General features: G+C 62.2%; 47 protein-coding genes, 2 tRNA genes and 1 pseudogene (1 of these 50 running past the window's edge). 33 read left to right on the top strand and 17 right to left on the bottom strand.

From position 1 onward, the window contains the following. Positions 1-76 carry the 3' portion of a serine hydroxymethyltransferase gene (locus IAE33_RS11755; protein ID WP_201163627.1) on the top strand. The gene continues 1223 nt to the left of window position 1, outside the view, so the window shows 76 of its 1299 coding nt (coding positions 1224-1299); its start codon lies beyond the left edge, outside the window; it ends in the stop codon at positions 74-76. A gap of 9 nt (positions 77-85) precedes the next feature. Here IAE33_RS11755 and pdxR read toward each other — a convergent pair whose 3' ends face one another. Further along, a complete protein-coding gene (gene pdxR, locus IAE33_RS11750; protein ID WP_201163626.1) occupies positions 86-1582 on the bottom strand; it encodes a MocR-like pyridoxine biosynthesis transcription factor PdxR in 1497 nt (498 codons plus the stop codon). A gap of 117 nt (positions 1583-1699) precedes the next feature. Here pdxR and serC point away from each other — a divergent pair. The 5 genes and pseudogenes from serC (at position 1700) to glyA (ending at position 7493) form a co-directional block, all read left to right on the top strand. Further along, a pseudogene (gene serC, locus IAE33_RS11745) lies at positions 1700-2782 on the top strand (3-phosphoserine/phosphohydroxythreonine transaminase). Positions 2783-2902: 120 nt separating this feature from the next. After that, positions 2903-4156: a benzoate/H(+) symporter BenE family transporter gene (locus IAE33_RS11740; protein ID WP_201163624.1), complete on the top strand. Its 1254-nt coding sequence runs from the start codon at positions 2903-2905 to the stop codon at positions 4154-4156. Further along, the gene (locus tag IAE33_RS11735) at positions 4156-4998 is read left to right on the top strand and encodes a YggS family pyridoxal phosphate-dependent enzyme (RefSeq protein ID WP_201163623.1); all 843 of its coding nucleotides are present in this window, start codon (positions 4156-4158) and stop codon (positions 4996-4998) included. The genes IAE33_RS11740 and IAE33_RS11735 overlap by 1 nt, the downstream gene beginning before the upstream one ends. A gap of 24 nt (positions 4999-5022) precedes the next feature. After that, positions 5023-6204 carry an aspartate aminotransferase family protein gene (locus IAE33_RS11730; protein ID WP_201163622.1) on the top strand — a complete coding sequence of 394 codons (1182 nt, stop codon included), beginning with the start codon at positions 5023-5025 and terminating at the stop codon, positions 6202-6204. A gap of 23 nt (positions 6205-6227) precedes the next feature. Continuing rightward, the gene (gene glyA / locus IAE33_RS11725; protein ID WP_201163621.1) at positions 6228-7493 is read left to right on the top strand and encodes a serine hydroxymethyltransferase; all 1266 of its coding nucleotides are present in this window, start codon (positions 6228-6230) and stop codon (positions 7491-7493) included. Between the two features lie 57 nt (positions 7494-7550). Here the strand turns inward: glyA and IAE33_RS11720 are convergent, their stop codons facing one another. The 3 genes from IAE33_RS11720 to IAE33_RS11710 all read right to left on the bottom strand — a co-directional run bounded on the left by IAE33_RS11720 (position 7551) and on the right by IAE33_RS11710 (position 13307). Then, entirely contained in the window at positions 7551-10355 is a 2805-nt protein-coding gene (locus tag IAE33_RS11720) for an FAD-binding and (Fe-S)-binding domain-containing protein (RefSeq protein ID WP_201163620.1), read from the bottom strand. Positions 10356-10428: 73 nt separating this feature from the next. Beyond that, on the bottom strand, positions 10429-11574 hold the full coding sequence (gene lldD / locus IAE33_RS11715; RefSeq protein ID WP_028632645.1) for an FMN-dependent L-lactate dehydrogenase LldD: 1146 nt from the start codon (positions 11572-11574) through the stop codon (positions 10429-10431). A gap of 62 nt (positions 11575-11636) precedes the next feature. After that, a complete protein-coding gene (locus IAE33_RS11710; protein ID WP_060481630.1) occupies positions 11637-13307 on the bottom strand; it encodes a lactate permease LctP family transporter in 1671 nt (556 codons plus the stop codon). Between the two features lie 254 nt (positions 13308-13561). Here IAE33_RS11710 and IAE33_RS11705 point away from each other — a divergent pair, with 254 nt between their 5' ends. Further along, positions 13562-14329 carry an FCD domain-containing protein gene (locus IAE33_RS11705; RefSeq protein WP_028632643.1) on the top strand — a complete coding sequence of 256 codons (768 nt, stop codon included), beginning with the start codon at positions 13562-13564 and terminating at the stop codon, positions 14327-14329. Positions 14330-14382: 53 nt separating this feature from the next. On the opposite strand, the gene smpB is transcribed toward IAE33_RS11705, so the two are convergent. Further along, the gene (smpB, locus tag IAE33_RS11700) at positions 14383-14865 is read right to left on the bottom strand and encodes an SsrA-binding protein SmpB (RefSeq protein ID WP_028632642.1); all 483 of its coding nucleotides are present in this window, start codon (positions 14863-14865) and stop codon (positions 14383-14385) included. 164 nt (positions 14866-15029) lie between these two features. Between smpB and IAE33_RS11695 the strand changes: the two genes are divergently transcribed. Beyond that, the gene (locus IAE33_RS11695; protein WP_060481629.1) at positions 15030-15464 is read left to right on the top strand and encodes a type II toxin-antitoxin system RatA family toxin; all 435 of its coding nucleotides are present in this window, start codon (positions 15030-15032) and stop codon (positions 15462-15464) included. 63 nt (positions 15465-15527) lie between these two features. Here IAE33_RS11695 and IAE33_RS11690 read toward each other — a convergent pair whose 3' ends face one another. Next, on the bottom strand, positions 15528-16055 hold the full coding sequence (locus IAE33_RS11690) for an outer membrane protein assembly factor BamE (RefSeq protein WP_028632640.1): 528 nt from the start codon (positions 16053-16055) through the stop codon (positions 15528-15530). Between the two features lie 97 nt (positions 16056-16152). On the opposite strand from IAE33_RS11690, the gene fur reads away from it, so the two are divergent. Next, complete coding sequence (gene fur, locus IAE33_RS11685) at positions 16153-16557, top strand: ferric iron uptake transcriptional regulator (RefSeq protein ID WP_028632639.1); 405 nt, start codon at positions 16153-16155, stop codon at positions 16555-16557. Between the two features lie 83 nt (positions 16558-16640). Here the strand turns inward: fur and recN are convergent, their stop codons facing one another. Further along, positions 16641-18314 carry a DNA repair protein RecN gene (gene recN, locus IAE33_RS11680; RefSeq protein ID WP_201163619.1) on the bottom strand — a complete coding sequence of 558 codons (1674 nt, stop codon included), beginning with the start codon at positions 18312-18314 and terminating at the stop codon, positions 16641-16643. A gap of 193 nt (positions 18315-18507) precedes the next feature. Between recN and grpE the strand changes: the two genes are divergently transcribed. The 8 genes from grpE to IAE33_RS11640 all read left to right on the top strand — a co-directional run bounded on the left by grpE (position 18508) and on the right by IAE33_RS11640 (position 28845). Next, complete coding sequence (grpE, locus tag IAE33_RS11675) at positions 18508-19065, top strand: nucleotide exchange factor GrpE (RefSeq protein ID WP_201163618.1); 558 nt, start codon at positions 18508-18510, stop codon at positions 19063-19065. 101 nt (positions 19066-19166) lie between these two features. Further along, a complete protein-coding gene (gene dnaK / locus IAE33_RS11670) occupies positions 19167-21092 on the top strand; it encodes a molecular chaperone DnaK (protein ID WP_201163617.1) in 1926 nt (641 codons plus the stop codon). A gap of 190 nt (positions 21093-21282) precedes the next feature. Next, a complete protein-coding gene (gene dnaJ / locus IAE33_RS11665; RefSeq protein ID WP_201163616.1) occupies positions 21283-22407 on the top strand; it encodes a molecular chaperone DnaJ in 1125 nt (374 codons plus the stop codon). 13 nt (positions 22408-22420) lie between these two features. Then, on the top strand, positions 22421-23224 hold the full coding sequence (gene dapB / locus IAE33_RS11660; protein WP_201163615.1) for a 4-hydroxy-tetrahydrodipicolinate reductase: 804 nt from the start codon (positions 22421-22423) through the stop codon (positions 23222-23224). Positions 23225-23485: 261 nt separating this feature from the next. Continuing rightward, positions 23486-24622: a glutamine-hydrolyzing carbamoyl-phosphate synthase small subunit gene (carA, locus tag IAE33_RS11655; RefSeq protein ID WP_028632633.1), complete on the top strand. Its 1137-nt coding sequence runs from the start codon at positions 23486-23488 to the stop codon at positions 24620-24622. Positions 24623-24726: 104 nt separating this feature from the next. After that, entirely contained in the window at positions 24727-27948 is a 3222-nt protein-coding gene (gene carB, locus IAE33_RS11650; protein ID WP_201163614.1) for a carbamoyl-phosphate synthase large subunit, read from the top strand. Continuing rightward, positions 27945-28427 (top strand): transcription elongation factor GreA, encoded by a 483-nt coding sequence (gene greA, locus IAE33_RS11645; protein ID WP_174435883.1) that lies wholly within the window; start codon positions 27945-27947, stop codon positions 28425-28427. The genes carB and greA overlap by 4 nt, the downstream gene beginning before the upstream one ends. Next, on the top strand, positions 28405-28845 hold the full coding sequence (locus IAE33_RS11640; RefSeq protein WP_201163613.1) for an MFS transporter: 441 nt from the start codon (positions 28405-28407) through the stop codon (positions 28843-28845). Before greA ends, IAE33_RS11640 begins: the two co-directional genes overlap by 23 nt. 100 nt (positions 28846-28945) lie before the next feature. Here IAE33_RS11640 and yhbY read toward each other — a convergent pair whose 3' ends face one another. Continuing rightward, positions 28946-29254, bottom strand: a complete 309-nt coding sequence (yhbY, locus tag IAE33_RS11635) for a ribosome assembly RNA-binding protein YhbY (protein WP_028632629.1) — start codon at positions 29252-29254, stop codon at positions 28946-28948. Positions 29255-29356: 102 nt separating this feature from the next. Between yhbY and rlmE the strand changes: the two genes are divergently transcribed. The 16 genes from rlmE to IAE33_RS11555 all read left to right on the top strand — a co-directional run bounded on the left by rlmE (position 29357) and on the right by IAE33_RS11555 (position 45326). Further along, positions 29357-29983, top strand: a complete 627-nt coding sequence (gene rlmE, locus IAE33_RS11630) for a 23S rRNA (uridine(2552)-2'-O)-methyltransferase RlmE (RefSeq protein ID WP_028632628.1) — start codon at positions 29357-29359, stop codon at positions 29981-29983. Positions 29984-30187: 204 nt separating this feature from the next. Next, positions 30188-32095 (top strand): ATP-dependent zinc metalloprotease FtsH, encoded by a 1908-nt coding sequence (gene ftsH, locus IAE33_RS11625; protein WP_201163612.1) that lies wholly within the window; start codon positions 30188-30190, stop codon positions 32093-32095. Between the two features lie 8 nt (positions 32096-32103). Then, complete coding sequence (folP, locus tag IAE33_RS11620; RefSeq protein WP_201163611.1) at positions 32104-32955, top strand: dihydropteroate synthase; 852 nt, start codon at positions 32104-32106, stop codon at positions 32953-32955. A 16-nt stretch (positions 32956-32971) separates the two neighbouring features. After that, complete coding sequence (gene glmM / locus IAE33_RS11615; RefSeq protein ID WP_201163610.1) at positions 32972-34312, top strand: phosphoglucosamine mutase; 1341 nt, start codon at positions 32972-32974, stop codon at positions 34310-34312. A gap of 65 nt (positions 34313-34377) precedes the next feature. Continuing rightward, positions 34378-35133, top strand: coding sequence for a triose-phosphate isomerase (gene tpiA / locus IAE33_RS11610; RefSeq protein ID WP_201163609.1), 756 nt, complete (start codon positions 34378-34380; stop codon positions 35131-35133). A 4-nt stretch (positions 35134-35137) separates the two neighbouring features. Then, entirely contained in the window at positions 35138-35536 is a 399-nt protein-coding gene (gene secG / locus IAE33_RS11605) for a preprotein translocase subunit SecG (RefSeq protein ID WP_028632623.1), read from the top strand. Between the two features lie 18 nt (positions 35537-35554). Beyond that, positions 35555-35640: transfer RNA gene (locus tag IAE33_RS11600), tRNA-Leu, on the top strand. Between the two features lie 100 nt (positions 35641-35740). Further along, a tRNA-Met gene (locus IAE33_RS11595) sits at positions 35741-35817 on the top strand. 129 nt (positions 35818-35946) lie between these two features. Then, entirely contained in the window at positions 35947-36405 is a 459-nt protein-coding gene (gene rimP, locus IAE33_RS11590) for a ribosome maturation factor RimP (RefSeq protein ID WP_033694237.1), read from the top strand. 59 nt (positions 36406-36464) lie between these two features. Then, positions 36465-37946 (top strand): transcription termination factor NusA, encoded by a 1482-nt coding sequence (gene nusA, locus IAE33_RS11585; protein WP_060481626.1) that lies wholly within the window; start codon positions 36465-36467, stop codon positions 37944-37946. Positions 37947-37973: 27 nt separating this feature from the next. After that, positions 37974-40499 carry a translation initiation factor IF-2 gene (gene infB / locus IAE33_RS11580; RefSeq protein ID WP_028632621.1) on the top strand — a complete coding sequence of 842 codons (2526 nt, stop codon included), beginning with the start codon at positions 37974-37976 and terminating at the stop codon, positions 40497-40499. Positions 40500-40617: 118 nt separating this feature from the next. Beyond that, positions 40618-41016 carry a 30S ribosome-binding factor RbfA gene (rbfA, locus tag IAE33_RS11575; RefSeq protein ID WP_201163608.1) on the top strand — a complete coding sequence of 133 codons (399 nt, stop codon included), beginning with the start codon at positions 40618-40620 and terminating at the stop codon, positions 41014-41016. A 3-nt stretch (positions 41017-41019) separates the two neighbouring features. Beyond that, positions 41020-41937, top strand: coding sequence for a tRNA pseudouridine(55) synthase TruB (truB, locus tag IAE33_RS11570; protein ID WP_028632619.1), 918 nt, complete (start codon positions 41020-41022; stop codon positions 41935-41937). 149 nt (positions 41938-42086) lie between these two features. After that, positions 42087-42356, top strand: coding sequence for a 30S ribosomal protein S15 (gene rpsO, locus IAE33_RS11565; RefSeq protein WP_023533188.1), 270 nt, complete (start codon positions 42087-42089; stop codon positions 42354-42356). 249 nt (positions 42357-42605) lie between these two features. Then, a complete protein-coding gene (gene pnp, locus IAE33_RS11560) occupies positions 42606-44711 on the top strand; it encodes a polyribonucleotide nucleotidyltransferase (RefSeq protein ID WP_028632618.1) in 2106 nt (701 codons plus the stop codon). Between the two features lie 264 nt (positions 44712-44975). Continuing rightward, positions 44976-45326, top strand: coding sequence for a BON domain-containing protein (locus IAE33_RS11555; RefSeq protein WP_201163607.1), 351 nt, complete (start codon positions 44976-44978; stop codon positions 45324-45326). A 108-nt stretch (positions 45327-45434) separates the two neighbouring features. On the opposite strand, the gene IAE33_RS11550 is transcribed toward IAE33_RS11555, so the two are convergent. The 9 genes from IAE33_RS11550 to IAE33_RS24570 all read right to left on the bottom strand — a co-directional run. Beyond that, a complete protein-coding gene (locus tag IAE33_RS11550; protein ID WP_201163606.1) occupies positions 45435-48374 on the bottom strand; it encodes a DUF748 domain-containing protein in 2940 nt (979 codons plus the stop codon). 78 nt (positions 48375-48452) lie between these two features. Beyond that, positions 48453-49322 carry an oxygenase MpaB family protein gene (locus IAE33_RS11545; protein ID WP_201163605.1) on the bottom strand — a complete coding sequence of 290 codons (870 nt, stop codon included), beginning with the start codon at positions 49320-49322 and terminating at the stop codon, positions 48453-48455. Positions 49323-49359: 37 nt separating this feature from the next. Then, complete coding sequence (gene acs / locus IAE33_RS11540; RefSeq protein WP_201163604.1) at positions 49360-51294, bottom strand: acetate--CoA ligase; 1935 nt, start codon at positions 51292-51294, stop codon at positions 49360-49362. 157 nt (positions 51295-51451) lie between these two features. Beyond that, complete coding sequence (pgi, locus tag IAE33_RS11535; protein WP_201163603.1) at positions 51452-53116, bottom strand: glucose-6-phosphate isomerase; 1665 nt, start codon at positions 53114-53116, stop codon at positions 51452-51454. A 202-nt stretch (positions 53117-53318) separates the two neighbouring features. Continuing rightward, on the bottom strand, positions 53319-54182 hold the full coding sequence (panC, locus tag IAE33_RS11530; RefSeq protein ID WP_028632612.1) for a pantoate--beta-alanine ligase: 864 nt from the start codon (positions 54180-54182) through the stop codon (positions 53319-53321). Then, positions 54179-54979, bottom strand: a complete 801-nt coding sequence (gene panB, locus IAE33_RS11525; protein ID WP_201163602.1) for a 3-methyl-2-oxobutanoate hydroxymethyltransferase — start codon at positions 54977-54979, stop codon at positions 54179-54181. The genes panC and panB overlap by 4 nt, the downstream gene beginning before the upstream one ends. A gap of 272 nt (positions 54980-55251) precedes the next feature. Further along, positions 55252-55731: a 2-amino-4-hydroxy-6-hydroxymethyldihydropteridine diphosphokinase gene (gene folK, locus IAE33_RS11520; RefSeq protein WP_201163601.1), complete on the bottom strand. Its 480-nt coding sequence runs from the start codon at positions 55729-55731 to the stop codon at positions 55252-55254. Then, positions 55728-57110 (bottom strand): polynucleotide adenylyltransferase PcnB, encoded by a 1383-nt coding sequence (locus tag IAE33_RS11515; RefSeq protein ID WP_201163600.1) that lies wholly within the window; start codon positions 57108-57110, stop codon positions 55728-55730. Before IAE33_RS11515 ends, folK begins: the two co-directional genes overlap by 4 nt. A gap of 327 nt (positions 57111-57437) precedes the next feature. Next, a partial coding sequence (locus tag IAE33_RS24570) for a hypothetical protein (protein ID WP_236406424.1) occupies positions 57438-57671 on the bottom strand: 234 nt, incomplete at its 5' end.

The following is a 57671-nucleotide window of genomic DNA, read 5'->3' as shown; positions in this document are numbered from 1 at the left end:
GCTGGACATCCGCACCGAACACGCCATTCGTGAAGGCATCAGCGACCTGACCCGGCGCTTCAGGTTGCCCTACTGAGCCCGCCAGTCAGATTTTCAGGGCGTTGGCCAGGCGCAACATGGCGGCTTCGATCTCGTAGGCGGTCAGTGAGGAATAGCCCAGCAGCCAGCCTTGCTGTTTCGGCTCGCCCACGTACAGGCCGCTGAGGCCGGACAGCTGAACACCGGCAGTGGCGGCCTGGCGGATGGTCTTTTCCTCGGACCAACCGGCCTTGAGCAGGCAGGGGATCTGCAGCCCGCCTGGCGGCAGCTCGGCCGTGACCACTGCACTGAGGTACTTGCCGATGGCGTCGAACATGATCGACCGACGCCCGGCATACAGCTTGCGCATGGCCCGCACATGGGCGTTGTAATGGCCGTCCTCCATGAAGCGCGCCAAGGTCAGCTGCAGTGTCTGCGGGGTGTGGCCGTCCATCATGCTGCGTGCGTAGGCAAAGGGTTTGACCAGCTCGTTGGGCAGCACCATGTAGCCCATGCGCAGGCCGGGGTAGAGGGTCTTGCTGAAGGTGCCGATGTAAAGCGTGCGCTGGTACTTGTCCAGGCCCTGCACGCAAGCTGTGGGTTGCCCGTCGTAATGGAACTCGCTGTCGTAGTCATCTTCGATGATCCACTTGCCTTTCTGCGCCGCCCAGTTGATCAGCTCAAGGCGCCGCTCCAGCGGCAACGTCGCGCCGGTGGGGTACTGGTGCGAAGGTGTGACGTACACGCAACTGGCACCGCTGCGGTCGTCGTGCAGCAGGTCGGTGCGGATACCCCGTTCGTCCACGTCGATGGGCAGCACCCTGGTTTCGGCAATCTGGAACGCCTTGCGTGCGCCATAGTAGCCGGGGTTTTCCAGCAGGATCGGCTTGCCAGCGTCCACCAGCAACTGCGCGCACAGGTACAACGCCTGGCGGGTGCTGCTGAGCACCAGCACCTGGTCGGGCGAGCACTTGGCGCCGCGCTCAAGGTTCAGGTAGGTGGCAATGGCCTTGCGCAGGGGCTCGGCCCCTTGAGGGTCGCCGTGCAGCAGCACGCTGGCGCGGTAGTCCTTGACCACCTGGCGTTGCAAGCGCTCCCACACGTCGGTGGGGAAGCTGCGGGTTTCTGGCAGGCCGGTGGCAAAGGCCTTGATCACTTGCTGGTCACGCACGCCACCGGTGTCGAGGATCATCCGCCCGCGCTGGCTGAGGCCTGCGCCAGGGTCCGTGACGCTGCGCCGAACCTCCTGCGCCTTCAGGCGGCGAGGGTTGGCACCGCGCAGTTCCATGCCCAAGGTGTCGCAGACGTAGCTGCCAGCGCCTTCACGGCGCACCACGAAGCCGTCCCGGTGCAGCTGTACGTAGGCGTTTTCGACGGTGTCGCGGGCACAGCCCAGGGATTTGGACAGCACCCGGGTAGACGGCAGCTTCAAGCCTGGGCTGAGGGCCCCGTCCAGAATCAGCGCACGCAAGGCCCGCTGGATGCGTTGATGCAGGTCCAGCAGCTGAAACTCGGGGTCGTTCAGCCGCATCTTGAGCGTTTCCAGCTCGAAGGTCTTTGCCATGTGGTCTGCTCTATATCCTTGAACTGGCCGGTAGTGGCAGGCCAGTCTACCCGTAGACTCTGGCCCTCGCCACTCCAGGCCCGGCCTGGTCACCGCTTGCACAGGAGCCCCTTCGACATGGCACGATCTCACAACTTCAGTGCAGGGCCCACCGCCGTGCCGCTGGAAGTGCTCACCCAGGCGCACGACGAGTTTTTCGACTTTGCCGGCACCGGCATGTCGGTGATGGAAATCAGCCACCGCTCGCCGCTGTTCACTGCCGTGGCAGAAGAGGCAGAGCAGGACCTGCGCGAACTGCTTGAGGTGCCTGCCGCCTACCGCGTGCTGTTCCTGCAGGGCGGCGCCTCGCTGCAATTTGCGCAGGTGCCGATGAACCTGGCAGGTGAAAGGGGCACAGCAGACTACGTGCACACCGGCCTGTGGTCGGGCAAGGCCATCGAGGCGGCGCGGCGCTACTGCGACGTACGCGTGGTTGCCAGTGCCAAGGCCAGCGGCTTCGACCACATTCCGCAACCCGCACACTGGCAGCTCAATGCCAACGCCGCCTACCTGCACTACACCGAAAACGAGACCGTGCATGGCGTGCAGTTCAGCGACCCGCCGGCGAGCGCCGCGCCGCTGGTGTGCGATGCCTGTTCCAGCCTGCTGTCCAAGCCCATCGACATTGCCAGGCACGGGCTGGTGTACGCCGCAGCCCAGAAGAACATGGGTGTGGCCGGGCTGACAGTGGTGATCGTTGACCCGGCGCTGCTGCAGCGTGCCCATGCGTTTACCCCGGACATTCTCAACTATGCGCGTATCAGCGATGCGCGCTCGATGCTCAATACCCCGGCCACCTACCCGTGGTACCTCACCGGCCTGACCCTCAAGTGGATCAAGCGCAGCGGCGGCTTGCACGCCCTGCATCAGCGCAACCAGACCAAGGCGAGCCTGCTGTACAGCGTGATCGATGCCAGTGAAGGGTTCTACCGCAACCCGGTGCAGGCGCCGTATCGCTCCATCAACAACGTGCCGTTCCACCTGGCCGACCCGGTGCTGGAGGCGGCCTTTCTGCGCCAGGCCGAGGAGGCCGGCCTGCACGGCCTCAAAGGCCACGCCAGCGTGGGCGGCCTGCGCGCCAGCCTGTAAAACGCCGTGTCGGTGGACGCGGTGGCTGCCTTGTGCGCGTTCATGCAGGCGTTTGCACGCCGTCAGGGTTGATGCACCTGAAAAGTGGTCTGGTCTGCCGCTTTGAAGTGTAGGGGTAAAGCCTGCCAATCAATGGCTATAAATAACCGCCCAGCGTGGCCGGATACATCGTCTAGCAAGGAGCCAAGACCCATGTCATCTACTCAACCTCTCTCGTCCCTGCGCCTGCGGGACCTGCTGCACCCGGTCGTCGCCGGGCTCATCTCGGTGATCGTGAATTATGGGGGCACCTTCATCCTGGTCTTCCAGGCCGCCAAGGTGGCCGGTCTAAGCCCCGAGCTGACGGCATCGTGGGTGTGGTCGGTGTCGATCGGGGTGGGGGTGACCGGCCTGTTCCTCAGCTGGGTGAGCCGTGAGCCGATCATCACCGCCTGGTCGACCCCCGCAGCAGCCTTTCTGATCGTTGCCCTGGCGACCACGCCTTATGCGCAGGCGGTGGGGGCGTACATGATTTCGGCAGCCGCGTTCGTGGTGCTGGGCGTATCGGGTTACTTCGAAAAGGCCGTGCGGTTGATCCCCCCGGGGGTAGCGGCTGGCTTGCTGGGTGGCATCCTGCTGCAGTTCGGTATCGGTGCGTTTGCCAGCATGAGCGTCGACCCGGTACTGGTGGGTGTGCTGATCGGCGCCTACATCGTGTTCAAACGCTTCAGTGCGCGCTATGCGGTGGTCGGCATCCTGGTGTTGGGGCTTGTGTTCCTGGTGATGCAGGCGCGGGTGGATTTTTCTGGCCTGGCACTGGAGTTTGCGACGCCGGTGTTCACCCGGCCCGAGTTTTCGCTCAATGCGCTGTTGAGCGTGGCGTTGCCGCTGTTCCTGATCACCCTCACCGGGCAGTACATGCCGGGCATGCTGGTGTTGCGCAATGACGGGTTCAACACCAGCGCCAACCCGATCCTTGGCGTGACGGGGCTGGGCTCGCTGCTGATGGCGCCGTTCGGCTCGCACGCGTTCAATATCGCAGCCATCACGGCGGCCATCTGCACGGGCAAGGAAGCCTCCGAGGACCCGTCCAAGCGTTGGATCGCAGGGGTAGCCGCCGGCATCTTCTACATTCTGGTGGGTATTTTCGGTGTCACGCTGGCAGCGGTGTTCATGGCGTTCCCGGCCACTTTCATCACCACCCTGGCGGGGCTGGCACTGCTGGGCACCATCGGCGGGAGCCTGGCCAATGCCATGGCCGATGTGAAAGCCCGCGAAGCGTCCCTGATCACCTTTCTGGCCTGCGCGGCCAACATCACCCTGCTCGGGATTGGCGGCGCCTTCTGGGGCCTGGTGATCGGCCTGGTGGCCTACGCCGTGCTCAACGGCAAGCTGCCACGGCGACGCAAAGCCCCTATCCCCCAGCCAGAGCACGTTGCAGTCCCCAGCAAAGGAGCAACCCATTGATGACCCCGCACGCCGAAGACCTCACGACCCTGCATGAGCGCCACGGCCGTTACCCGCAGGCCAACAGCGTGGAAGACTTCCGCCGCAACCTGGCAGCGGTGCAGCAACGCATTGCCCAAGCGTGCCAGCGGGTTGGCCGCGACCCGGCCAGCGTGCGCCTGTTGCCGGTCAGCAAGACCTTCGATGAAGCCCACCTGCGCCTGGCATACGCCGCTGGCTGCCGGCTGCTGGGCGAGAACAAGGTGCAGGAGGCGCAGCGCAAGTGGGAAGCCATGGCCGACCTGCAAGACCTGCAATGGTCTGTGATTGGCCATCTGCAGACCAACAAGGCCAAGCAGGTGGCGCGTTTTGCCAGCGAGTTCCAGGCTCTGGACAGCCTGCGCGTGGCCGAGGCGCTGGACCGTCGCCTGCGTATCGAAGGCCGGGAAATGGACGTGTTCGTGCAGGTGAACACCTCGGGTGAGGCCAGCAAGTACGGCCTGGTGCCGGATGACGTGGCAGCGTTTTTACAGGCGCTGCCCGCCTTCCCTACCTTGCGGGTGCGCGGGCTGATGACCCTGGCGCTGTTTTCTGCCGACGTTGCCCGCGTGCGGCCCTGCTTCGTGCGCCTGCGGGAGTTGCGCGACCGGCTGCTGCCAGGCGCCCCGGCAGGTGTGTCGCTGCAGGAGCTGTCGATGGGCATGTCAGGGGACTTCGAAGTCGCCATCGAGGAGGGCGCGACGGTGGTTCGGGTTGGCCAGGCGATCTTCGGCGCGCGCGCCATGCCCGATGCGTATTACTGGCCGACCGCCGATGCACGCCCGCTTGAAGATGACACGGTAGCGGCCACCGCCAGCCATTGATCCCCCTGTTAAGGAAAACCCGCAATGTCCGCTGCACTTGCTTACCTCATGAATACCTCTGCCCGGCAGCCGGTTGCCTTCAGCCGTGGCCAGGGCGCCTTGTTATGGGACTCGGAGGGCGTGGAATACCTGGATGCCATCGCCGGTGTGGCGGTGACCAGCCTGGGCCATGCCAACCCGGAAATCGCGGCGGCCATCACCGAGCAGGCCGGCGTGCTGCTGCACACCACCAACATGTTCCGCATTCCGTGGCAGGAACAGCTGGGCGAGCGGTTGTGCCGGCTCTCGGGCATGCAGCGGGCCTTCTTCTGCAACTCTGGCGCGGAAGCCAACGAAGCGGCGCTGAAGCTGGCGCGCCTGCATGGCAACGCCCGCCAGGTGGCGCAACCCCAGGTGCTGGTGATGGAAAACAGTTTTCACGGGCGTACCCTGGCCACGCTGGCCGCCACCGGTAACCCGGCTGTGCAGCGTGGCTTCGAGCCCTTGATGCCGGGCTTCATCCGTGTGCCTTACGACGACATCGACGCCGTGCGCCAGGTAGCGGCGCAATCGCCCAATGTGGTGGCGGTACTGGTCGAGCCGGTGCAGGGTGAAGGGGGTGTGCACGCAGCCTCCGTGGGCTACCTGCAGGCCCTGCGCCAGGTGTGTGACGAGCACGACTGGCTGATGATGATCGATGAAGTGCAGACCGGCCTGGGCCGCACCGGCACCTGGTTCGGCTTCCAGCACGCGGGTATCGAGCCAGACGTCATCACCCTGGCCAAGGCCTTGGGCAACGGCTTCCCCATTGGCGCCTGCCTGGCACATGGCAAGGCGGCCGAGTTGTTCTCGCCGGGCCACCACGCCTCCACCTTCGGGGGCAACCCGCTGGCATGCCGGGTGGGTTGCACGGTGCTCGACATCATGCAGCGCGACCACCTGCCGCAACGTGCCGCCGCTTCGGGCCGCCGCCTGCTGGCCGCGTTGAAGCTGGCCCTGGGCAGCCACCCCCAGGTGGTGTCCATTCGTGGGTTGGGCCTGATGGTCGGGATCGAACTCGATCACCCCTGTACCGACCTGGTCAACAAAGCCCGTGACGAGCAACGCATGCTGATCACCGTGACCCGGGGCAACACCGTGCGCCTGTTGCCGCCCCTGATCTGCGACGACGCACAGATCGACGATATCGCCGCGCGCATGGCGCGCTTGTTGTCCCCTCAAGCCTGAATACCCGTAAAGGACCTACGCACATGTACGACGCTTCGCTTACCCTCAACGCTTTCGATCCCGAACTGAACAAAGCCATTCACAATGAAGTGCATCGCCAGGAAGACCATATCGAGCTGATCGCTTCGGAAAACTACGCCAGCCCCCTGGTGATGCAGATCCAGAGCACGGTGCTGACCAACAAGTACGCCGAAGGCTACCCCGGCAAGCGCTACTACAGCGGTTGCGAATACGTCGATGTGGCCGAGCAACTGGCCATCGACCGGGTCAAGGCCCTGTTCAAGTGTGATTACGCCAACGTGCAACCCCACGCTGGCGCCCAGGCCAATGCGGCGGTGTTCCTGGCGTTGATCAGCCCGGGTGACACGGTGATGGGCATGAACCTGGCCCAGGGCGGCCACCTTACCCACGGCAACCCCGCCAACTTTTCCGGCCGCCATTACAACATCGTGCCCTACGGCCTGGACCCTGAAACCGGGCTGCTGGACTACGACGAGATGGAGCGCATCGCACTGCGCACCCGCCCCAAGATGCTGATCGGCGGTTTCTCGGCCTATTCGCGTTACAAGGACTGGGCGCGCATGCGCACCATCGCTGACAAGGTCGGGGCGATTTTCTGGGTGGACATGGCCCACGTTGCCGGCCTGGTGGCTGCCGGTGAATACCCGGACCCGCTGCCCTATGCCCACGTGGTCACCAGCACCACCCACAAGACCTTGCGCGGGCCACGGGGTGGCTTGATCCTGTCCAAAGGCCAGGGTGAAGCCTTCTACAAAAAGCTCGACTCTGCGGTGTTCCCGGGCGTCCAGGGCGGCCCCCTGATGCACCAGATCGCCGCCAAGGCGGTGGCATTCAAAGAGGCACTGTCGCCTGAGTTCAGCACCTACCAGGCCAAGGTGGTGACCAATGCGCGGGCCATGGCCAAGGTGCTGCAGGCGCGGGGGTACAAGATTGTGTCGGGCGGCACCGACAACCACATGATGCTGATCGACCTGTCTGCCAAGCCCTACACCGGCAAGGAAGCCGATGCGGCCCTGAGCAGTGCCTATATCACTGCCAACAAGAACTCGGTACCCAACGACCCGCGCTCGCCGTTCGTGACCTCCGGTTTGCGTATTGGCACCCCGGCGGTGACTACCCGTGGTTTCGACGTCGAGGCTTGCGAGCAGGTGGCTGGCTGGTTGTGCGATGTGCTGGATGCCTTGGAGAGCGGCCGCAGTGAAGAGGTGGGGCACCATGTGCGTGAGCAGGTGGTTGCCTTGTGCCGTCGTCACCCGGTGTATGGCTGAACCGGCTCTCGGCGAGGGGCCGCCAGGCGGCCCCACAATCCCTGCTCTGCACAGGCCCTACCGCGCCTGAGTCACCCGGTCCACCAGATAAACCAGGCTGTGGTAATCGATGCCGCTGTGGGTCGATAGCCCGATCTCGCAGGTGCGGCTGGTGGAAATGCCTTCACCGCAATACTGCACGGCGTCCTTCAGGCTGCGCAGGGAGTGGGCATTGAGCTCAGGTGTGGTGAAGCCCTTGTCGCCGGCAAAACCACAGCAGTGAATACCTTCTGGTATCACCACCTGCTTGCTGCAGAGCCGTGCCAGGTCGATCAGTGCCTGGCTCTCGCCCAGGTGCTGGGTACTGCAGGTGACATGCACGGCCACGGGGGTGTCCTGGGGGGTGAACGCCAGGCGGTCTACCAGGTGCGTGCGAATGAAGCGCACCGGGTCGTACAGGTCCAGGCGCGATTCGCCCAGGTCCTGCACCAGGCGCAAGGTGCAGGGGCTGGTGTCGCAGTAGATCGGGTCCAGGCCGCCACGGCTGGCGTGCAGCAGGGCGTTGATCAATTCCTGGCGCTTGTGTTCGGCCTGTTCCGGGTAGCCTTTGGACGCGAACGGCTGGCCGCAGCACAGGCTGTCGGCATTGTCGGGGAACACCACCTGGTAGCCGGCCTTTTCCAGCAGGGCGCGGGTCTTGTCCAGCAGCGGGGTTTGCTCCTGGTCGGCGAAGGCCGGGCCCATCACCCGTGAAACACACGCGGCCAGGTATACCACCCGCGGGCGGGCGTCGTTGCTGGCCGGGCCCAGGCTGAACGCGCGCAAGGGCTGCGGCATGGCCGGGGTCCATTGCGGCAAACGGCCCTGGCTGGCTTTGCTCAGCGAGGCGCTCAGGCGGCGCAGGCGGGGGGCGCCCAGCAGCTTGCGCGCGGTGTTGGCAGCCAGCAGGGTAAGGCGGGCGCCGGTCAGGGCGGTGTGAAAATGCTCGGCCAGCCAGTCGGCGGCCTTGCGATGGTCTGCGGCCTGGCTGCGCAGTTTCTTCACCAGCTCACCGGTGTTGATGCCCACCGGGCAGCGCTGGGCGCACAGGCCGGTGGCGGCGCAGGTGTCGATGCCCTGGTACTGGAAGGTTTCGCGCAGTTGGCGGGTATCCAGCCCTGCGCGTTGCCTAGCCTGGATGTCCCGCCACATCACGATGCGCTGGCGCGGGCTGAGGGTCAGGCCTTTGGAGGGGCACACCGGCTCGCAGAAACCACACTCGATGCACTTGTCGACGATCGCGTCGGCGGCAGGTAGCGGCTTGAGGTTTTTCAGGTGGATGCTTGGGTCTTCACTCAGCACCACGTCGGGGTTGAGGATGCCGTTTGGGTCCAGCAGGCGCTTGAGCTGCCACATCAGCTGGTAGGCGTCCTGGCCCCATTCCAGCTCGACGAAGGGCGCCATGTTGCGGCCAGTGCCGTGCTCGGCCTTGAGCGAGCCGCCAAACTCCACCGCCACCAGTTGCGCCACGTCGTCCATGAACGCCTGGTAGCGGGCCACTTCTTCGGCACTGTTGAAGCCCTGGGTGAAGACGAAGTGCAGGTTGCCTTCCAGGGCATGGCCAAAAATGATCGCTTCGTCGTAACAGTGCTTGTCGAACAGCTGGATCAGCCGGTTAACGCCTTCTGCGAGCTGCTCGACGGGGAACGTCACGTCTTCGATGATCACGGTGGTGCCGGTCTGGCGCACGGCGCCGACGGCGGGGAAGGTGTCCTTGCGGATTTTCCACAGCTGGTTGTACACCGCCGGGTCTTCACTGAAGTTCACCTGCTGCTCCAGGGGGAACTCGGCGATCGAAGCCATCACCTGCTGCAGTTGTTCATGCAGCAGGCTCTGGCTGGCGGCACGGGACTCGATCAGCAGGGCGCAGGCGTTGGCTGACAGGCCCTTCACCCACAGCGGCATGCCAGGCATGCCCTGCACCGAGCGCAGGCTGCGGCGGTCGAGCAACTCCACGGCCGATACTGGCTGGCGCTTTAGAATAGGCACAGCGCGGCAGCAGCTCTCGACACTGGGGAACACCAGCAGGGCGCTGGCTTTGTGCGGGTGGTCGGGCACGGTGTTGTAGGTGACCGCACTGATGAACCCCAAGGTGCCTTCAGACCCCACCAGCAGGTGCTGCAGGATGTCCAGCGGCTGGTCGTAATCCACCAGCGCATTGAGTGACAGACCGGTGGTGTTCTTCAGCCGGTATTTGTGGCGGATGCGCTCGGCCAGCGCTGTGTTGGCGCGGGTTTCCCGGCCCAGGCGGGCGAGTGCCTCCAGCAGCGGTGCGTGGCTTTGCTCGAAGGCGGCGATGCTGGTGGGGTCTTCGCTGTCCAGGCGCGTGCCGTCGGCCAGCACCAGGCGCAGGCCGGCCAGGGTGTGGTAGGTGTTCTGAGCCGTGCCGCAGCACATGCCACTGGCGTTGTTGGCGACGATGCCGCCGATCTTGCAGGCATTGATCGACGCCGGGTCGGGGCCGATCTTGCGGCCGAACGGCGCCAGCCAGGCATTGGCCTGGGCCCCGATTACACCGGGCTGCAGGCGGATCTGCTCGCCGTGGCCACGGATTTCGCGGCCGTTCCAGTTGTCACCCAGCACGATCAGCACCGAGTCGCTGATGGCCTGGCCCGACAGGCTGGTGCCGGCGGCGCGGAAGGTGACCGGCACGCGGTCGCGTTGGGCCAACCGCATAAGGCCCACCACTTCGTCCTCGGACTCCACCCGTACCACCAGCTTGGGGATCAGGCGGTAGAAGCTGGCATCGGTGCCGAAGGCCAGGGTGGCGGTGGGGTCGTCGAAACGGCGCTCGGCCGGTATCAGGCGCTCGGCATCTCGCAGAAACGCAGCGGGCAGGCTCATGCAGTCTCCTCGCGGGGCCGCGGCATCTGGTGCGCCGCGTGCCCCGGTATTCAGGCGGTGTGTCGGCAGGCGCTCAGGCGCCCAGTTCGCGCACCAGCGAGTCGCGGGTGATCTCGCTGATGGACTTGGTACCGGTCAGCACCATGGCGACGCGCATTTCCTTCTCGAACAGCTCCAGCAGGTTCTTCACCCCGGCCTGGCCGTGCACGGCCAGTGCATACAGGAAGGCGCGGCCGATCAGCACGGTGTCGGCGCCCAGGGCGATCATGCGCACCACGTCCAGGCCACTGCGGATGCCCGAATCGGCCAGGATCTTCAGGTCACCTTTCACGGCGTCGGCGATGGCCGGCAGCGCACGGGCGCTGGACAACACGCCATCAAGCTGGCGGCCGCCGTGGTTGGAGACCACGATGCCGTCGGCACCGAACTTGACTGCGTCGCGCGCGTCGTCGGCGTCCAGGATGCCCTTGATGATCATCGGGCCGTCCCAGAATTCGCGGATCCATTCCAGGTCACGCCAGGAAATGGATGGGTCGAAGTTGTTGGCCAGCCAGCCGATGTAGTCGGCCAGACCTGTTGGGTTGCCACGGTAGGCAGAGATGTTGCCCAGGTCGTGCGGGCGGCCCATCACGCCGACGTCCCATGCCCATTCGGGGTGGGTCATGGCTTGCAGCACGCGGCGCAGCGGGCCGTTTCTGCCGCTCATGCCCGAGTGGGCATCGCGGTAGCGGGCGCCGGGGGTGGGCATGTCGACGGTGAACACCAAGGTGCGCACGCCAGCGGCCTTGGCACGCTCCAGGGCGTTGCGCATGAAGCCACGGTCCTTGAGTACATACAGCTGGAACCACATGGGCCGGTCGATGGCCGGGGCCACTTCTTCGATCGGGCACACAGACACCGTGGACATCGTGAACGGAATGCCGTGGGCCGCTGCGGCGCGGGCAGCCTGCACTTCGCCACGGCGAGCGTACATGCCGGTGAGCCCGACCGGGGCCAAGGCCACGGGCATGCTCAGGGTTTCACCGAACAGCTCGGTTTGCAGGCTGAGTTCGGACATGTTCTTCAGCACGCGTTGACGCAAGGCGATGCTGGCCAGGTCCGAAACGTTGTGGCGCAGGGTGTGCTCGGCGTAGGCGCCGCCGTCGGCATAGTGGAACAGGAACGGCGGCAGCTTGCGTTGCGCGGCGGCGCGGTAGTCGGTAGAGGCAGAAATGATCATGGGCTCTCGCAGCGTGGCTTGTGAGGTTTGCCGGGCGCACCAGGCGCCCGGTCCCTTTCACTTTAGTGATGAACCAGCATGCCGGTCAGCCAGTAGGCCTGCACCAGGGTGATCAGGCCGACGATAGTGGCGAAGAACAGGCTGTGCTTGACGGTGAAGCGGAACAGGTCGGATTCCTTGCCTACCAGGCCGGTGGCGGCGCAGGCCACGGCGATGGACTGTGGCGAGATCATCTTGCCGGTCACGCCGCCGCTGGTGTTGGCGGCCACCAGCAGGGTGTCGTTGACCCCGATCTGGTGCGCGGTGGTGGCCTGCAGCGAGCTGAACAGGGCATTGGACGAGGTGTCCGAGCCGGTCAGGAATACGCCCAGCCAGCCCAGGAACGGCGAGAAGAACGGGAACGCTGCGCCAGTGCCGGCCAGTACCAGGGCCATGGTCGACGACATGCCTGAATAGTTGGTGACAAAGGCGAAGGCCAGCACCATGCCGATGGACAGGATCGGCCAGCGCAGCTCCCACAAGGTTTCCTTGAAAGTGGTAAGACCAGTTTTCGGGTTGATCTTCAGCACGGCCATGGAGATCAGCGCTGACAGGAAGATCGCCGTCCCGGTGGCCGAGATCGGGTCGAGCTTGAACACCGCCGGCATGGGCGTGGCGGCTGCGACGATGGGCGCGGTCTTGATCACCAACTGGTCAAGGTGCGGGATGGCGAAGTTGAACACGAAGTTGTACATCGCGCCCCCCGGTGCGAATGCCGCCTTGAACGGCTTCAGGGTCCAGATCGTGACCAGCACGGTAAGGATCAGGAACGGCGACCAGGCCTTGAAGATTTCGCCCAGGCTGTAAGGGCTTGGCTGGCTGCCGGCGGACTGCACCACGGCAGCGCCAACGCTGCCGTCTGCCTGGACCATCGCGCGTTTGGGCTGCCATACCTTCAGGAACAGGGTCAGGGCGATCAGGCTGGCCAGGGCCGAGGTGATGTCCGGCAGTTCGGGGCCAATGAAGTTGGAGGTGAAGTACTGGGTAACGGCGAAGCTCAGGCCGGCCACCAGGGCGGCAGGCCAGGTTTCCTTCACGCCGCGCAGGCCATCCATCATGAACACCAGCCAGAACGGTACGAACAGCGACAGCAGGGGCAGTTGGCGGCCGGTCATGGCGCCGATATGGAAGGCGTCGATACCGGTGACCTGCCCGGCCACGATGATCGGGATACCCAGGGCGCCGAACGCTACGGGTGCGGTGTTGGCGATCAGGCACAGGCCGGCGGCGTACAGCGGGTTGAAACCCAGGCCCACCAGCAGGGCGGCCGTGATGGCCACCGGTGCGCCGAAGCCCGCCGCGCCCTCGAGAAAGGCCCCGAAGCAGAAGCCGATCAGCAGCACCTGCAGGCGCTGGTCGTCGGTGATCGACAGCACCGAGCTGCGGATCACTTCGAACTGGCCGCTCTTGACCGTGAGTTTGTACAGGAACACCGCGGCAACGATGATCCAGGCAATCGGCCAGAGGCCGTAGAGGAAGCCATAGCCCGCAGCAGCCAGGGCCATGTCGACGGGCATGTGGAAGGCGAAGATCGCCACCAGAATCGACAGTGCAAGCGTGATGCTGCCGGCTACGTGGCCCTTGAGGCGGAACACGGCCAGGGCAAGGAAGAAGAATACGATCGGGATGACCGCCGCCAGTGCGGACAAGCCAAGACTGCCCAGCGGGCTGTAGATTTGTTGCCAGGTTTGCATATGGGGTGGCCCCTAATTGTTGTTGGTTTTGCACTGGCCTTGGTTAATTGGTAATACCAATTTACAACGGCTGGTCGCTAGGTTAAAAGCGTGCTCAGGGGTGTGTCAATTTGTCCGATGCAAAACTTTGGTCGAGTGCCGATGAGCGGGCTGTTGATCCGGCGCAGAAAACCGCTGTTGGTGGGTGTTTGCCAGGTGTGGATCGGCGAGAATAGGGGCCCCGGATTTCTGCCGGGGTTTGTGGAGAGCATGTGATGGTTTTTGATCAGGTCCGCCAGCGGCGCCTGTCCGACGACATCGTCGATCGGTTGGAAGGGATGATTCTGGAAGGCACGCTGACCTCGGGGCAGCGGTTGCCAGCCGAGCGCGCCCTGGCCGAGCAGTTCGGTGTATCGCGCCCGTCACTGCGCGAAGCGATCCAGAAGCTGGTAGCCAAAGGGCTGCTGATCAGCCGGCAGGGCGGTGGTAACTACGTGGCGGAAACCTTGGGGTCCACTTTCAGCGACCCGCTGCTGCAGTTGCTTGAACACAGCCCTGAAGCCCAGCGCGACCTGCTGGAATTCCGGCATACGCTGGAAGCGTCATGCGCCTACTATGCGGCCCAGCGCGCCACCGAGCCTGACCGTGAGCGGCTGAAGGCGGCGTTCGATGTGCTGCAGGATTGCTACACCCGGGTGGGTGAAGTCACCCGCGCCGAGGAGGGCGCAGCCGATGCGCGCTTTCACCTGGCCATTGCCGAGGCCAGCCATAACGCGGTGCTGCTGCACACCATCCGTGGCCTATTCGATTTGCTCAAGCGCAATGTGGTCACCAATATCGGCGGCATGTACCAGCAGCGCAGCGAAACCCGCGACATGCTGATCAGTCAGCACCGCGAGTTGTACCGGGCGATTGTCGAAGGCAGGGCGGACGATGCGCGGGAGGTGTCCAGCCGGCACATTCTGTATGTGCAGGAAGTGCTGGAAGAGGCGCATCAGGAAGCCCAGCGGGTGGCCAGGGCCGAGCGGCGCAGCGGGCGCTAGGCCACGCTGCGGCTCGGGCATTCGCGGCTACCCGCGGAATGGGCGGGTAGGGGCTAGTCTTCCTTGCCCTTGTTCCGCACGGCGCGTTGCAGCTCGCGGTTGGAATCACGTTCGCGCACCGTATCGCGCTTGTCGTATTCCTTCTTGCCCTTGCCCAGTGCGATTTCGCACTTGATCAGGTGCTTGCTCCAGTACAGCGCCAGCGCCACGCAGGTGTAACCCTTTTGCGCCACGGCAGCTTCGACGCGCTCGAGTTCTCGCTTGTTGAGCAGTAGCTTGCGCGAGCGAATAGGGTCGGCAATGACGTGGGTGCTGGCGGTGGTCAGCGGGGTGATGTGGCTGCCGAACAGCCAGGCTTCACCGTCCTTGAGCAGCACGTAGCTGTCGGTCAGGTGTGCCTTGCCGGCCCGCAGGCTTTTTACTTCCCAGCCGGACAGGACCAGCCCGGCCTCGAACTTGTGTTCGATGAAGTAATCGTGTCGCGCTTTCTTGTTTTGCGCGATGGTCCCGGTCGGATGTTTTTTTTGCTTAGCCATAGGGGCCGCATTATAGGCAAGTCCGTGGGTGATCCGCCATGGGATTTCAGTGTGCTTGAGCCACTGGAATGAATACCGGACAATGCAAACACTGTCATAGGTACAGAACCTGTTTTCGGCATGCTGCTCAAGCACCGCCACCCAGCCTTGGAAGTGACGCCTGGATGACTACCCATATTCAACGCTCCGCCCTGCTGCCATACCCCGCCCAGGCGCTGTACGACCTGGTAAACGATGTGGCCAGCTACCCGGAATTCCTGCCTTGGTGTTCCGATTCGACGGTGCTCGAAGCCAGCGAAACCCACATGCGTGCCAAGCTCGAAGTGGCCAAGGGTGGTATCAGCCAGCACTTTGTCACGCGCAATGTGCTGGTGCCTGGGCAGTCCATCGAGATGAACCTGGAGGAGGGGCCGTTCACCCAGCTGCATGGTGTGTGGGTGTTCAAGGCCTTGGGCGAAAAAGCCTGCAAGATCAGCCTGGACCTGTCGTTCGACTACGCAGGGCCGATCGTGCGCGCTACGCTGGGCCCGTTGTTCAACCAGGCCGCCAACACCTTGGTGGACGCGTTTTGCCAGCGGGCCAAGCAGTTGTACAGCTGACGGTTCGTCAGGCATTAAAAAGCCCGGACAGTGTCCGGGCTTTTTTTTTGCGGCTGCGAGCCCTTAGCGGGTTTCGAGCGGGGCCGGGGTCGGCACTGGCGTGGTTTCGATGGTATCGATTTCGCGCTGGATGGACTCTTCGACCGAACCTGGCTTGGCCGGGGTTTCTGCAGGCTGAGTGGCCGGCTGCTGACCTTGTTCGCCAGGGCTGACAGTGGTGTTGCTGCTGCCCCCGAGAATTTCCTGGTCGCGGCTGACACCTGGCATGAAGTCGCCGGACAGGTTGACCAATTGGTCGTTCTCGTTGAAGAACACGCTCATGCGTTCCTGCTGGCGTTGACCGCCACCGGGCTGCAGGCTGTAGAGGTAATCCCACCGGTTGGTGTGGAAGGTATCCTGGATCAGGGGGTTGCCCATGATAAACCGCACTTGCCGTCGGGTCATTCCCGGACGCAATTGGTCTATCATGTCCTGCGTGACGACATTGCCCTGCTGGATGTCGATTTTGTAAACCCCGGGAAACGAGCAACCGGCGAGTGCGAGCAGTCCCACGAAGGTGAGGCTGGTTAGCAAGAGCTTGGTGTTTTGCATCGGTGGGCGACTTCCACTATCTTGGCTGGACAACGTAAACCCCGATCATACCCGTATTAAGAGAAGCTGCGAAGCAGCATCGGCGAGAAAGCTGACCATGGTTGAAAATAGCGAATTGCGCAAAGCCGGTCTCAAGGTGACCCTGCCTCGAGTCAAGATCCTCCAGATGCTCGACTCTGCCGAGCAGCGCCACATGAGTGCCGAGGACGTATACAAGGCCCTGATGGAAGCGGGCGAAGACGTGGGCCTTGCCACTGTCTACCGTGTTCTGACCCAGTTCGAAGCAGCAGGTCTGGTGGTTCGCCACAACTTCGACGGCGGTCATGCGGTGTTTGAGCTGGCAGATGGCGGTCACCACGACCATATGGTCAACGTGGAGACCAGCGAGGTCATCGAGTTCATGGATGCCGAAATCGAGAAGCGCCAGCGTGAAATCGTGGCCGAGCATGGTTACGAGTTGGTGGACCACAATCTGGTCCTGTATGTGCGTAAGAAAAAGTAACGATTCTTAGCGTGCAGACAACGAAGGCGACCTTAGGGTCGCCTTTGTGCTTTCTGGCTGCGCTCATGATGGGGAGCGGTGGATCAGGCCTTACCGATCACCACCATCTTGCGTGCATGGGCCAGGGACTCTTTGGTCAGGTCGATGCCGCCCAGCATGCGCGCCACTTCCTCGACCCGTTCGCGCTTGCCGAGGCTGGCCACGGCGGTATGGGTGGTGTCGCTGTGGCGCACCTTGTGCACGAACAGGTGATGATGGCCTTGCGCAGCAACCTGGGGCAGGTGCGTGACGGTGAGGACCTGGCCGCGCTCGCCCAGCCGGCGCAGCAACTGGCCGACGATTTCAGCGGTAGGCCCGCCGATGCCGACGTCAACTTCGTCGAACACCAACGTGGGGATACGCGAGGTCTGGGCGGTGATCACCTGTATCGCGAGGCTGATTCGGGACAGTTCACCACCAGAGGCAACCTTGGCCAGGCCCTTGAGCGGTTGCCCGGGGTTAGCGCTGACCAGCAGTTCAATCTGCTCCAGCCCGTGTGGCGACAGCTCGCTGCCCTCATTGGGCGTGAGCTGGATGCAGAAACGCCCACCCGGCATGCCCAGGCGCTGAATTTCCTGCTCGACCGCCACCGCCAACTGCTTGGCGGCATGCTGCCGTAGCCCGCTCAGCTCACGCGCCTTCTCTTTATAGTGCTGGGCAAACGCGGCGAGCTCATCACCCAGGCGCTCGACCGACTCATCGCTGGCATTCAGGCCCTCGAGCTCTTCCATCAACTGCTGTTGCAGGTGCGGCAATTCGGTGGGGTGAACCCGGTGCTTGCGCGCGAGGGTGTAGATGGTGTCCAGGCGCTCTTCCAGCGCCTGCAGGCGCATGGGGTCGGCGTCGAAGTTGTCGAGGAAGCGGTTGAGCTCGCCTACGGCTTCTTCTACCTGTATCTGCGCGCTGGCGATCAGGTTGGCAGCCTCTGTCAACGCCTTGGGGGCATTGCTGGCAGCGCCCAGCCGGTTGAGGCTGGAGGTAAGGGCGCCGAGTACGTTGCCCGAGTCGCTCTCACTGCACTGCTCGATGACCTGGCGGCAGATGCCGAACAGGGCTTCGGCGCTGGTCAGGTTCTTGTGCTCCTGCTCCAGGTGCTCCAGCTCGTTTTCGCCCAGGCCCAGGTTGTCCAGCTCTTCGAGCTGGTAACTGAGCAACTGGTGCCGGGCACGCTGCTCGTCGCCGGAGTTGGACAGCCGCTCCAGCTCCAGGCGCGTCTGGTTCCAGCGTTTGGCGGCCAGCTGAACCTGCCGGGCCAGGTCGACGGCGCCAGCATACTCGTCCAGCAGCCGGCGATGGGTGTCAGCCTTCAAAAGCGACTGGTGCTCGTGCTGGCTGTGGATGTCGATGAGCAGCTCGCCCAGCGCCTTGAGGTCGCCGAGCGGGCAGGGCGTGCCGTTGATGTAGCCACGGCTGCGGCCTTCGGCGGTGATGACCCGGCGCAGGATGCAGGGGCCGTCGGTGGCCAGGTCGCGGTCGGCCAGCCAGGTGTGGGCCTCGGGGATGTCCACCAAATCGAAGGTGGCGAGGATGTCTGCCTTGTCGGTGCCGGGGCGCACCACGCCACTGTCGGCGCGGTCGCCCAGGGCCAGGCCCAGGGCATCGAGCATGATCGACTTGCCCGCACCGGTTTCACCCGTGATCACGGACATGCCGCGGGCGATTTCCAGGTCAAGGTGTTCGACGATGGCGTAGTTGTGAATGGACAGGTGCACCAGCATGAGGGCAGCTCCCGAAAGTCATGTCTGGTTATTTATACAGTAGTTTTTTTGGGTCTGCCAATGCCCTTCGGCAGATTTTGCCCGCTAGGCAAAAACCGCGCCTGGCCCTTGAAGCTGTTTTTTCCGGCCCCATATAGGCGACATCACCGGCGAGCCTGGCTCGCAGTCCCCAAAATTGCGCAGGAGAGACCCCATGGCTGATGAGCAGCTGAACGAGAAAGACCTTAACGTCGAGGAAACCGGTGCAGGCAACGCTGCCGACGCCCGTGTTCTGGAGCTCGAGGAGCAGCTGGCTGCAGCCAAGGACCAGTCGCTGCGCACGGTTGCCGAACTGCAGAATATCCGCCGGCGCGCCGAGCAGGACGTAGAAAAAGCCCACAAGTTCGCCCTGGAAAAGTTCTCCAGCGACCTGTTGCCGGTCATCGACAGCCTGGAGCTGGCCCTGGCTCACTCCAGCGCCGAGGACGAGCACGTCAAGCAAATCCGTGAAGGCGTCGAGCTCACGCTGAAAATGTTCCAGGACACCCTCAAGCGCTACAACCTCGAAGTGGTCGACCCGCACGGCCAGCCATTCAACCCTGAGCATCATCAGGCAATGGCCATGCAGGAAAGCGGCGATGTCGAGCCCAACAGCGTGCTGAACGTGTTCCAGAAAGGTTACCTGCTGAACGGCCGCCTGCTGCGCCCCGCCATGGTGGTGGTCAGCAAGGCGCCGAGCGCGGCGCAACCGTCTATCGACGAAAAGGCTTGAAATCCGTCCGGGCATCCCCATCTAGGTGTCAAGCCTTCAAGTATTACCGCAGTTGGCCAAAGTAGTCGCTGCTACCAAATTCAAGTTTCGGGAGAATCAACATGGGTAAAATCATCGGTATCGACCTGGGGACCACCAACTCGTGCGTCTCCGTACTGGAAAACGGTAACGTCAAGGTCATCGAGAACGCCGAGGGTGCACGTACCACCCCATCGATCGTTGCCTACGCCAACGACGGCGAAATCCTGGTCGGTCAGTCGGCCAAGCGCCAGGCTGTGACCAACCCGCACAACACCCTGTTCGCAGTGAAGCGCCTGATCGGCCGCCGTTTCGAAGAAGACGTCGTGCAGAAAGACATCAAGCTGGTGCCTTACAAGATCGTCAAGGCCGGCAACGGTGACGCCTGGGTGCAGGCCAGCGGCAAGGACATGGCGCCGCCGCAGATCAGCGCCGAAGTGCTGAAAAAAATGAAGAAGACCGCCGAAGACTACCTCGGTGAGACCGTTACCGAAGCGGTCATCACCGTGCCGGCCTACTTCAACGACAGCCAGCGTCAGGCCACCAAAGACGCCGGCCGCATCGCCGGTCTGGATGTGAAGCGCATCATCAACGAACCGACTGCCGCTGCACTGGCCTACGGCATGGACAAGGCCAAGGGCGACCACACCGTGATCGTCTACGACCTGGGTGGTGGTACCTTCGACGTATCGGTCATCGAAATTGCCGAAGTCGACGGCGAGCACCAGTTCGAAGTGCTGGCCACCAACGGTGACACCTTCCTGGGTGGCGAAGACTTCGACATGCGCCTGATCGACTACCTCGTCGACGAGTTCAAGAAAGAGTCCGGCATGGACCTGAAGAACGATCCGCTGGCCCTGCAGCGCCTGAAAGAGGCAGCTGAAAAAGCCAAGATCGAGCTGTCTTCCGCCCAGTCGACCGACGTCAACCTGCCGTACATCACTGCAGATGCCACCGGTCCCAAGCACCTGAACGTGAAGATCTCCCGCGCCAAGCTGGAGTCGCTGGTCGAAGACCTGGTCAGCCGTACCATCGAGCCGTGCCGCATCGCCCTGAAAGACGCCGGCATCGACGCCAGCAAGATCGACGACGTGATCCTGGTCGGTGGCCAGACCCGTATGCCGATGGTGCAAAAAGCCGTTGCCGACTTCTTCGGCAAGGAAGCGCGCAAGGACGTCAACCCGGACGAAGCCGTGGCCATGGGTGCTGCCATCCAGGGTGCGGTACTGGCCGGTGACGTGAAGGACGTGCTGCTGCTGGACGTCAGCCCGCTGACCCTGGGTATCGAAACCATGGGCGGTGTGATGACCTCGCTGATCGAGAAGAACACCACCATCCCGACCAAGAAGTCTCAGGTGTTCTCCACCGCCGACGACAACCAGGGCGCTGTGACCATTCACGTACTGCAGGGCGAGCGCAAGCAAGCCACGCAGAACAAGTCGCTGGGCAAGTTCGACCTGGCTGACATTCCGCCAGCGCCACGTGGTGTGCCGCAAATCGAAGTGACCTTCGACATCGACGCCAACGGCATCCTGCATGTCAGCGCGAAGGACAAGGCCACCGGCAAGTCGCAGTCCATCGTCATCAAGGCCAACTCGGGCCTGTCGGACGAAGAAATCGAGCGCATGGTGCGTGACGCCGAGGCCAACGCCGAGGAAGACCGCAAGTTCGAAGAGCTGGCCGCTGCCCGTAACCAGGGTGACGCGCTGGTGCACTCGACCCGCAAGATGGTCGCCGATGCCGGTGACAAGGTTACCGCCGACGAGAAAACGGCCATCGAAGCGGCTGTCGTTGCCCTGGAAGCCGCCGTCAAAGGCGACGACAAGGCCGCGATCGACGCCAAGGTCGAAGAGCTGTCCAAGGTCTCTGCCCCGGTTGCCCAGAAGATGTACGCCGAGCAGTCGGCTGAACAGCCTCAGGGTGGCGCGCAGCAGGCCGAGCCGGAAGCCAAGCACGATGACGTGGTGGATGCCGAGTTCGAAGAAGTGAAAGACAACAACAAGCAGTAAACCCTGCATGTTGTCGGCCAGCCCACCGCCGCTTGGTGGTGAGCTGGTAGGATGTCGCCGCGCGGGGGCTTGCTCCCGCGTTGGCGTATCTGGAATTCGAGAATTTTTACAGCATCTGTCAGCCTTGGGGCCGTGCAGGTGCTGACGGCGCGGCGCAGATGCCGAACGCCCAACAAGGTGCAAATGACCTATGTCCAAGCGTGATTATTATGAGGTGCTGGGTGTCGAGCGCGGCGCCACCGATGGCGACCTCAAGAAGGCTTACCGCCGTCTGGCGATGAAGTACCACCCGGACCGCAACCCCGGTGACAAGGAATCGGAAGACAAATTCAAGGAAGCCAACGAGGCCTACGAAGTACTGTCCGATGCCAGCAAGCGTGCGGCGTTCGACCAGTATGGCCACGCCGGTGTCGACCCAAGCATGGGTGGCGGCGGTGCAGGGTTCGGCGGCGCCAACTTCTCCGATATCTTCGGTGACGTGTTCAGCGACTTCTTCGGCGGTGGCCGCGGCGGCGGCCGCGGTGGTGCCCAGCGCGGCAGCGACCTGCGCTATACCCTCGAGCTGAACCTTGAAGAAGCCGTGCGTGGCACCACGGTGAGCATCCGCGTACCCACCCTGGTCAACTGCCAGCCGTGCGATGGCACGGGTGCCAAGAAGGGCTCTACGCCGACCACCTGCCCGACCTGTGGCGGTATTGGCCAGGTGCGCATGCAGCAGGGCTTCTTCTCGGTGCAGCAGACATGCCCGCGCTGCCATGGCCAGGGCAAGATCATCACCGACCCGTGCAACGCCTGCCATGGCGAAGGCCGGGTCGAAGAATACAAGACGCTGTCGGTCAAGGTGCCGGCGGGTGTCGATACCGGTGACCGCATTCGCCTGTCGGGTGAAGGCGAGGCCGGTAGCCACGGCGGGCCAACCGGTGACCTGTACGTAGTCATCAACGTGCGCGAGCACGAAATCTTCCAGCGCGACGGCAAGCACCTGTACTGCGAAGTGCCTATCAGCTTCACCGATGCCTCCCTGGGTGGTGAGCTGGAAGTGCCAACGCTCGATGGCCGGGTCAAGTTGCGCATTCCCGAAGGCACCCAGACCGGCAAGCAGTTCCGCCTGCGCGGCAAGGGCGTGGCGCCCGTGCGCGGGGGGGGGGCTGGTGACCTGCTGTGCCGTGTGGCGGTGGAAACGCCGGTCAACCTCAGCCGCCGTCAGCGCGAACTGCTCGAAGAATTGCGTGACTCGCTGGAAGGTGACAGCTCCCATTCGCCCAAGGCCAGCGGTTGGTTCGATGGCGTGAAGCGCTTCTTCGGCGATCTCTGACAAGGAAAAGGCTATGCGACGTATTGCAGTGATGGGCGCGGCAGGGCGTATGGGCAAGATCCTGGTCGAAGCGGTGCAGCAAACCGCAGGTGCCGGGCTGACGGCAGCCATCGACCGCCCTGACAGCTCCCTGGTCGGGGCCGATGCAGGCGAGCTGGCGGCCCTGGGCCGCATTGGCGTGCTGCTGTCTGACGACCTGGCAAAGGTTGCCGATGACTTCGATGTGCTGATCGACTTCACTCACCCTTCGGTAACCCTGAAAAACCTCGCGTTCTGCCGCAAGCACGGTAAGGCGATGGTGATTGGTACCACCGGCTTCACCGTGGAAGAAAAACACCTGCTGGCCGAGGCGGGCAAGGACATCCCTATCGTCTTCGCGGCCAACTTCAGCGTCGGCGTAAACCTCAGCCTCAAGCTGCTGGACATCGCCGCGCGCGTGCTGGGTGATGACGTGGACATCGAGATCATCGAGGCGCACCACCGGCACAAGGTGGATGCGCCGTCGGGCACTGCGCTGCGCATGGGCGAAGTGGTTGCCAGTGCGCTGGGCCGTGATCTGCAGGAAGTGGCGGTGTACGGCCGTGAGGGTCAGACGGGCGCGCGCGACCGCAAGACCATCGGTTTTGCCACCGTGCGTGCCGGTGATGTGGTGGGTGACCACACCGTGCTGTTCGCTGCCGAGGGTGAGCGCCTTGAAATCACCCACAAGGCTTCAAGCCGCATGACCTTTGCCAAGGGGGCCGTGCGTGCGGCCCTGTGGCTCGATGGGCGTGAAGCCGGGCTGTATGACATGCAGGATGTGCTCGAGCTGCATTGAGTTGCAGGCGGTGTCGGGTTCACCTTGTGGTGAGCCCGCTCCCCCATTGCGGCTACTGGCCTGTCGCATTCTTGTGTTTTAGAGGCACATCTGCGGTAGACCGAAAACGCACTTTTCTGTAAGCTACAGCTTTAGTGTGTCCACTAAAAGCGCGCAGCGAATTGAATTCAGCACATGAAAGCGGGGTGACGTGTCCATACGTCACTCCGCTTTTTTGCAACCTGCGATCGCCCCTTCATGCTTGATTTACGGGAGGTCTTCTTGACAAAGCCAGCCATACTCGCCCTTGCCGACGGCAGTATTTTTCGCGGTGAGGCAATCGGTGCCGACGGTCAGACCGTTGGTGAAGTGGTTTTCAACACCGCTATGACCGGCTACCAGGAAATCCTTACAGACCCTTCCTATGCGCAGCAAATCGTCACCCTGACCTACCCGCACATCGGCAACACCGGTACCACCCCGGAAGACGCCGAGTCGAACCGTGTATGGTCCGCCGGCCTGGTCATCCGTGACTTGCCGCTGCTGGCCAGCAACTGGCGCAACACCCAGTCGCTGCCGGAGTACCTCAAGGCCAACAATGTGGTAGCCATCGCCGGCATCGACACCCGTCGCCTTACCCGTATCCTGCGTGAGAAGGGCGCTCAGAACGGCTGCATCCTGGCCGGTGACGACATCAGCGAAGAAGCCGCCATCGCCGCCGCGCGTGGTTTCCCAGGCCTCAAGGGCATGGACCTGGCGAAGGTCGTTTCTACCAAGGAACGCTACGAGTGGCGCTCCAGCGTGTGGGAACTGAAAACCGACAGCCACCCCACCCTTGACGCTGCCGACCTGCCGTACCACGTGGTGGCCTTCGACTACGGCGTCAAGCTGAACATCCTGCGCATGCTGGTTGCCCGTGGCTGCCGCGTCACCGTGGTGCCGGCCCAGACCCCGGCCAGCGAAGTGCTGGCGCTCAACCCCGATGGCGTGTTCTTGTCCAACGGCCCTGGCGACCCCGAGCCTTGCGACTACGCCATCCAGGCCATCAAGGAAATCCTTGAAACCGACATCCCGGTCTTCGGCATCTGCCTGGGCCACCAGCTGCTGGCCCTGGCCTCCGGCGCCAAGACCGTGAAGATGGGCCACGGCCACCACGGTGCCAACCACCCGGTCCAGGACCTGGACACCGGCGTGGTCATGATCACCAGCCAGAACCATGGCTTTGCCGTTGACGAAGCGACCTTGCCCGGCAATGTGCGCGCCATCCACAAGTCGCTGTTCGACGGTACCCTGCAGGGTATCGAACGCACCGACAAGAGCGCGTTCAGCTTCCAGGGCCACCCTGAGGCAAGCCCGGGCCCGACCGATGTCGCGCCCCTGTTCGATCGTTTCACCGATGCCATGGCCAAGCGCCGCTGAGCATCCTGCTTCAAGGCCCCGGGCGCGCTCTGCTGCGCCCGGCAGCGCCTGACCCAGATTGTTCAAAGCGGCTTGCCGACTGACCCCGGATTTGAGTGACCACCATGCCAAAACGTACAGACATCAAAAGCATCCTGATTCTCGGCGCTGGCCCGATCGTGATCGGCCAGGCCTGCGAATTCGACTACTCCGGCGCCCAGGCGTGTAAAGCCCTGCGCGAAGAGGGTTTCCGCGTCATCCTGGTGAACTCCAACCCCGCCACCATCATGACCGACCCGGCCATGGCCGACGCCACCTACATCGAACCGATCAAGTGGCAGTCGGTGGCCAAGATCATCGAGAAGGAACGCCCGGACGCGGTATTGCCGACCATGGGTGGCCAGACCGCACTGAACTGCGCCCTGGACCTGGAGCGCCACGGCGTGCTGGAAAAGTTCGGCGTGGAGATGATCGGTGCCAACGCTGACACCATCGACAAGGCCGAAGACCGCTCGCGCTTCGACAAGGCCATGAAAGACATCGGCCTGGAGTGCCCGCGCTCGGGCATCGCCCACAGCATGGAAGAGGCCAATGCGGTACTGGAGAAGCTGGGCTTCCCTTGCATCATTCGCCCTTCGTTCACCATGGGCGGCACCGGCGGCGGCATTGCCTACAACCGTGAAGAATTCGAAGAAATCTGCACCCGTGGTCTGGACCTGTCGCCAACCAAGGAACTGCTGATCGACGAATCGCTGATCGGCTGGAAGGAATACGAGATGGAGGTGGTCCGCGACAAGAAGGACAACTGCATCATCGTCTGCTCGATCGAGAACTTCGACCCGATGGGCGTGCACACCGGTGACTCGATTACCGTAGCCCCGGCGCAGACCCTCACCGACAAGGAATACCAGATCATGCGCAACGCCTCGCTGGCGGTGCTGCGTGAAATCGGTGTGGAAACCGGCGGTTCCAACGTGCAGTTCGGTATCTGCCCGAACACCGGCCGCATGGTCGTCATCGAGATGAACCCGCGGGTTTCCCGTTCGTCGGCGCTGGCCTCCAAGGCTACCGGCTTCCCGATCGCCAAGATCGCTGCCAAGCTGGCCATCGGCTACACCCTTGATGAGCTGCAGAACGACATCACCGGCGGCCGCACCCCGGCGTCCTTCGAGCCGTCGATCGACTACGTGGTCACCAAGCTGCCACGCTTCGCCTTCGAGAAATTCCCGAAAGCCGACGCCCGCCTGACCACCCAGATGAAGTCCGTGGGTGAAGTCATGGCCATCGGCCGTACCTTCCAGGAGTCCCTGCAGAAAGCCCTGCGCGGCCTGGAAGTCGGTGCCTGCGGTCTGGACCCGAAAGTTGACCTGGCCAGCCCGGAAGCTGCCGGTATCCTCAAGCGCGAACTGACCGTGCCGGGCGCCGAGCGTATCTGGTACGTGGCTGACGCTATGCGTTCGGGCATGACCTGCGAAGAAATCTTTGCCCTGACCGGCATCGACATGTGGTTCCTGGTGCAGATGGAAGATCTGATCAAGGAAGAAGAGAAGGTCAAGACCCTGGCCCTGTCGTCGATCGACAAGAGCCTGATGCTGCGCCTCAAGCGCAAGGGCTTCTCGGACCAGCGCCTGGCCAAGCTGCTGGGCATCACCGACAAGAACCTGCGCCGTCACCGCCACAAGCTGGAAGTGTTCCCGGTGTACAAGCGCGTCGACACCTGCGCCGCCGAGTTCGCCACCGACACCGCCTACCTGTACTCCACCTATGAGGAAGAGTGCGAGGCCAACCCGTCGACCCGCGACAAGATCATGATTCTGGGTGGCGGCCCTAACCGTATCGGCCAGGGCATCGAGTTCGACTACTGCTGCGTGCATGCGGCACTGGCGCTGCGCGAAGACGGGTACGAGACCATCATGGTCAACTGCAACCCGGAAACCGTCTCCACCGACTACGACACCTCGGACCGCCTGTACTTCGAGCCGCTCACCCTGGAAGACGTGCTGGAAGTATGCCGCGTCGAGAAACCGAAAGGCGTGATCGTCCACTACGGTGGCCAGACCCCGCTGAAACTGGCCCGCGCCCTGGAAGAGGCTGGCGTACCGATCATCGGTACCAGCCCGGACGCCATCGACCGCGCCGAAGACCGTGAGCGCTTCCAGCAGATGGTTCAGCGCCTGAACCTGCTGCAGCCGCCAAACGCGACCGTGCGCAGCGAAGAAGAGGCGATCAGCGCAGCTGGCAGCATCGGTTACCCGCTGGTGGTGCGCCCGTCCTACGTACTGGGTGGTCGCGCCATGGAGATCGTCTACGAACTGGACGAGCTCAAGCGCTACCTGCGTGAAGCGGTGCAGGTGTCGAACGACAGCCCGGTACTGCTGGACCACTTCCTCAACTGCGCCATCGAGATGGACGTGGACGCCGTGTGCGACGGCACCGACGTGGTCATCGGCGCCATCATGCAGCACATCGAACAGGCCGGCGTTCACTCCGGTGACTCGGCGTGCTCGCTGCCACCTTACTCGCTGAGCAAGGAAGTGCAGGACGAAGTTCGCGTACAGGTTGCCAAGATGGCCCTTGAGCTGGGTGTCGTCGGCCTGATGAACGTGCAACTGGCCCTGCAGGGCGACAAGATCTACGTGATCGAAGTCAACCCGCGCGCCTCGCGTACCGTGCCGTTCGTGTCCAAGTGCATCGGCACTTCCCTGGCCATGATCGCGGCCCGCGTCATGGCCGGCAAAACCTTGAAGGAGCTGGGCTTCACTCAGGAAATCATCCCGAACTTCTACAGCGTCAAGGAAGCCGTCTTCCCGTTCGCCAAGTTCCCGGGGGTTGACCCGATCCTCGGCCCTGAGATGAAATCGACCGGTGAGGTCATGGGTGTTGGTGATACCTTCGGTGAAGCGTTCGCCAAAGCCCAGATGGGTGCCAGCGAAGTGCTGCCGACCGGTGGTACCGCGTTCATCAGCGTGCGTGACGACGACAAGCCACAGGTGGCTGGCGTTGCCCGCGACCTGATCGCCCTGGGCTTCGAAGTGGTTGCAACGGCGGGTACCGCCAAGGTTATCGAAGCGGCTGGCCTTAAAGTGCGCCGCGTGAACAAGGTAACCGAAGGCCGCCCGCATGTGGTCGACATGATCAAGAACGACGAGGTGTCGCTGATCATCAACACCACCGAAGGCCGGCAGTCGATCGCCGATTCCTACTCGATTCGTCGCAATGCGCTGCAGCACAAAATCTACTGCACCACGACCATTGCGGCCGGTGAAGCCATCTGTGAAGCGCTGAAATTCGGTCCGGAAAAGACCGTTCGTCGCTTGCAGGATCTGCATGCAGGAATGAAAGCATGAGCATTATCAAGTACCCGATGACCGTCCAGGGCGCACGCGCCCTGGAAGAGGAACACCTGTTTCTGAGCAAGACCGAGCGCCCGCGCCTGAGCCAGGCCATTGGCGAAGCGCGCGAGCTGGGCGACCTGAAGGAGAACGCCGAATACCATGCCGCGCGCGAAGAGCAGGGCATGGTTGAAGCGCGTATCCGCGATATCGAAGGCCGCCTGCAGAACGCGGTCATCATCGACGTGAAGACCATCCCGCACACCGGCAAAGTCATCTTCGGCACTACCGTCGAGCTGGCCAACACCGAGACCGACGAGCGAGTGAAGTACCAGATCGTCGGTGAAGATGAAGCTGACGTGAAACAGGGCAAGCTCTCGAGCGGCGCCCCGATCGCCAAGGCCATCATCGGCAAGGAAGAAGGCGACGTCGTCGTCATCAAGACGCCAAGCGGCACGGTCGAGTACGAGATTGTCGAAGTCCAGCACATCTGACCGGCGCCTGCGGGCGCCATCCCTGGAGGGGATCCTCTGGCAGCTGGCCCAGGTTTTCTGGGTTGGCGGCCTATGGGTGTTCCATGTAGGGCTGGTGCCTGCGCTGAAAGTCAGTGGCCTGGCGCCGCTTCTGGTGCAGGATATCGCCGGCCAGATCGACCGTTGGTTGATCGGGGTGGCATTGCTAGGCTTGTTGACCCAGCTGGCGGTGCTGGCGAGGGTGGACGGCCTGCCGGCATGGTGGCGGCAGTTCCGGGGCCAGATGCTGTTGCTCGGCCTGGGGGCGTGCGTGGGGTATTACACCCTGCGCTACGGCATCTCGGTGGGCGAGCGCTGGCAGATGTTCTGTTTTCTGGTATTGGGTTTTTCCGGCATCGTGCTGGTGGCCCAGCCCGTTCCGGTCAGGCCGCGCCGCTAGGCGCAGCCCACTGCCAGGCTTTTGTGGGAGCCGGCTTGCCGGCGATGCGCGAGGCGCCAACGGGTAGGTAAGACGGTTGCTCCCACAAGCGACCTTGCCGTTACTTGTAACGGTGAATGTTGGACAGCTGCTTGTTCGGCTGTGGGTTCTTGCGGTAGATCAGGGCTTTCTTGCCGATGGTCTGCACCAGTTCGGCACGGCCGGCCTTGCACAGCGCGGCGATGGTTTCGGCGCGTTCTTCGCGGTCTTCCGAACGAATCTCGACCTTGATCAGCTCATGGTCGACCAGCGCGCGCTCAAGTTCGGCGACCACGCCTTCATTCAAGCCGTTGCCAGCAACGATCAGGACCGGCTTCAGGTCATGACCAATGGACTTGTATTGCTTCTTCTGCTCGTTATTGAGCGGCATAATCTGACCCTTTCCGTCTGATTCTGTAAAATTGACAGGCATTTTACCCGAGGGCCCCCGGCTCCGCCCAGTCAATCACGACGCATATCATCGAGGTGCCCCGTGGTACAACGTTCCAAAAGCAGCGCCAACTGGCTGCGCGAACACTTCAACGACCCTTTCGTCAAGCAGGCGCAAAAGGATGGCTACCGTTCGCGGGCCAGTTACAAACTGCTCGAGATCCAGGAAAAGGACCGGCTGATCCGCCCTGGCATGAGCGTAATCGACCTGGGGGCCGCCCCGGGTGGCTGGTCGCAGGTGACCAGTCGTCTGATTGGTGGCCAGGGCCGGCTGATCGCCTCTGACATCCTTGAAATGGACTCCATCCCCGATGTCACCTTCATTCACGGCGATTTCACCGACGATGAAGTCCTGCAGCGCATTCTCGAGGCCGTCGGCGATTCGCACGTGGACCTTGTGATTTCCGATATGGCCCCCAATATGAGTGGTACGCCCGAAGTGGACATGCCACGTGCCATGTTCCTCTGCGAGCTGGCCCTGGACCTGGCGACCCGCGTGCTCAAGCCCGGTGGGGACTTCCTGATCAAGATCTTCCAGGGTGAGGGCTTCGACGTTTACCTCAAGGACGTGCGCAGCAAGTTCGACAAGGTACAGATGCGCAAGCCGTCGTCGTCGCGGGACCGCTCGCGCGAGCAGTACTTGCTGGGCAAGGGTTTCAAAGGAGCATGACAAGGTTTGAAGCGGGGTGGCCGATAGTTAATTCCAATCGGCCACTGCGTCAGGATCGTCCGAACTTCGTGTAGTCTGGATTTCACAAAGGGTTACAGACGGTGCCTGCGGTTGCGTAGGTAATGTAGTAAGTTAGGGCGATGAATATCATGCGAGGCACGGCTGCGTCGTGCGCCGGCCTCAGAGGGTAGCGAATTGAACGACATGGCAAAGAATCTGATCCTCTGGTTGATCATCGCAGCTGTCCTTGTGACGGTGATGAACAACTTCTCAAGCCCTAACGAGCCGCAGACCCTCAACTATTCCGACTTCATCCAGCAGGTCAAGGATGGCAAGGTCGAGCGAGTGACCGTCGACGGCTACATCATCACCGGCAAGCGCTCCGACGGCGACAGCTTCAAGACCGTGCGCCCGGCCATTACCGACAATGGCCTGATCGGCGACCTGGTAGACAACCACGTCACTGTGGAAGGCAAACAGCCTGAGCAGCAGAGCATCTGGACGCAATTGCTGGTTGCCAGCTTCCCGATCCTGGTCATCATTGCGGTGTTCATGTTCTTCATGCGCCAGATGCAAGGCGGTGCGGGCGGCAAGGGCGGCCCCATGAGCTTCGGCAAGAGCAAGGCACGCCTGCTGTCCGAAGACCAGGTCAAGACCACCCTGGCTGACGTCGCGGGTTGCGACGAGGCCAAGGAAGAGGTCGGCGAGCTGGTCGAGTTCCTGCGTGACCCTGGCAAGTTCCAGCGCCTTGGCGGCCGCATTCCTCGCGGCGTGCTGATGGTCGGCCCACCCGGTACCGGTAAAACCCTGTTGGCCAAGGCCATTGCCGGCGAGGCCAAGGTACCGTTCTTCACCATTTCCGGTTCGGACTTCGTGGAGATGTTCGTGGGTGTCGGCGCCAGCCGTGTGCGCGACATGTTCGAGCAGGCCAAAAAGCACGCCCCGTGCATCATCTTCATCGACGAGATCGACGCTGTTGGCCGCCACCGTGGCGCCGGTATGGGCGGCGGTCACGACGAGCGTGAGCAAACCCTCAACCAGTTGCTGGTCGAGATGGACGGCTTTGAAATGAACGATGGCATCATCGTCATTGCTGCCACCAACCGCCCCGATGTGTTGGACCCGGCACTGCTGCGCCCTGGCCGCTTCGACCGCCAGGTGGTGGTTGGCCTTCCGGATATCCGTGGCCGTGAACAAATTCTCAAAGTGCATATGCGCAAGGCGCCGATTGGCGACAACGTCAACCCGGCCGTGATTGCCCGCGGTACACCCGGGTTCTCCGGTGCAGACCTTGCCAACCTGGTCAACGAAGCTGCGCTGTTCGCCGCGCGCGCCAACAAGCGCCTGGTGGACATGAAAGAGTTTGAGCTGGCCAAAGACAAGATCATGATGGGCGCCGAGCGCAAGAGCATGGTCATGTCCGAGAAAGAAAAGCAGAACACGGCCTACCACGAAGCGGGTCATGCCATCGTCGGTCGCCTGGTGCCTGAGCACGATCCGGTTTACAAGGTGTCCATCATCCCCCGTGGCCGCGCCTTGGGTGTGACCATGTTCCTGCCGGAAGAAGACCGCTATAGCCTCTCCAAGCGCGCGCTCATCAGCCAGATCTGCTCCCTGTACGGTGGCCGTATCGCTGAAGAGATGACCCTGGGCTTCGACGGTGTCACCACCGGTGCGTCCAACGACATCATGCGCGCCAGCCAGATCGCCCGGAACATGGTTACCAAGTGGGGCCTGTCCGAGAAGCTGGGCCCGCTGATGTATGCAGAGGAAGAGGGCGAGGTGTTCCTGGGCCGCAGTGCAGGTAGCCAGCAGGCCAGCGTCTCCGGCGAAACGGCCAAGTTGATCGACTCCGAAGTGCGCAGCATCATCGATCATTGCTACGCCACCGCCAAGCAGATCCTGACCGAAAACCGCGACAAGCTTGATGCGATGACCGAAGCGCTGATGAAGTACGAGACCATCGACGCCGAGCAGATCGATGACATCATGGCCGGCCGTACTGCGCGCGAGCCGCGTGACTGGGATGATGACTCCACTTCAGGCACCCCGGCAGCGCCTCAGGGTGACCGCCCCGAGTCGCCAATCGGTGGTCCGGCGGCGCAAAACTAAGGGCAGCTATGAGCTCAGTGCAGTACCCGACCCGGTTGCCTTGCGGCAACTGGGTTCTTGATTTGTCGCGTACCCATGTGATGGGTATCCTCAACATCACCCCAGACTCCTTTTCCGATGGCGGCCGGTTCAGCCAGCGTGACGAAGCCCTGCGCCATGCTGAAGCCATGGTCGCGGCCGGCGCCACGCTGATCGACATCGGCGGTGAGTCGACCCGGCCCGGTGCACGTCCGGTATCGGTTACCGAGGAGCTTGAGCGGGTGGCGCCCATGGTCGAGGCCATCAACAGCCGGCTGGACGTGGTGGTGTCAGTGGATACTTCCACCCCGGCAGTGATGCGCGAAGCCGCGCGCCTTGGTGCCGGGCTGATCAATGACGTGCGTGCCCTGGAGCGCGATGGCGCACTGGATGCTGCTGCCGATACCGGCTTGCCTGTTTGCCTGATGCACATGCGCGGCGAGCCCGGTAACATGCAGGACGACCCCCATTACCACAATGTGATCGAGGACGTCGCGCGCTACCTTGAACAGCGCATGGCAGCCTGCGCGGCCGCTGGCATCGATGCCAGCAGAATCATCCTTGACCCGGGCTTTGGCTTCGCCAAGACGCTGGCGCACAACCTCAGCCTGTTCAAACATATGGAAGCGCTCTATCGCCTGGGCCGCCCACTGCTGGTGGGTGTGTCGAGAAAGAGCATGATCGGCCTGACGCTGGAGCGTCCGGTCGGCGAGCGCTTGTACGGCAGCCTGGCGCTGGCGGCGTTGGCCATGACCAAGGGTGCAAGCATCCTCCGGGTCCATGATGTGGCCGAAACCGTCGATGTGGTGCGCATGATCGCTGCGGTGCAAGGCGCCGAATAAGAATTCTGGAGTTTCTATGAGCAGAAAATACTTTGGTACCGACGGCATTCGTGGCCGCGTCGGGGAATACCCGATCACCCCTGACTTCATGTTGAAGCTTGGCTGGGCTGCTGGCATGGCCTTCCGCAAGCAGGGCAATTGCCGTGTGCTGGTCGGCAAGGACACGCGCATTTCCGGTTACATGTTCGAGTCCGCGCTCGAGGCGGGGCTGTCTGCCGCCGGCGCCGATGTGATGCTGCTGGGCCCCATGCCAACGCCTGCCATCGCCTACCTCACGCGCACGTTCCACGCCGAGGCCGGTATCGTCATCAGTGCTTCGCACAACCCGCATGACGACAACGGCATCAAGTTCTTCTCGGGCCAGGGCACCAAGCTGCCCGATGAGGTCGAGCTGATGATCGAGGAACTGCTCGACCAGCCCATGACCGTGGTCGAGTCGAGCAAGCTGGGCAAGGTATCGCGCATCAACGATGCCGCCGGGCGCTACATCGAGTTCTGCAAGAGCAGCGTGCCCAGCAGCACCAGCTTTGCCGGCCTCAAGCTGGTGGTGGATTGCGCCCACGGGGCCACCTACAAGGTGGCGCCCAGCGTGTTCCGCGAACTGGGTGCCGATGTGACCGTGCTGCATGCCCAGCCCGATGGCCTGAACATCAACGAAGGCTGTGGTTCGACCCACATCGAGTCGCTGCAGGCTGCGGTGCTGGTGGGGCATGCCGACCTGGGTATCGCGTTCGACGGCGACGGCGATCGCGTGCTGATGGTTGACCACACCGGTGCCATTGTCGATGGCGACGAGCTGCTGTTCATCATTGCCCGTGACCTGCAGGACCGCGGCAAGCTGCAGGGCGGGGTGGTAGGCACGCTGATGAGCAACCTGGGCCTGGAGCTGGCGCTCAAAGACCTGGATATTCCGTTCGTGCGGGCCAAGGTCGGCGACCGCTATGTCATGGCCGAACTGCTTGAGCGCGAGTGGCTGGTGGGGGGCGAGAATTCCGGCCACGTGGTGTGCTGCAACTACACCACCACGGGCGATGCGATCATTGCTGCGCTGCAGGTGCTGATGGCGCTCAAGCGCCGCGGCGAAACCCTGGCCCAGGCGCGTCAGGCGCTGCGCAAATGCCCTCAGGTGTTGATCAACGTGCGCTTCGGTGCAGGCAAGGTCGACCCGCTGGAGCACCCGGCGGTGAAAGAGGCCGCTGCGCAGGTCACCGAGGCCCTGGCGGGGCGCGGGCGGGTGCTGTTGCGCAAGTCCGGTACCGAGCCGCTGGTGCGGGTGATGGTCGAGGGCGAGGACGAGACGCAGGTGCGTCAGCATGCCGAGGCGCTGGCGAAATTGGTCAGCGAAGTTTGTGCCTGAAGGCGCTTGCCAGCGCGGATCTGGTTGGGTAAGATCTGCGCCCACTTTGACCGACGAGGTAAAGCATGCGTCGCCCTATGGTAGCTGGTAACTGGAAGATGCACGGTACCCGCGCCAGCGTCGCTGAGCTGACCGAGGGCTTGAGCAATCTCGCCCTGCCGAGCGAAGTGGAAGTCGCGGTATTTCCGCCATCCTTGTTCATCCACCAAGTGGTTGATGGCCTGGCGGGTACACACATTACCGTCGGCGCACAGAATTCTGCAGTACTGCCCGAACAGGGTGCGCTGACCGGGGAAGTTGCTCCGGAACAGCTGGTTGAAGCAGGTTGCAAGTTGGTGTTGGTGGGTCATTCAGAGCGTCGCCAAGTAATGGGCGAAGGTGATGAAGTACTCAACCGCAAGTTTGCAGCGGCCCAGGCCAAAGGTTTGAAGCCCGTGCTGTGCATAGGGGAAACCCTGGAAGAGCGCGAAGCTGGCAAAACGCTCGAAGTTGTCGGGCGTCAACTAAGCAGTATCATCGAAGCTTTCGGTGTTGCCGCTTTTGCCAATGCAGTAATTGCCTATGAGCCTGTATGGGCCATTGGTACTGGCCTTACGGCCACGCCTCAGCAGGCTCAGGATGTGCACGCCGCCATCCGCGGTCAGCTGGCGGCGGAAGATGCTGAAGTAGCTGCGAAGGTGCAGTTGCTCTACGGCGGCAGCGTGAAGGCGGCCAATGCGGCCGAACTGTTCGGCATGCCGGATATCGATGGGGGCCTCATTGGTGGCGCTTCCCTGAACGCAGACGAATTCGGTGCAATTTGTCGCGCCGCAGGAAACTGAAAAAATGCTGGAAACAGTCATCGTCGTTTTTCATCTGTTGGCAGCGCTGTCGCTCGTAGTGCTGGTACTGTTGCAACAGGGCAAGGGGGCGGAAGCAGGTGCATCGTTTGGTGCCGGCGCTTCCAATACCGTCTTCGGAAGTCAGGGCTCGGCCACCTTCCTAAGTAAATTAACTGCTATACTCGCTGCCACTTTCTTTTTGACAGCACTTGGGTTAGGATACTTCGCGAAGCAACAAGCTCACCAGCTTAGCCAAGCAGGTCTTCCAGATCCGGCAGTGCTAGAAGTGAAAGAGCAGCCAAAACCGGCAGTCAATGATGATGTACCGGTGCTCCAACAACAGAAGAGCGAAGCCACTCCGAATTCGGGTGATGTACCTCCTCCGGCAGAAGAGCAGAAGTAACGGGTTTCAAGTAGTATTGCCGAGGTGGTGGAATTGGTAGACACGCAACCTTGAGGTGGTTGTGCCCATAGGGTGTAGGGGTTCGAGTCCCCTTCTCGGTACCAATTAAAGCTTGAGAGCCCGCTTTAGCGGGCTTTCTTGTAGGCGACGGTTTGGAATTGACCCTCAAGCGGGTTAGGTCTTATACTTTCGCCCCAGCTTTGTCGCGGGGTGGAGCAGCTTGGTAGCTCGTCGGGCTCATAACCCGAAGGTCGTTGGTTCAAATCCAGCCCCCGCAACCAGCTTCAGCGGAGCCCCTTTTCAGGGGCTTTTTGCTAACCGAACAGTTCAGGCGTCGTTGTCCAACGGCGCTTTCAGGGATGGGCGCTTCGCCCATTTTTTATTTGCACAGCATGCACGAGGGGGTTCAGGTGTCGAGCAAGCTAGAACAGTTGCAGGCCTTGTTGGCCCCGGTTGTCGAGGGTCTGGGCTATCAATGCTGGGGGATCGAGTACGTTTCCCAAGGCAAGCATTCGGTACTGCGCATCTACATCGACAAGGAAGACGGCATTTTGGTGGATGACTGCGAAGCGGTCAGCCGTCAGGCCAGTGCCATCCTCGATGTGGAAGATCCAATCAGCAGTGAGTACACCCTCGAGGTGTCTTCTCCCGGCATGGATCGCCCACTGTTCACTCTGGAACAGTTTGCCTCGCATGCCGGCGAACAAGTGAAGATCAAGCTGCGCTCACCCTTCGAGGGTCGTCGTAACTTCCAGGGCCTTCTCCGTGGTGTGGAGGAGCAGGATGTGGTGGTCCAGGTGGACAACCAGGAGTTCCTTTTGCCGATCGATTCGATCGACAAGGCCAATATTATTCCCAGTTTTGACTGAGACGTGCCGGGCCCGACGGATTATCCGGGCCTAATGGCTTGCGCAAGGCGAGGCGTACGATGAGCAAAGAAGTACTGCTGGTTGTTGAATCGGTATCCAACGAAAAAGGTGTACCCCCCGGCGTCATTTTCGAAGCGCTGGAGGTGGCCCTGGCTACCGCAACCAAAAAACGTTTTGAAGACGAAGTGGATCTGCGTGTGGAAATCAACCGCCACACCGGTAGCTACGAGACGTTCCGCCGCTGGACCGTGGTCGACGAAGCCGACCTGGACGACCCGGCCATCGAAACCTGGCTCGACAAGATCAAGGACACTCACCCGGCTGCCAAGGTCGGTGACGTGATCGAGGAAAAGATCGAGTCCATCGAATTCGGCCGTATCGCCGCCCAGACCGCCAAGCAGGTCATCGTGCAGAAGGTCCGTGAGGCCGAGCGCGCCCAGGTGGTGGATGCCTATCGCGAGCGCGTTGGCGAAATCATCTCCGGCACCGTGAAGAAGGTGACGCGCGATAACGTCATCGTCGACCTTGGCAACAACGCCGAGGCGCTGCTGGCCCGCGAAGACATCATTGCCCGCGAAACCTTCCGTGTCGGTGTGCGCCTGCGTGCACTGCTGAAGGAAATTCGCACCGAAAACCGTGGCCCTCAGCTGATCCTGTCGCGTACTGCGCCACAGATGCTGATCGAGCTTTTCCGCATTGAAGTGCCGGAAATCGCTGAAGGCCTCATTGAAGTCATGGCTGCTTCCCGTGATCCGGGTTCGCGAGCCAAGATCGCCGTCCGCTCCAAGGACAAGCGTATCGACCCGCAAGGCGCCTGTATCGGCATGCGTGGGTCGCGCGTCCAGGCTGTATCCGGGGAGCTGGGTGGTGAGCGTGTGGATATCGTCCTGTGGGATGATAACCCGGCGCAGTTCGTCATCAACGCCATGTCGCCGGCTGAAGTCGCGGCGATCATCGTTGATGAAGATGCCCATGCCATGGACATCGCCGTTGCCGAAGACAACCTGGCCCAAGCCATTGGTCGTGGTGGTCAAAACGTTCGCCTGGCCAGTCAGTTGACCGGCTGGACCCTGAACGTGATGACCGAGAAGGACATCCAGGCCAAGCAGCAGGCCGAAACCGGTGACATCCTGCGCAATTTCATTGACGAGCTGGAAGTCGACGAGGAGCTGGCCCAAGTGCTGGTCGACGAAGGCTTCACCAGCCTCGAAGAAATTGCCTACGTACCGTTGGAAGAAATGCTCAACATCGATGGCTTTGACGAAGATATCGTCAATGAGCTCCGCGCTCGGGCCAAGGACCGTTTGTTGACCAAGGCCATCGCTACCGAAGAAAAACTGGCAGACGCACATCCAGCTGAAGACCTGCTCTCCCTTGAGGGCATGGACAAGGACCTGGCAGCGGAACTGGCGGTGCGCGGCGTGGTTAACCGCGAAGACCTGGCCGAGCAGTCGATCGACGATCTGCTCGACATCGACGGCATCGACGAAGAGCGTGCCGGCAAGTTGATCATGGCCGCCCGAGCCCACTGGTTCGAGTAATTAGGCGCGGCCTGAGGAGAGAAGTGCATGACGCAAGTCACGGTGAAAGAACTGGCCCAAGAGGTCGAGGCACCGGTAGAGCGCCTGCTGCAGCAGATGCGTGAGGCAGGTCTGCCGCACACCGACGCCGGTCAGGTAGTGACCGACAATGAGAAGCAGACCCTGCTGACTCATTTGAAGAGCAGCCACAAGAGCAAGGCGGAAGAGCCGCGCAAGATTACCTTGCAGCGCAAAACCACCAGCACCCTGCGTGTCGCCGGTAGCAAGAGCATCAGCGTAGAAGTACGCAAGAAGAAAGTATTCGTGCAGCGCAGCCCGGAAGAAATCCAGGCTGAGCAGAAGCGTGAGCTGGAAGAGCGCCGTGCGGCTGAAAACGCTGCACGTGACAAGGTCGAGGCCGAAGTCCGTCAGCGCAACGAGGAGCAGGCACGCCGTCAGGCCGCTGAGGCGCCTGCCGCTACTCCTGCACCGGCCGCCAAACCGGCACCGGCACCGGCCGCTGCTGCACCGGCAGTTGCCGACGCCCCTGCGTCCGAAGACGCCGCAGCCCGTGCTGCCGAGCGCAAGAAGGACGAGACCCGTCGCAACGAAAGCCGTACCCGTGATGACGACCGTCGTCGTGGCGAGGCGCCGCGTGTGTCGATCAAGGTCAAGGTAAAAGAGAAGGAAAAGGCACCTACGCCGCGTGCAGCACCGCGCACCACCGACGAAGAGAGCGATGGCGCTCGTCGTGGCCGTGGTGGCAAAGGCAAGCTGAAGAAGCGTAACCAGCACGGCTTCCAGAACCCGACTGGCCCCGTCATCCGTGACGTGACCATCGGCGAGACCATCACCGTCTCCGAGCTGGCCAACCAGATGTCCGTCAAGGGCGCTGAAGTGGTCAAGTTCATGTTCAAGATGGGTACCCCGGTTACCATCAACCAGGTGCTCGACCAGGAAACCGCACAGCTGATCGCTGAAGAGCTGGGCCACAAGGTCACCCTGGTCAGCGATACCGCCCTGGAAGACTCCTTGGCCGAATCGCTGAAGTTCGAAGGCCAGTCCGAGTCGCGTGCGCCGGTGGTTACCGTCATGGGTCACGTCGACCATGGCAAGACCTCGCTGCTCGACTACATCCGTCGTGCCAAGGTTGCCGCTGGCGAAGCCGGTGGTATCACCCAGCACATCGGTGCCTACCATGTGGAAACCGACCGCGGCATGGTCACTTTCCTCGACACCCCGGGCCACGCAGCGTTCACCCAGATGCGTGCCCGTGGTGCCAAGGCCACCGACATCGTCATCCTGGTGGTGGCGGCGGACGACGGCGTGATGCCTCAGACCCGCGAAGCCGTTCAGCACGCCAAGGCTGCTGGCGTACCGCTGGTGGTTGCGGTGAACAAGATCGACAAGCCAGGTGCTGACCTCGATCGCATCCGTAACGAACTGGCCGTCGAAGGCGTGACCTCCGAGGACTGGGGTGGTGACACTCCGTTCGTCAAGGTTTCGGCGAAGATGGGTACCGGTGTTGATGAACTGCTCGAAGCCGTCCTGCTGCAGGCCGAGATCCTCGAACTGACCGCAACCCCGACCGCTCCAGGTCGTGGTGTAGTCGTCGAATCGCGCCTGGACAAGGGCCGCGGCCCGGTGGCCACCATCCTGGTTCAGGACGGTACCCTGCGCCAGGGCGACATGGTGCTGTGCGGCTCCAACTATGGCCGCGTGCGTGCCATGCTCGACGAGAACGGCAAGCCTGTTAAGGAAGCCGGCCCGTCGATCCCGGTCGAAATCCTCGGCCTGGACGGTACCCCGGAAGCCGGTGACGAGCTGTCGGTGGTGGCTGACGAGAAGAAAGCCCGCGAAGTTGCCATGTTCCGTCAAGGCAAGTACCGCGAGGTCAAGCTGGCCCGCGCTCACGCTGGCAAGCTGGAAAACATCTTCGAGACCATGGGTCAGGAAGAGAAGAAAACCCTCAACATCGTGCTCAAGACCGATGTGCGTGGTTCGCTCGAAGCGTTGAACGGCTCGCTTGGCGGCCTGGGCAACGACGAAGTGCAGGTTCGCGTGATCGGTGGTGGTGTAGGTGGTATCACCGAAAGCGACGCCAACCTGGCGCTGGCTTCGAATGCAGTACTGTTCGGCTTCAACGTGCGTGCCGATGCCGGTGCGCGCAAGATCGTCGAGCAGGAAGGTCTGGATATGCGTTACTACAACGTGATCTACGACATCATCGAAGACGTCAAGAAAGCCCTGACCGGCATGCTCGGCAGCGATGTTCGCGAGAACATCCTGGGCGTTGCCGAAGTGCGTGACGTGTTCCGTTCGCCGAAGTTCGGCGCCATCGCTGGCTGTATGGTCATCGAGGGTACCGTGTACCGCAACCGCCCTATCCGCGTACTGCGCGAGGACGTTGTGATCTTCGAAGGCGAGCTGGAATCGCTGCGTCGCTTCAAGGACGATGCTGCCGAAGTGCGTAACGGCATGGAGTGCGGTATTGGCGTGAAGAGCTACAACGACGTCAAGGTCGGCGACAAGATCGAAGTCTTCGAGAAAGTCCAGGTGGCTCGTACCCTTTAAGGGCGGGCACGTTGCGAGCAGCCCCTCTACGGGGCGGCTTGCAGCACCTCTTCAGGTAGCGCCCGGTCAGGCATTGGTCTGACCGGGCGTTTGCCGCTTTAAGTTACAGGTAACAAGAATGGCCAAAGAATATAGCCGTACCCAACGCATTGGCGATCAGATGCAGCGCGAGCTGGCCGAGCTGATCCGCCGTGAAGTCAAGGACCCGCGCGTCGGTCTGGTCACCATCACCGCTGTTGACGTCAGCCGCGACCTGGGCCATGCCAAGGTGTTCATCACCGTGATGGGCGAGGAAACCCCCGACGCCGTGCAGCAGTCGCTGAAGGCGCTGAACAGCGCAGCCAGCTTCCTGCGCCTGCACCTGGGCCGCTCCATGCAACTGCGCAGCGTGCCGCAGCTGCATTTCCATTTCGATGAAAGCGTTAACCGTGGTGTTCACCTGTCGGCGCTGATCGAACGTGCAGTGGCCGAAGACCGCCTGCACAAGGATACCGACGAGCCGGACACCAAGGAGTAAGCGGTGGCCCAGGTCAAACGTATCCGCCGCAATGTCAGCGGCATCATTCTGCTGGACAAGCCTTTGGGCTTTACGTCCAACGCCGCCTTGCAAAAGGTGCGCTGGTTGCTCAATGCCGAGAAGGCCGGCCACACGGGCAGCCTCGATCCACTGGCAACTGGTGTGCTGCCGCTGTGCTTTGGCGAAGCCACCAAGTTCTCGCAGTACTTGCTCGATTCCGACAAGGGCTACGAAACCGTCATGCAGATGGGCCAGACTACCAACACCGGCGACGCCGAAGGTGAGGTACTGCAGACCCGCGAGGTGACCGTTGGTCGTGCCGATATCGAAGGCGTACTGCCGCGTTTTCGCGGGCCGATCAGCCAGATACCGCCGATGTACTCGGCGCTCAAGCGTGATGGGCAACCCCTTTACAAGCTGGCACGTGCAGGAGAGGTAGTGGAGCGCGAGGCGCGTTCTGTTACTATTGGCCGGCTTGAGTTGCTCGAGTGCGAAGGCACCCGTGCACGGCTGAGCGTAGGTTGCAGCAAGGGCACTTATATCCGCACCCTGGTGGAGGATATCGGTGAGGCCTTGGGTTGCGGTGCCTATGTCGCCGAACTGCGCAGGACCCAGGCCGGGCCGTTTGCCCTGGCCCAGACGGTAACCCTCGAGCAGCTCGAACAGGCCCACGCCGAAGGCGGTAACGAAGCGCTCGACCGCTTCCTGATGCCATCGGACAGCGGCCTGCTGGACTGGCCATTGGTGTGCTTGTCCGAGCACAGCGCGTTCTACTGGCTGCACGGCCAGGCAGTACGCGCTCCGGACGCGCCACAATTCGGCATGGTCCGGGTACAGGATCACAATGCCCGCTTCATCGGTATCGGTGAGGTGAGCGAAGACGGGCGCATTGCGCCGCGTCGGCTGATTCGGTCGGAATGACCGAAACCACAGGCCAGGGCATGTGCCCGAACCTGCGGAACCGAGGTTGGCTGTCAGTAGGCACGGTCACACCTCTTTTATTGATACAGGGAGCAGTCCCTGGCCTATTGGAACCCGTTCGCGGGGTCCGTTTAATCAGGAGAAGCCTCATGGCCCTCAGCGTTGAAGAAAAAGCTAAGATCGTTGCCGAACACCAGCAAGCCGCCGGCGATACCGGTAGCCCGGAAGTGCAGGTTGCTCTGCTGACCGCCAACATCAACAAGCTGCAAGGCCACTTCAAGGCCAACGACAAAGACCACCACTCCCGTCGTGGTCTGATTCGTATGGTTAACCAGCGTCGTAAGCTGCTGGACTACCTGAAGGGCAAAGACACCACCCGTTACAGCGCGCTGATCGCTCGCCTGGGCCTGCGTCGTTAATAACGGCCTGGTTGGTGGTGTGCATGGCGTGCCGCAGGCCTCGGCAAGGCTGTTGTCCAGCCTTGCCGAGGGGCACGCCGTGCGTATATTCGAGGTTGGCAGCCTGGCAATGCTGAGCGGTTATCCGCTTGGCGCCAGGCTCCCAGCCTCGTGTTGTATCTGGACGGTCGACGGGGCCGATTCCCCCTGCTGCCCAAGCATTCGCAAGAAACCAGTTCCCCCAAGAGCCACTGAAGAAGGTAGGAAACCGTGAACCCGGTAATCAAGACATTCCAGTTCGGTCAATCGACCGTTACTCTCGAAACGGGCCGCATTGCCCGTCAGGCAACCGGCGCCGTGCTGGTTACCGTCGACAACGACGTCACCGTGCTGGTGACCGTGGTCGGTGCCAAGCAAGCCGACCCAGGCAAGGGCTTCTTCCCGCTCTCGGTTCACTACCAGGAAAAGACTTACGCCGCTGGCAAGATCCCAGGCGGTTTCTTCAAGCGTGAAGGCCGTCCTTCCGAGAAAGAAACCCTGACTTCGCGTCTGATCGACCGTCCGATCCGTCCGCTGTTCCCGGAAGGCTTCATGAACGAAGTGCAGGTTGTCTGCACCGTGGTTTCCACCAGCAAGAAGACCGACCCGGACATCGCTGCGATGATCGGTACCTCGGCTGCCCTGGCCATTTCCGGCATTCCGTTCGAAGGCCCGATCGGCGCTGCCCGCGTTGCTTTCCATGAGAGCACCGGCTACCTGCTGAACCCGACCTACGAGCAACTGGCCGCCTCGAGCCTGGACATGGTCGTTGCTGGTACCTCCGATGCCGTACTGATGGTTGAGTCGGAAGCCCAAGAGCTGACCGAAGACCAGATGCTGGGCGCCGTACTGTTCGCCCACGACGAATTCCAGGCTGTGATCCAGGCAGTCAAGGAGCTGGCTGCAGAAGCCGGCAAGCCGACCTGGGACTGGAAACCTGCGGTTGCCAACACTGCACTGCTCAATGCCATCCGCGCCGAATTCGGCGAAGCGGTTTCGCAGGGTTACACCATCACCGTCAAGGCCGACCGCTATGCGCGCCTGGGTGAGCTGCGTGACCAGGCTGTGGCCAAGTTCTCCGGTGAAGAAGGCCAGCCTTCGGCGTCTGAAGTAAAAGACATCTTCGGCGAAATCGAATACCGCACCGTCCGCGAGAACATCGTCAACGGCAAGCCACGCATCGACGGCCGCGACACCAAGACCGTGCGCCCGCTGAACATCGAAGTTGGCGTGCTGCCGAAAACTCACGGTTCGGCGCTGTTCACCCGTGGCGAAACCCAGGCCCTGGTCGTTGCCACGTTGGGTACTGCCCGTGACGCCCAACTGCTGGATACCCTCGAAGGCGAGAAAAAAGACCCCTTCATGCTGCACTACAACTTCCCGCCGTTCTCGGTAGGTGAGTGTGGGCGCATGGGTGGTGCTGGCCGTCGTGAAATCGGCCACGGCCGCCTGGCCCGTCGTTCGGTTCAGGCCATGCTGCCTGCTGCTGACGTGTTCCCGTACACCATCCGTGTGGTGTCGGAAATCACCGAGTCCAACGGTTCCAGCTCCATGGCGTCGGTCTGCGGTGCCTCCCTGGCCCTGATGGACGCCGGTGTGCCGATGAAGGCGCCGGTTGCCGGTATCGCCATGGGCCTGGTCAAGGAAGGCGAGAAGTTCGCCATTCTGACCGACATCCTGGGCGACGAAGACCACCTGGGTGACATGGACTTCAAGGTAGCCGGTACCGCCAAAGGCGTTACTGCGCTGCAGATGGACATCAAGATCAACGGCATCACCGAAGAGATCATGGAAATCGCCCTGGGCCAGGCCCTGGAAGCGCGCCTGAATATCCTCGGCCAGATGAACCAGATCATTGGCCAGTCGCGCACCGAACTCTCGGCCAACGCCCCGACCATGATCGCGATGAAGATCGACACCGACAAGATCCGTGACGTCATCGGTAAAGGCGGCGCCACCATCCGCGCCATCTGCGAAGAGACCAAGGCTTCGATCGATATCGAAGACGACGGCTCGATCAAGATCTTCGGCGAAACCAAGGAAGCGGCAGAAGCGGCCAAGCAGCGCGTCCTGGGTATCACTGCCGAGGCCGAGATCGGCAAGATCTACGTGGGCAAGGTTGAGCGCATCGTCGACTTCGGCGCGTTCGTGAACATCCTGCCTGGTAAGGACGGTCTGGTTCACATCTCGATGCTGAGCGATGCCCGCGTCGAGAAAGTGACCGACATCCTCAAGGAAGGCCAGGAAGTTGAAGTACTGGTACTGGACGTGGACAACCGCGGCCGTATCAAGCTGTCGATCAAAGACGTAGCTGCGGCAAAAGCCTCCGGCGTCTGAGTAGGGACAACGCGGTAGAAAAGGGCCCCGATCGGGGCCCTTTTTTTATGGGCGCTGCGGAACCTTTAGCGGACTTGCATCTTGCATGCAGTTTTATCGTGCAGATTGCAGAATGCACGATCCAGATGACCTATTAATTTATATAAGTATCTGATATATAAGAAAAAATCACAATCCTGAAAGCTGGCACAGGCCCTGCAACTAGTCTTGTATCTGCCGCCAGGACACAGGGCGCAGACCTTTCGAAAAACAGGAGTGACTCACATGAAGAAGTTCGCCATCGCTGCCGCTACTGCTACCGCTCTGACCCTGACCATGGCTAACGCCGCTTTTGCAGCCCAGGCCACTCAAGCGCCAATGATGCTTGCAGCTGGTGAGGCTACCAAAGCCAAAGAGGCTACCTCTGACACTTGGATCACTACCAAAGTGAAGAGCGACCTGCTGACCGAGAAAGGCATCCCAGGTAGCGACATCAAAGTCGAAACCAACAAAGGTGTTGTGTCGCTGTCTTCGGACGTTGCTATTACTGAAGCCCAAAAAACCACAGCGGTAACGCTGACCAAGAAAATCAAAGGCGTCAAAGCAGTCTCTGCTGACGGCCTGAAAGCAGAATAAGGATTGTCCCGCTGGCCAAATGGATTTGGCTAAACAAAAAATCCGATACCAGCTGCTGGTATCGGATTTTTTTTGCCTGCTTGGTTTACGGTCTAGTTGGCCAACCCGTTACTCCGCATCCAGATGCAGCGGTGTCACAACCCGCCCATCCTGCTCCGGCTTGCCAAGGCTGGTATCAATGAAATACACCCGGTCATCTTGCAGCTTGCCCTTGTCCACCAGGTAATCCTTGATACTGCTGGCTCGCTCCTGGCCCAACGTGCGCAGTAATGCGGTGCTTTCCGACCACGACTTGATCACCGCCTCGCGCAGCCGTGCCGCCCGTTCGTCACGCCCAAGCTGTTCCCACTCGGCGGGTGGCTGCTGTTTCAGGCGGGTGCGGTAGATGCCCTCAAGCATTGCCGGCTTGTCGCCATCGTCTACCGCCAGCATCGAGGCATTGGCAGGTACCTTGTCGCCGCGCCGCTGCAGGATCTTGTACCAGGTTGCCTGGTACTCACGCTCCAGGCGCTGCTGGGCAATCAACGGCCCGTCACTGGCCTGGGCGCTGGTACCCTCGATCTCAAGGCGCAGCTCGGGGCGCTTTTTCAACGCTTCTGCCAGCTTGTCCAGCGACGCCTGAGCATCACCGCCCAATTCGCTGGAGCCGGGTGCGAAGGCCACGGTGCCGAGGTCTTGCGAACCGCCGCCGGCGATCAGCCCGCCGATGAACTTGAACGGCGCCTGGGCCGCGCGCAGCACCAGGTTACGCAGGGTCTGCCAGACAATGGGCATTACACTGAACTGTGGGTTGTTGAGGTCGCCCGACACCGGCAGCTCGATGGAAATCTTGCCCTGGGTGTCTTTCAAAAGCGCTACCGCCAGCCGGATTGGCAGGTCGACGGCATCCGGGCTGTCGACCTTCTCCCCAAGCTGCAATTGCTCCACGACCACCTTGTTCTCGGCCTTCAGCTGGCCCTTGGTGATCAGGTAATGCAGGTCCAGGTTCAGCCGGCCCTTGCGAATGCGATAGCCCGCGAACTTGCCTGAGTAGGGGGTGAGGGTGGTCAACTCCACGCGCTTGAAGCTGGTGGCGATATCCAGGCTTGCGAGTGGATCGAACGGGTTGAGGGCACCTTTGATGGTGACCGGTGCGTAGCGGTCGACCTTGCCCTGGACTTCCACCTTGGCCGGAAGCGGTTTACGGTTATCAATGGTGCCAATTTGCCCGTTCAGCTGTTGCGCAGCCGTGGCGAAGTTGGGCGTGAGGGAGAGGTCGGCGAAATTCGCTGAACCGTCGTTAATCACGATCTGGCCAATATGCACACCCAGCAGCTTGTTGCCGTTGCTGGTAGCAGCAGGCTTGGCCTGTACCGTCGCCGGGGCGCTGGCTGGCTGTGGAATCAGCAGGTCGTTGATATTGGTAGTGCGGTCCTCGTTGATGATGAAGCGCGCATAAGGCTGTTGCAGCGTGACCTTGTCGATCGACAGCGCATCACCGTGCACGTAAGAGAGCCCATCTACGTCGACTTCTTGCCATTTCACGAAGTCACGGCTCTTGATGGTGTCCAGCGTGTGCAACTGGCTCACCTGCGCCTTGCCCGTGACCGTCAAGGCCAGCGGGGCAGTGTTCTTCAGATCCACCTTGAGGTCGCTGGCTAGCATGCCGCTGCGCAGCTCCAGCAGGATGTAAGGGCTGATGTAGGCTTGCGCAAGGCGCAGGTCGATATCGTGGGTGTTTACGTCCAGTTTTGCCCATACCGGCGCCAGGTTCACCTGCCCGCTGGCCTGCAGCTTGCCTTGCTTGCCGACCCCGGTGTCGAGCCTGATCTTGAAGGGCGTCTTGTTGAGGCTGTCGAACCCTTGCAAGTCGGCATTGAGCGGGCCTAGGTCGAGGGCCACCGGTTCCTTCTGGGTGCGGTCGGCCAGGTGCACCAGGTAATTGCGCAACTGCACGTCCTTCAGAAGCACCTGCCAAGGCGTGCTGGGCTGGGTAGCGGCCGGCTGTTCAGGGGCTGGCCCGGCAGCCGCCGGTTCGGCCTTTTCCTTGGGCGTGGCCTTGGCCGGCTGGCTGGCGAACAGCGTTTGCCAGTCGAGCTGGCCGTCCTTTTCCAGGGCGGCCCAGGTTTCCAGCTTGTCGCTGCGGACCTTGCCAACGGTCACCCGCTGCTTGACCAGGTCGACTGTGGTTTCACTCAATTCCAGGTTGGCCAGGCGCGCCAAGGGGCGCCCATCGGGGGCCTTGATGGCGAACGGTGCAATCCGCAGCGAGGCGTTTTCCAGCACCAACTCGGTCTTTTTTGCCAGGTTCAGGCGGTAGTGCGTATTCAGGCTCAGCTTGCCGTCCTCGAGCACAAGTGGCACAGCATCGCGCACATAAGGCCAGAACAACTTCATCTTGCCATCGGTGACCTTCAATGTGCCTTCGGAAGCGATGGGGGACAGGCTGAGGGTACCTTGCCAATCGATGCGTCCGCCGTTGGGGCCGTTCGCAACCAAGGTCATGTCGGCATTGTCGTCGGGCAGGGTGCTGAGGTTCTTCAGCTCCAGGTTCATGTTGTCGTAGAGAAACTCGATGGGCTCGCTTGGGCGCTGGTCCTCGAAGCGCAGGTAGCCTTGTTCAAGCTTGATGCTGCCGATACGCAGTGGGAACGGCTTGCCCGGTGGGTCATCTGCCTTGGCGCTGCTGGGGGGTAGCTTGAACAGGCGCGCCAGGTTGAGCGTGCCGTCCTTGGCGAACAGCACCTCGTTGCGCAGCTTGGCCAGTTCCACTGCCTCCAGGTGCAGGGCGCCGGTCCACAGGCTGTCCAGTGACAGGTTGGCGTAGAGTTTCTCGAAGGCCAGCTGTTCCTTGCCCGGTTCACCGATCTGCAGGCCCCACAGGGTCAGTTCCAGGCTGAACGGGTTGAATTCGACCCGCTGAAGGTGCGCCGGTACGGTGGCGTATTGGGCCAGCTGTTGATTGGCGATACGCAGGGCTACACCGGGGAGGATGAAGAAGCCGAGCAGGCTGTAGAGGGCGACCAAGGCCAGCAGTGCGCCAACGGCGCGCATCAATCCTTTGTACATGTATCGCTTCGTCTGTGCGGGCAGGGGGTGGTTGGAGTATGGCACGTTAAATCAGTTCCGCTGAGCGGGCGGCAGCGCTTACTCAATGCCCATGCGCCTGCGGGCGCGGTGGGCCGAGCCATCGCGCATCGCCCAGCGCAGCACTGGCGCGGTGCGTTGCAGGCCCAGCCGGATCATGCGCTGCTGCAGGGGGCCGTGCCCCAGGCCCAGTAATTGCTGCGCCCAGGCAGGCAGCAGGTCGATACCCGCGTGCAGCATCAGCTTGCCCACCGGCTGTGCCAGGCGGCTAGGGGCCGGGGCATCGAGCAGGATGCTGACCACCTCGTGGCTGCGTGCATCGCAGCTGAGCTGAGGGCGCATGTGCTGGAGATAATCCTCCACCTGCAGGCACGTGCGTGGTACGTCGCGGGCCCCCAGGCGCTCTGCGACCAGTGCGATTTCGCCGTAGTACGCGTCCTGGTCAGCAACTGACAGGTGCGGGTCACGGTAGCGCAGGTGCGCCGCCAGAAAGCTGCTCACTTCGGCCACGTGCACCCAGGTCAGCAATTGTGGGTCGCTGGCGGCGTAAGGGCGGCCATCAGGCGCATGGCCTGTGACCTGCAGGTGAATCTGGCGCACCTTCTCTATCAGCCATTCGGCATCGGCGGTGGCACCGAACGTAGTGCCAGAAATGAACTGGCTGGTGCGCCGCAGCCGGCCCAGCAAGTCATGACGGAAATTGGAATGGTCCCACACGCCGGCCAGCGCAAGAGGGTGCAGCAATTGCAGCATCAGGGCGCTGATACCGCCCACCAGCATGCTCGGGAAGTCGCCATGCACCCGCCAGCAGAGGCTGTGCGGGCCGAACAGGCCAGGGTCGCCCTTGGGCGACTCCAGGTCGAGCTGGCCCAAAGCCAGCCCGGTAAGGCTCATGACCTGTTTTTCAATGCGGCGGCGTAAGGCTTCCATGGCGACCTGGGGTGCAGGGCGGCCAGGTGGCCGCCGGTTACTGGTTGAGACGGGTTTCGATCAAGCCCTGTACAACGCCAGGGTCGGCCAGGGTGGAGGTATCCCCCAGGCTATCCAGTTCGTTGCAGGCAATCTTGCGCAGTATACGCCGCATGATCTTGCCCGAGCGGGTCTTGGGCAGTGCGGGTGCCCACTGGATCAACTCGGGCCTTGCGAAGCTGCCGATCTCCTTGCTGACCAATGCCAGCAGTTCTGCCTTCAATGCATCACTCGGTGTAACCCCGTTCATGGTAGTGACGAAGGCATAAACGCCCTGGCCCTTGAGGTCATGGGGGTAGCCGACCACGGCGGCTTCGGCAACGCTGTCATGCAGCACCAGCGCGCTCTCCACCTCGGCGGTGCCAATGCGGTGCCCCGAGACGTTGATCACATCGTCGATGCGCCCGGTGATCCAGTAGTCACCGTCGGCGTCGCGGCGGGCGCCGTCGCCGGTGAAGTAGTAACCCGGCATCGGTTTGAAGTAGGTCTCGACCATGCGTGTGTGGTCGCCGTAGACGCTGCGGATTTGCGCCGGCCAGCTGGCCTTGATGACCAGCAGGCCCGCCCCGGGCCCTTCGATGACCTGGCCCTGCTCATCCAGCAGCACAGGTTGCACGCCGAACATGGGCTGGGTGGCGCAACCGGGTTTGAGCGTGGGGTTGCCGGGCAGCGGGGTAAGCATGATGCCGCCGGTCTCGGTTTGCCACCAGGTGTCGACGATGGGGCAGCGCTGCTGCCCGACTTCCTCGAAGTACCACTGCCAGGCCTCGGGGTTGATCGGCTCGCCAACGGTACCCAGCAGCCGTAGGCTCTGGCGTGAGGTGCCTTGCAACGGCGCTGAGCCTTCGCGCATCAGGGCGCGCAAGGCCGTAGGGGCGGTATAGAAGATATTCACCGAATGCTTGTCCACCACCTGCCAGAACCGTGAGCTGTCCGGGTAGTTGGGCACGCCTTCATACATCAGCGAAATGGCACCGTTGGCCAGTGGGCCATAGACAATGTAGGTGTGGCCGGTCACCCAGCCGACATCGGCCGTGCACCAGAACACCTCGCCGTCGCGGTAATCGAACACCACCTTGAAGGTCAGGGCCGCCTGCAGCAGATAGCCGGCGGTGGTATGCAGTACACCCTTGGGCTTACCCGTACTGCCGGAGGTGTAGAGGATGAACAGTGGGTTCTCGGCATCCATGGCTTCGGGCTGGCAGTGGTCTCCGGCGTGCTCGGTCGCCTGGTGGTACCAGAGGTCACGGCCCTCGCTCCAGTCAACCTTACCCCCCGTGCGCCGCACCACCACCACTGTGCCTACGTCGGGGCAACTGGCCAGGGCCTTGTCGACGTTTTGTTTCAGGGGGATGCGTTTGCCACCGCGTACGCCTTCGTCGGCGGTGATGACGGTGCGGCAGTCGGCATCCAGAATACGGTCACGCAATGCATCCGGGGAAAAGCCGCCGAATACCACCGAGTGCACTGCGCCGATGCGCGTACAGGCCAGCATGGCAAAGGCCGCCTCAGGGATCATGGGCATATAGATGCAGATGCGGTCGCCCTTTTTCACGCCGCGCGCTTTCAAGGCATTGGCCAGGCGGCACACGTGCAGGTGCAGTTCGCGGTAGGTGATGGCCTTGGCATCGGCCGGGTCGTCACCCTCCCACAGCAGGGCCGTCTGATCCCCGCGCTGGGCCAGGTGGCGATCAATGCAGTTGTAGCTGACGTTGAGCTGGCCGCCTGCAAACCAGCAGCCATCGCCCGTGTTCAGGTCGCACTGCTGCACCTGTTGCCAGGGTTTGATCCAGTGCAGACGCTTGGCTTGTTCGGCCCAGAAGGTGTCTGGGTCGTCGACCGACTGGCGGTAGAGGCGGCGGTAGTCGTCTGGGGATAAAGCGGCTGCCTGGGTGACGGCCAGGGCTTGCGGGTATTTGCGCAGATCGAACATGGCGGTGGTCCTGCTCTTGTAAGGGGCGATGGACGGCAACGGCTATTCGATAAGACAGTGTAGCGCAAGGGGGTGTTCAACCTGCTCCCACCGGTTGCAACACACAGCTACAAAAGCCTGTGGGATACCGGTGGGAACGGGTAGGTACAGGGAGGGGCTAGCCGCGATGGCGGCCGCGGAAGTAGTTGATCAGGCCCTGAGTGGAGCCATCGTCAGCGGTGGTTTCAGTGCTGCCGACCAGGCGCTCGTAAACACCCTTGCCCAACTCTTTACCCAGCTCCACGCCCCACTGGTCGAAGGCGTTGATACCCCAGACCACGCTCTGCACGAACACCTTGTGCTCGTACATGGCTACCAGCGCACCCAGGCGGCGAGGGCTGATGCGTTCGACCACCAAGGTGTTGCTTGGGCGGTTGCCCGGGATGACCTTGTGCGGCGCCAGTTTGGCGATGTCTGCTTCGTCCATGCCCTTGGCTCGCAGTTCTGCTTCGGCTTCTTCACGGGTTTTGCCGAGCATCAGGGCCTGGCTCTGGGACAGGCAGTTGGCGTACAGCCATTGATGATGGTCGGCGACCGGGTTGAAGCTCACCACCGGGACAATGAAATCGGCGGGGATCAAATGGGTGCCCTGGTGCAGCAACTGGTGATAGGCATGCTGGCCGTTGCAACCCACACCACCCCAGATCACCGGGCCGGTTTCGGTCTTCACCGGTGAGCCGTCCTGCAGCACGCTCTTGCCGTTGGACTCCATGTCCAGCTGCTGCAGGTGCTTGGTGATATTACGCAGGTAGTGGTCGTACGGCAGGATCGCGTGGCTGCTGGCGCCCCAGAAGTTGCCGTACCAAACGCCAAGCAAGGCCAGCAGCACCGGCATGTTCTTCTCGAACGGCGCGGTCTGGAAATGCTGGTCCATGGTGTAGGCGCCAGACAGCAGTTCCTTGAAGTTGGCGGTGCCGATGGCCAGTGCAATGGGCAGGCCGATGGCCGACCACAGGGAATAACGCCCACCCACCCAGTCCCACATCGGGAAGATGTTTTCTTCCCGGATACCGAAGGCTACGGCTGCAGCCTTGTTGCTGGATACGGCGATGAAGTGGCGGTAGAGCTCGGCTTCCGAGCCGCCCTGGGCCAGGTACCAGGTACGCGCCGCCATGGCGTTTTTCAAGGTTTCCAGCGTGTTGAACGACTTGGACGAGACGATGAACAGGGTGGTTTCGGCACGCAGGCTGGCCGACAGCTCGTGGAATTCGCTGCCGTCGATATTGGCCAGGTAATGGCAGCGTACCCCCCGCTGGGCGTAGGGCAGCAGTGCTTCGGACACCAGCTCCGGGCCGAGGAAGGAGCCACCGATACCGATGTTGACCACATCGGTGATCGGTTTTTCGCTGTAGCCGCGCCACAGGCCATCGTGGATGCGGCCGACCAGTTCGGTGATCTGGTTGAGCACTTTGTGCACGTCCGGCATGACGTTCACGCCGTTGACGCTCAGCTTGTCGCCGACCGGGCGCCGCAGTGCGGTGTGCAACACCGGGCGGCCTTCGGATGCGTTGATGATCTCGCCATTGAACATCGAGGTGATGGCGTCCTGCAGGCCCACTTCCTTGGCCAGGTTCACCAGCAGGTCGCGGGTCTGCTCGGTGATCAGGTTTTTCGAGTAGTCCAGGAACAGGCCACAGGAGCTCAGGGAAAACTGCTCGAAACGCTGGGGATCGGCGGCGAATGCCTCACGCATGCTGAAACCTTGCATGGCATCGCGGTGTTGCTGAAGCGCCTGCCAGGCGGGCAGGGCCGTGACATCGTGTGGGTTACGGTAATACGCCATTGCGCGGGGTCCCTTGTGCATTGTGTTGCCTTGGACACGGCAGTCATTGCCGCGTTCAGACTGGCACCATTATAGGCAAAGGCCTCGCGCAGGGAATGGGTATCACCGGGGGATTTGGATGAAGCTTTTGCAGTGCCAGCAGCGCGTCAATGCGGCTGTAGGAATGGCCCTACCCAGGTGTAAGGCCGATCCGAAAAGACACCTACGCGGTTTTGTCTTCAACATGCAGGTAGAGGTTATCGATCAGCCGGGTTGTGCCCAGGTAAGCGGCGGCGATCAGCACCAGGTCGCGGTCATCGGGCAGCGCCGGGCGCAGGCTCACGGCATGACGCACTTCAAGGTAGTCCGGCCGCAGGCCGGCCGCGTTCAATTGCGCTTGCCCGTCAGCTGTCAGCGTCGCGAAATCGCGCTGCCCACGCGCGATGGCCGCGCCCAGGTGCTGCAGAATACGGTACAGGGCGGGGGCTTGCGCCCGCTGCTCCGGCGTGAGGTAGCCATTGCGTGAGGACAGTGCCAGGCCATCCTCGGCGCGTACGGTTGGCTGGCCGATGATCTGGATCGGCATGTTCAGGTCGCGGACCATGGCGCGTATCACCGCCAATTGCTGGTAGTCCTTTTCGCCGAAAACAGCGAGGTCCGGCTGTACCATGTTGAACAGCTTGCTGACCACGGTGGCCACTCCTTCGAAGTGGCCTGGCCGGCTGGCGCCGCACAGGCCTTCGGACAGCTGCGGTACGCTGACCCGGGTCTGCACGCTGGCGCCGTCGGGGTACATTTCCTGAACGGCTGGCGCGAACAGCAGGTTGCAACCCGATTCCACCAACAGTTGCTGGTCTGCAGCCAAGGTGCGCGGGTACGTGTCCAGGTCTTCATTGGCGCCGAATTGCAGCGGGTTGACGAAGATGCTCGCCACCACGAAATCGGCGCACTGCGCGGCCTTCACCACCAGTGCGGCGTGGCCACTGTGCAGGTTGCCCATGGTGGGCACGAACCCGACACGCTTGCCTTCGCTGCGGGCCCTAGCCACGGCTGCGCGCAGTTCGCGAACGGTCTTGACTGTATTCATGCGCTGAATCCGTGTTCGCTGGCTGGGAAGCTGACCTGTTTGACTGCCTGTACATAGGCTGCAAGGGCGCTGTCGATATCTGGCTGGCCGTGCATGAAGTTTTTAACGAACCTGGCCACCCGGCCACTGAGCGACAACCCCAGCATATCGTGCAGCACCAGCACCTGCCCATCAGTGGCGCTGCCCGCACCAATGCCGATAACCGGCACGCCGGCGGCCTGTGTGATCTGCGCAGCCAGTTCGCTGGGCACGCACTCGAGCAACAGCATGGCGGCACCTGCCTGCTCCAGGGCTTTGGCATCGGCCCGCAGTTGGGCCGCCTGGGCTTCCTGACGGCCTTGCACCTTGTAGCCGCCCAGAACGTTGACGGTCTGCGGCGTCAGGCCCAGGTGGGCGCACACCGGCACGCCCCGTTGGGCCAGCTGGGTGATGGTTTCGGCCAGCCATGCGGCGCCCTCGATCTTGACCATATGTGCACCGGCCTGCATCAGGGCGGCGCTGTTGGTAAAGGCCGCTTCCGGGGTGGCATGTGCCATGAACGGAAGGTCGGCGAGGATCAGCGCGCCGTGGTTGCCCCGTTTCACACAGGCTGTGTGGTAGGCCATGTCTGCGGTGCTGACCGGCAGGGTGCTGTCGTGGCCTTGCAGGACCATGCCAAGGGAGTCGCCCACCAGCAGCACTTCGACACCGGCCTGGCTGGCGGCCTTGGCGAACGTCGCGTCGTAGCAGGTCAGCATGGTGATTTTTTCACCCTTGGCTTTCAGGCCATTAAGGGTGGAAAGGGTTACTTCAGGCATGTAGAAAATTCCTCGTTCAGGCGCTGTAGGAAACGACTGCGTTCAACCTGTGTAGTCATTTTCCGGAGCGGCACATCATCGTGTGTGATGTTCGGGCACAGGTCCGTCCGGGCCTAGATACGGGTTTATACGGGTGCGCGGCATCAGGGTGCCACACGGGACGCCTATAGTCGTGAGCGAGGTGGGGGAAGTCAATCACCCTGTTACCGCATTGTTACGATCAGGGTGTTACTGGCGTTACCGGGCCGCGTATGGGCGGCGAAGGGCACTGGTTACAGGCGTTCCAGACCCGCGTACGGGCACGCCTCAAGCAGTTGTGCGAGGCGGCGGCCATCGGCCAGCTGAAAATCGGCGGGTACCAGCTCAGCCAAGGGGTACAGCACGAAAGGCCGTGCATGCATATGGTAGTGCGGTACTTGCAGGCGCGGCAGGTCGAGCACCTGGTCGCCGAACAGCAGGATATCCAGGTCCAGCGTACGCGGGCCCCAGCGTTCCTTGCGTACGCGGCCCTGGTCGTCCTCGATGGCCTGCAATGCATCGAGCAGGGCCAGGGGCGCCAGGGCGGTGTCCAGCGCGGCAACGGCGTTGGTGTAACGCGGCTGGCCGGGCAGCAAGGAGTCGCTGGTATACAACGCCGAGGCCGAGACCAGGCGGCTTGTCGCGATCTCGCCAAGTGCCTGCAACGCACTGCGCAACTGTTGTGCGGGTGCGTCCAGGTTACTGCCCAGGCCGATGTAGGCGCGAACTGTCACTCGAATGCCTCTTCGCCACCACGCTTGCGTTTGCTGCCGCTACGTTTGCGTTTGCGCGTACCGCCGGCTTCGTCCCGGCTGCCAAGGTCGCGGATCATGTCGCGACGTTCGCTGTCGTTGGCGTCCTGGTAGTCAGTCCACCACTGGCCGAGCTCGTCGGTTTCTTCACCGGCACTTTCCCGCAGCAGCAGGAAGTCGTAACCGGCGCGGAAGCGCGGGTTGTCCAGCAGCATGTCGGCACGCTTGCCACTGCGTCGCGGCAGGCGCTCCTGCATGTCCCAGATTTCGCGAATAGGCAGGGTGAAGCGCTTGGGGATGGCAATGCGCGCGCACTGCTCGGCGATCAGGTCGTGGGCCGCGCCGTTCATGGCCGGAATAGGCGGCACACCCTGGCTTTGCAGGTGCAGTACACGGGCTGGCAGGGCAGGCCACAACAGTGCGGCGAACAGGAACGCCGGGGTGACCGGTTTGCCTTGTTTGACGCGCAGGTCGGTATTGTTGAGTGCCTGGCTGATCAGCGTGTGGGTGTAGGTGGGCCGTTCGTCCAGGGCATGCGCGCTGGCAGGGAACAGCGGCTCGAACAGCTGCAGGTCCACCAGCATTTCGAAGGCGAGCGCACCGTGGCCGGACAGGAACAGCTTCAGGCTTTCTTCGAACAGGCGCGCTGGCGGGATTTCTCGCAGCAGCGGTGCCAGTTCGCGGATAGGCTGCACCGTGTGTTTTTCGATGCCGAAGTCGAGCTTGGCTGCGAAGCGCACAGCACGCAGCATGCGTACAGGGTCTTCCTGGTAGCGATGGGTGGGGTCGCCGATCAGGCGCAACAGGCGATTGCGCACATCGTGCACGCCGTTGGCGTAGTCCAGGATACGCTCGCTGACTGGGTCGTAGTACAAGGCATTGATGGTGAAGTCGCGGCGCTGCGCGTCTTCCTCCAGGGTGCCGTATACGTTGTCGCGCAGAATGCGGCCGTTGGCGTTATGCGACGAACGGTGGCTGTCACCCTGGTCATCCTCGGAGTGCGGCGCACGGAACGTGGCGACCTCGATGATTTCACGGCCAAAGTGCACGTGAACTAGCTTGAAACGCCGGCCGATGATGCGCGCATTGCGGAACTCGGCCCGCACCTGCTCGGGCGTGGCGCTGGTAGCGACGTCGAAGTCTTTGGGTGTGATGCCCAGCATCAGGTCGCGGACACAGCCACCCACCAGGTAAGCCTGGTAGCCGGCGCTTTGCAGGCGCTCCACGATATTGACCGCGTGGCGACTGAACTGGTGGCGCTGCAGCGAATGCTGGCTCTTGTTGATCACCTCAGGCGTGGTGCGCCTGTGATGCTGGCCCGTCACGGGCGGGCGGAACGACTGGAACAGCTTCTTCAGCATGGGATGCACTGTTTGAAGGAATGTTCGGCCAAGGATAAGAGAATGGCCGCATGATGGGCGGGGATTCTAGCATTTACTGACGGGATGGTGTAGGCGGTCGCAGAATGCCTGCCAGAAGGGTAGAAACGACAAGGGGAGCCTAAGCTCCCCAAGAAGTCGTTGCGTGCTCTTATTGTTTTTGTACGGGCTTCTTGTTTTTGTTGAGTGCCCTGCCATCAAGCTCGAAGCTTGTGGACCACCCCCAAACCAGGGGTAAAGAGCAAACGGATTGCTTTGGTCGCTGATGCCATGTTGATCTGTCGATCCAATCAGTTCAGGCGCTGCTTTTTAGTGCAGTTTTTGTTGTTCTCTGCCTGATCGTGGGGCAAACCCCAAACATTCATCCTCTCCAAAAGAATCAGTTAGCTGCGCCTCCGCCGTCTTGTTCTTATTGTGCGTGAGCCGTTTCGTCTTGTTCTTATTGTGGGTTGCAGTGCTTGTTATTGTTTTTGTACTAAGCATATAGCAGGAGCCGTGCCAACTTTGGCAGCGCCAGTAAATACGGGGGGTTGGGGGTTTTGC

This window comes from Pseudomonas sp. S60, assembly GCF_016647865.1.
Taxonomy (GTDB): Bacteria; Pseudomonadota; Gammaproteobacteria; order Pseudomonadales; family Pseudomonadaceae; genus Aquipseudomonas; species Aquipseudomonas parafulva.
The sequence above is the reverse complement of the archived record's forward strand: the minus strand, read 5'-3'. Positions and strand labels throughout refer to the sequence as shown.

What these genes read in the sequence shown, in the direction of transcription:
- pdxR (WP_201163626.1), bottom strand. Translation starts at nt 1,582, where the DNA reads ATGGCAAAGACCTTCGAGCTGGAAACGCTCAAGATGCGGCTGAACGAC.
- IAE33_RS11740 (WP_201163624.1), top strand. Translation starts at nt 2,903, where the DNA reads ATGTCATCTACTCAACCTCTCTCGTCCCTGCGCCTGCGGGACCTGCTG.
- IAE33_RS11735 (WP_201163623.1), top strand. Translation starts at nt 4,156, where the DNA reads ATGACCCCGCACGCCGAAGACCTCACGACCCTGCATGAGCGCCACGGC.
- IAE33_RS11730 (WP_201163622.1), top strand. Translation starts at nt 5,023, where the DNA reads ATGTCCGCTGCACTTGCTTACCTCATGAATACCTCTGCCCGGCAGCCG.
- glyA (WP_201163621.1), top strand. Translation starts at nt 6,228, where the DNA reads ATGTACGACGCTTCGCTTACCCTCAACGCTTTCGATCCCGAACTGAAC.
- IAE33_RS11720 (WP_201163620.1), bottom strand. Translation starts at nt 10,355, where the DNA reads ATGAGCCTGCCCGCTGCGTTTCTGCGAGATGCCGAGCGCCTGATACCG.
- lldD (WP_028632645.1), bottom strand. Translation starts at nt 11,574, where the DNA reads ATGATCATTTCTGCCTCTACCGACTACCGCGCCGCCGCGCAACGCAAG.
- IAE33_RS11710 (WP_060481630.1), bottom strand. Translation starts at nt 13,307, where the DNA reads ATGCAAACCTGGCAACAAATCTACAGCCCGCTGGGCAGTCTTGGCTTG.
- IAE33_RS11705 (WP_028632643.1), top strand. Translation starts at nt 13,562, where the DNA reads ATGGTTTTTGATCAGGTCCGCCAGCGGCGCCTGTCCGACGACATCGTC.
- smpB (WP_028632642.1), bottom strand. Translation starts at nt 14,865, where the DNA reads ATGGCTAAGCAAAAAAAACATCCGACCGGGACCATCGCGCAAAACAAG.
- IAE33_RS11695 (WP_060481629.1), top strand. Translation starts at nt 15,030, where the DNA reads ATGACTACCCATATTCAACGCTCCGCCCTGCTGCCATACCCCGCCCAG.
- IAE33_RS11690 (WP_028632640.1), bottom strand. Translation starts at nt 16,055, where the DNA reads ATGCAAAACACCAAGCTCTTGCTAACCAGCCTCACCTTCGTGGGACTG.
- fur (WP_028632639.1), top strand. Translation starts at nt 16,153, where the DNA reads ATGGTTGAAAATAGCGAATTGCGCAAAGCCGGTCTCAAGGTGACCCTG.
- recN (WP_201163619.1), bottom strand. Translation starts at nt 18,314, where the DNA reads ATGCTGGTGCACCTGTCCATTCACAACTACGCCATCGTCGAACACCTT.
- grpE (WP_201163618.1), top strand. Translation starts at nt 18,508, where the DNA reads ATGGCTGATGAGCAGCTGAACGAGAAAGACCTTAACGTCGAGGAAACC.
- dnaK (WP_201163617.1), top strand. Translation starts at nt 19,167, where the DNA reads ATGGGTAAAATCATCGGTATCGACCTGGGGACCACCAACTCGTGCGTC.
- dnaJ (WP_201163616.1), top strand. Translation starts at nt 21,283, where the DNA reads ATGTCCAAGCGTGATTATTATGAGGTGCTGGGTGTCGAGCGCGGCGCC.
- dapB (WP_201163615.1), top strand. Translation starts at nt 22,421, where the DNA reads ATGCGACGTATTGCAGTGATGGGCGCGGCAGGGCGTATGGGCAAGATC.
- carB (WP_201163614.1), top strand. Translation starts at nt 24,727, where the DNA reads ATGCCAAAACGTACAGACATCAAAAGCATCCTGATTCTCGGCGCTGGC.
- greA (WP_174435883.1), top strand. Translation starts at nt 27,945, where the DNA reads ATGAGCATTATCAAGTACCCGATGACCGTCCAGGGCGCACGCGCCCTG.
- yhbY (WP_028632629.1), bottom strand. Translation starts at nt 29,254, where the DNA reads ATGCCGCTCAATAACGAGCAGAAGAAGCAATACAAGTCCATTGGTCAT.
- ftsH (WP_201163612.1), top strand. Translation starts at nt 30,188, where the DNA reads ATGGCAAAGAATCTGATCCTCTGGTTGATCATCGCAGCTGTCCTTGTG.
- folP (WP_201163611.1), top strand. Translation starts at nt 32,104, where the DNA reads ATGAGCTCAGTGCAGTACCCGACCCGGTTGCCTTGCGGCAACTGGGTT.
- glmM (WP_201163610.1), top strand. Translation starts at nt 32,972, where the DNA reads ATGAGCAGAAAATACTTTGGTACCGACGGCATTCGTGGCCGCGTCGGG.
- tpiA (WP_201163609.1), top strand. Translation starts at nt 34,378, where the DNA reads ATGCGTCGCCCTATGGTAGCTGGTAACTGGAAGATGCACGGTACCCGC.
- secG (WP_028632623.1), top strand. Translation starts at nt 35,138, where the DNA reads ATGCTGGAAACAGTCATCGTCGTTTTTCATCTGTTGGCAGCGCTGTCG.
- nusA (WP_060481626.1), top strand. Translation starts at nt 36,465, where the DNA reads ATGAGCAAAGAAGTACTGCTGGTTGTTGAATCGGTATCCAACGAAAAA.
- infB (WP_028632621.1), top strand. Translation starts at nt 37,974, where the DNA reads ATGACGCAAGTCACGGTGAAAGAACTGGCCCAAGAGGTCGAGGCACCG.
- rbfA (WP_201163608.1), top strand. Translation starts at nt 40,618, where the DNA reads ATGGCCAAAGAATATAGCCGTACCCAACGCATTGGCGATCAGATGCAG.
- rpsO (WP_023533188.1), top strand. Translation starts at nt 42,087, where the DNA reads ATGGCCCTCAGCGTTGAAGAAAAAGCTAAGATCGTTGCCGAACACCAG.
- IAE33_RS11555 (WP_201163607.1), top strand. Translation starts at nt 44,976, where the DNA reads ATGAAGAAGTTCGCCATCGCTGCCGCTACTGCTACCGCTCTGACCCTG.
- IAE33_RS11550 (WP_201163606.1), bottom strand. Translation starts at nt 48,374, where the DNA reads ATGTACAAAGGATTGATGCGCGCCGTTGGCGCACTGCTGGCCTTGGTC.
- IAE33_RS11545 (WP_201163605.1), bottom strand. Translation starts at nt 49,322, where the DNA reads ATGGAAGCCTTACGCCGCCGCATTGAAAAACAGGTCATGAGCCTTACC.
- acs (WP_201163604.1), bottom strand. Translation starts at nt 51,294, where the DNA reads ATGTTCGATCTGCGCAAATACCCGCAAGCCCTGGCCGTCACCCAGGCA.
- pgi (WP_201163603.1), bottom strand. Translation starts at nt 53,116, where the DNA reads ATGGCGTATTACCGTAACCCACACGATGTCACGGCCCTGCCCGCCTGG.
- panC (WP_028632612.1), bottom strand. Translation starts at nt 54,182, where the DNA reads ATGAATACAGTCAAGACCGTTCGCGAACTGCGCGCAGCCGTGGCTAGG.
- panB (WP_201163602.1), bottom strand. Translation starts at nt 54,979, where the DNA reads ATGCCTGAAGTAACCCTTTCCACCCTTAATGGCCTGAAAGCCAAGGGT.
- IAE33_RS11515 (WP_201163600.1), bottom strand. Translation starts at nt 57,110, where the DNA reads ATGCTGAAGAAGCTGTTCCAGTCGTTCCGCCCGCCCGTGACGGGCCAG.